The following is a 57,671-nucleotide window of genomic DNA, read 5'->3' as shown; positions in this document are numbered from 1 at the left end:
TCACTCCCGCCACGGCCGCGAAGAAGAACCGCCCCGTCGTCTTCTTCCAGGGGGGCATCCATGCCGGTGAAATCGATGGCAAGGACGCCGGCTTCTGGCTGCTGCGAGACCTGCTCGACGGCAAGGCGCTGCCCGGCGTGCTGAAGCAGGTGACGGCTGTCTTCGTGCCTGTCTTCAACGTGGACGGCCACGAGCGCTTCGGCCCCAACAACCGTCCCAACCAGGTGGGCCCCGAGGAGATGGGCTGGCGCGTCACCGGGCAGAACTACAACCTCAACCGCGACTACGTGAAGGCGGACGCCCCGGAGATGGTGGCGCTGCTCAAGCTGCTGCACGCGTGGGATCCGCTCTTCTACGTGGACCTGCACGTCACGGACGGCGCCAAGTTCGAGCACGACGTGAGCGTGCAGATGGACCCGCAGAAGATCGGCCCGGAGGCGATGCAGGCCCTGGGCACGAAGCTGCGCGAGGAGCTCTTCACCGAGCTGGAGTCCAAGGGCCACCTGCCCCTCCCCTTCTACCCGTCCTTCCGGGAGAACGATGACCCCACCTCGGGTGTGAGCTACAGCATGGCGCCTCCGCGCTTCAGCCACCCGTACTGGGCGGTGAACCGGCGCTACGGTGTCCTCGTGGAGACGCACTCGTGGAAGCCCTACGCGCACCGAGTGGCCACCACGCGCCACGTGCTCGAGGGCCTGCTGCGGCTCGTCGGCCGGGATGGTGCGGCGCTGGAAGCGGCCCGGAAGGCGGCGGACGCCGAGGCCGAGTCCGGCAAGGCTCGCGAGGTGGTGCTGCTCTGGGACAACACGGAGAAGAACCATCCCATCGCCTTCCGCGGCTACGCCTACGAGCGCAAGCCCTCCGAGCTCACCCAGCAGCCCTGGATTCGCTACGACGACACGAAGCCGCAGGTGTGGACCATTCCCTATTACGACGAGCTCCGGCCCGTCATCACCGCCACGCTGCCCGCCGGTGGCTACCTGGTGCCTCCGGCGCACGCGGCCTGGGTGGCGGAGAAGCTCACCGCGCACGGTCTGCGTTTCCAGCGGCTCGGCAAGGCGGTGCCCACGGCCGACGTGGAGGTGTTCCGCGCCACCGAGGCCAAGCCGCGCCCCAACTCCGTCGAGGGCCACCAACTCCTCTCCGTGAAGGGCGAGTGGAAGAAGGAGAAGCAGCCGCTGCCCACGGGGACGCTCTACGTACCGGCCGCACAGAAGGGCGCTCACCTGCTCGCTCACCTGTTCGAGCCGCTCGGACCGGACTCGCTGCTCGCCTGGGGCTTCTTCAACAACCACTTCGAGCAGAAGGAGTACGTCGAGGACTACCTGGTGGAGCCCTTCGCGCGTGAGCTGCTGGCGAAGGACCCCTCCGTGAAGGCCGCGTGGGAGGAGAAGCTGAAGGACAAGGAGTTCGCCTCCAACCCGCGCGCTCGCCTGCGCTTCTTCGCCGAGCGCCACCCCGCTCACGACACGCGCCTCAACCTCTACCCCGTCTTCCGCACGGACTCGGCCCCCGCGGGCCTGAAACCGGGGCGCTGAGGTTTATCGCACCCTCTCACACTCCCCGTGGGTTGAAGCCAACCGAGCGTCCCACCTAACGTGGTGTGTCAAGCGCCCCGTCATGTGGGACAAGCAGAACCACGGACGACGCCGAGAGGACGATGAGGAACGAAAGGGACCTGCTGGAGCAGGCCATGGCCCTGCTGGAGGCCCAGCGTCCCGCGCTGGGCCACGAGGCCACCGAGGCCGCGCTGGCGGCCTTGCGCGCACGGCTCGCGGCCCTGGCCTCCCGCGTTCCCCTCGAGCGCCGGCACGTCACGGTGCTCTTCGGTGACCTGTGCGGCTTCACCGCCCTGAGCGAGCGGATGGACCCCGAGGACGTCAGCGAGCTGATGAACCAGCTCTGGGAGCGCGTGGACGCGGCCATCGTCCGGCACGGGGGGCGCATCGACAAACACATCGGCGATGCCGTGATGGCGCTCTGGGGCGCGGACGGCGCGCGCGAGGATGACGCGGAGCAGGCCCTCCACGCCGCCCTGGACATCCAGGCCCAGCTCGCCGCCTTCCAAGCCGTGTCCTCCAAGAACCTGCGCATGCGCATTGGCGTCCACACGGGTCCCGCCCTCCTGGGCGTGGTGGGGACGCTCGGTGAGCTCACGGTGATGGGCGACACCGTCAACACGGCCAGCCGCCTGGAGCAGGCCGCACCCGAGGGCGGCATCCTCATCTCGCACGGCACCTACCGCCAGGTGAGCGGGGCCTTCGAGGTCGAGCCTCTCGCTCCCCTCAAGCTCAAGGGCAAGCAGGAGCCGCTCCACGTGTACCGGGTGATGGCGGCCCGGCCACGCGCCTTCCACCGGCAGGGACGAGGCCTGGAGGGCATCTGGGCCCGGCTCGTGGGGCGCGAGGAGGAGCTGCATCACCTGCGCACCGCCCTGTCCACGACGCTCTCCGGAGGCGGTTGCCAGCGCATCACCCTCACCGGCGAGGCGGGCATCGGCAAGTCGCGGCTGCTCGGAGAGTTCGAGACCTGGCTCGAGTCGCTGCCCTCACCGCCCCGGTGTCTGCGAGGCCGCGCCAGCCCGGAGATGCGCAGGCATCCCAACGCCCTGCTCAGGGATTTGTTCTCCTTCCACCTCCAGGTGCAGGAGAGCGATGGGCCCCGCGTGGTGCGCGCCCGGTTGGAGGAGAGCTTCCTCGAGGCGCTCGGCCCCGAGGACCCGAGCCGCCTGCATGCCCACCTCGCCGGCTCCCTCATCGGCTTCGATTTCAGCGACAGCCCCCACTTGAAGGGCTCGTCAACGGACGAGCAGAGTCTGCGCGCCCGAGGCCTCGCCTCGCTCGGCGAGTACTTCCGCGCCCTGCTGAGCCGCGAGCCCATGGTCCTCTTCCTGGAGGACGTCCACTGGGCCGATGACAGCGCGCTCGATCTCCTGGAGCGCCTGCTGCAGACGCTGGCACCAGAGCGGCTCCTCGTGGTGAGCACCGCTCGGCCGGAGTTCTTCGAACGGCGGCCGGAATGGGACCTCGACCCCTCCCACGAGAGGCTCGAACTCCGGCCACTCTCCCAGGAGGACAGTCACCGACTCGTGGCGGAGCTGCTGCGCAAGGTGGAGGCCATTCCCTCCGCCCTCCACGAGCTCGTGGTCTCCCGCGCCGAGGGCAATCCGTTCTACCTCGAGGAGCTCATCCAGATGCTGCTCGAGGAGGGCGTCATCCTCGCGGACGGCGAGCGCTGGCACGTCGAGCCGCGCCGGTTGACCTCGCTCCGGGTGCCCTCGACGTTGAGCGGCGTCCTCCAGGCCCGGCTGGACAGCCTTCCCGTCCACGAGCGGGAGATCCTCCAGCGGGCCTCGGTGGTGGGACGCATCTTCTGGGACGAGGCGCTCGCGAGGATGGGGCGGGACGAGGACCCCCCCGTCAAGCTCCACGAGGCCCTGGCCGTGCTCCAGGATCGGGAGCTCATCTTCGAGCAGTCCACCCCCGCCTTCGCCGGCACGCGCGAGTACATCTTCAAGCACGCCATCGTCCGCGAGGTGGCCTACGACACCGTGCTCAAGCGCGAGCGGCGTGCCTTCCATGGACGCGTGGCGGAGTGGCTGCTCGCGCGCGGAGGCGAGCGCTCCCGGGAGCACCTCGGGCTGATCGCCGACCACCTGGAGGCATCTGGGCAGGGAGTCCGGGCGGCCGTCTACCTGCGACGCGCGGGAGAGGAGGCCCTGTCCCTGTTCGCCAACGCGGAGGCGCACTCGTTCCTGGAGCGGGCCCTGACGCTGACGCCCGAAACGGACCTCCCCGAGCGCTATGCCCTCGTCGCGGCCCGCGAGAGGATCCACGCAGTCCAGGGCGAGCGGCAGGCGCAGCGGCTGGATCTCGAGACGATGGAGTCACTGGCCAGGAAGTTGGGCGACGAGCGGCGGCAGATCGATGCGGCCCTGCGCCGCGCCCTCTACGCCTGGGAGGTCGGTGAGTTCGCGGTGGGAGAGGAGGCGGTACGCAGGGCCATCCTGCTGGCCCAGGAGGTGGGAGACATCGCCAGCGAGGCGCTCGGCCACCTGCGGTGGGCACGGATCCTGCGGCACCATCAGGGTGACTTCGCGAGCGCCCGCAACCACCTCGAGCGGAGCCTGGTGCTCGCCGAATCGGCACGACTCGCCCAGCTGGAGGTGGAGAGCCTGCTCAACCTGAGCGCGGTTCTCTATGAGACCGCGGACCTGGAGGGAAGCCACGCCTATATCCAGCGAGTGCTCCCCTTCTGCCGGACGATCGGAGACCGCTGGTTGGAGTTCTCGGCCCTCCGGCACCTGGGCTACGTGCGCAAGGGCCTGGGTGACTTCGCTGGAGCCAGGGCGGCTCTCGAGCAGACCCTCCAATTCAGCCGGTTCATCGGTTACCGGTTCTGGGAGTGCATGGACATCTGCAACCTGGCGCTCGTCCACTACCACCTGGGGGACGCCCCCGCCGCGCTCGAGCTCGCGGATCAGGGCCTGCGCATCAGCCAGGAGATCGGCAGCGCCCGCTACCAGGGTTATGCGTGGATGAGCAGGGGCCACGCGCTGACCGCCCTGCAGCGCTTCCCCGAAGCCCGGGAGGCCTACCAGCAGGCGCGGAGAATCCGTGTGGAGGTGCGGATGCCGCACCTGGAGATGGAGTCCGTCGCGGGCCTCGCCGCCGTCGCACTGGCAAGTGGCGCTCGACAGGAGGCGCTCGGGTACGCAGAGGAGCTCCTCTCGCACCTGCGGCGCGTCACCCTCCATGGAGTGGAGGATCCGTTCCAGATCTGGCTGACGTGCTTCCAGGTGCTTCGGGCTCAAAATGACTCCCGCGCACAATGGGTCCTGGAGACGGCCCACCGGCAGCTCCAAGAGTACGCGGAGAGGCTCAAAGACAAGCAGTTGAGGGACTCGTTCCTGGCCATCCCCGCGCACCGCAAGCTCCTGGCGCAGGGCGCTGAGACACAGGCCCGTGACAGTGCGCCGCGTCAGGGAGATGGACTAGCGTAGGTGTCCCTCACCGGAGGAGTCACCATGTCCAAGCGTTCCTGGCTGAAGTCTGTGCTGCCCGCCCTGCTGCTCACCACCTCTGCCTTCGCCGCCGGCTCGGCCGACGTGAAGGTGGGTACCGGCATCGAGAAGTACGAAGTCACCGGCGCGTCCGACAGCTTCACGGTCGCCCCGAACACCCGCATCTACGCCGCCACCAAAATCACCGACGTGGAGCCCGGCACCGTGACGGTCGTCTGGTCCAAGGACGGCAAGGAAGTCTCCAAGACGGAGCTGAAGGTCCCCCGCGCGTCGTACCGCACGCACGCCTACCGCACCTTCCGCGCGGGCGACACCGGCGCCTGGACGGCGCGGCTCGTGGGCGCGGATGGCAGCGAGCTGGGCTCCACCAGCTTCCAGGTGCAGGTGCAGTAACACCTTCCGGCACTTCTCCCCTGGCCCAAGCCAGGGGAGGATCCGGGCCATGACAGAGCACCAAGCCGTCGCGGTCCTGGGTACGGGCAACATGGGGCGGGGGCTCGCGCGAGTGCTCGCCGCCGCGGGTCATACCGTGCTCCTGGGGTCGCGAGACCCGGAGCGTGCCCAGCAACTGGCCACGGAGCTCGGCGCGCATCGCGTTCAGGGGATGAGCAATGTCGAGGCCGCTTCACGGGCCTCCATCGTCTTCCTCGCCTACCACTCCAACGACACGCTGCTGCACGAGCTCGCGCCCGTCACCGAGGGCAAGGTGGTGGTGGACATCGCCACGTACCACGACGAGCCTCCCGCCGACTTCAACCCGCTCACCCAGGTGCCCTCCAGCTCTCCCCAGGAGAGGACCGCGCAGCAACTGCCCCGCGCGCACGTGCTCGGCGCCTTCCAGGTGACGTGGGCCCAGCTCTTCGACACGCCGCTGCTGGACGGACGCAAGACGCCCGTCTTCGTGCTCGGAGACCACACGGGCGCGAAGGCCTCACTCCTCGCGCTCATCCGCACGCTGCCCTTTGAACCGGTGGATGCGGGAGGACTCCAGCAGGCGCGCATCGTCGCCGCCCTGTACTTCCTCGTCACCGGGCTGGGCCGCCGCTACGCCTTCCGGGACCATGGCCACGACTGGCGCACCTCCGTGCGCGCGCTGAACATCTTGCTCCCCGCCGCGCTCGGACTCGGGCCCTGAGGCTCACGGAAGATTCGGCTAGGGTGTCCCCGCGGCCAACGAGGCCAGACCGTCTCCGAGTGGCGCAACCCGGGCAAGCCGACCGACCTCCCGCCGTACATGAATGGCGGCGTAGCCATGAAGCCGTGAGCCTCGTGGTGACCCCGGCGGGCATTGCTCCACCCGCCGGGGCCGCTCCACTCGAATGATCAGTTCAGCTTCGGCTCACAGCGGCAGGTGCTCACGTTGCACTCCGTGTGATCCGGGCAGGAGCCGCAGTTGTCTCGGCAAACGCAGGCACAGGCATTGGCATCGGCCTGGTAGGTGGGACCGCACTCGAGCGCCGCCGTGTCACAGACGCAGGCACAGGCCGCCGGGTCGAACTTGAAGCCAGGAGCGCAGGTGGCGGACGCCACACACTGGCAAGCGCACGTGGACGTGTTGCACATCTGGAAGCTGCCGCACGTACCTCCGCAGTCCGACGTGCAGGTGAAGTCGCACACCTCCTTGCGGGAGTCACACACCTCGCCCGGTGAGCCACCACCGCCGCAGTCCGACGGGCACTCACACCGGTTCGTCTGCCGGTTGCACGTGAGGTTGCCCTTGCAGAAGTCCGGGTCGCTCGGATCGTAGTAGCCGGTGTCCGTCGAGCAGGGTGGCGGATTGCCATCCTTGTTGAGCGTGAGATCGCTCCAGTAACGGTAGGAGACGGCGGCCTTCGTCGTCCCCGCCACGGCCGGACGACACGCACCGTAGAAGGACAACGCCCGGCTGACACCGTCAACGTCGAAGCCGTTCGTCCGGCTGCGCGGCAGATCGCTCGCCGTGCAACGCGAGGGGTCCTGCACCGACTCCATCGCCACCCGCACCGACGCGCCGATGGGCGGCTTGAGCGTGCGGTAGCCCGTGGAGGCAATCACGCTGTCCACAATGGTGTTGATGGTGTTCTGGATGGACGCGGTGCTGCGGATGCTGCCCACGACACCGCCGGTGGCCTGGATGACGTCCAGGTGCCGAGGGTCATGGACAGGCTCGCTCGGGTAGCACTCGCCGCCGGCCGGCTCGCAGATGATGCCGTGCATCTGGATGAGCTGGCCGATGGGGTTGGAGCCCTTGAAGTAGTCGATGTACGTGCTGACCGGAATGGTGTCCGGCTGGTCGCGCACGTCCGTGAGGAGGATGACCACCAGCCGAGCACCTGGACGGTACTTCTTGGCCGCGGGCGTGCTCGCCTGGGTCATGAAGTCCACCGCCGCCCTCGCGCTCTCCAGGGTGCGCTCCTCGCTGGAGCCGTCGATGCCCACATAGCAGTACTGGCTGGGGTCGGGGCACGGCGCGCTCTGCTGCAACCACGCCTTGAACTGGTCGATGTTCCGAGTGAAGCCACGGAACAGGCCGGCGTTGGGAAGGCCATAGCCTGTCTGCGTATAGGACGAGGTCACCATGGAGATGCGCCAGTCGAGCTGCGAGTTGCCCAGCCGGTTGGCCACGGCCGAGGCGGCGTCGGCCACCGCGCTCTGGGACGTCTGCATGGAGCCGCTGTCGTCCACGACGAAGAGGAAGTCCGCCATGCCGTTGCCCGCGGTGAAGGTCTCGCACTGCACCGCGTCCGCATCACCGAACTGGGCCAGCGCCGTGCCGCCCGCCGTGTCCCCCACGGTGAAGAGCCCGGGCTCCACGAAGCGCGCCTTGGGCGTGATGGCCAGCACCACCAGCACGCTCGCGTTGGAGCGGTGAACGTACTGCGCCTGAAGCTTGTACGGCCCGCTCACGGACGCACCGCCCGAGAGCACTCCGGCCCCCGAGCCGACGAGCGAGTTGGCCACCGCGTTGGTGTAGTCCCGCAGGTTGGTGGTCGCCCCCTGCTCGTAGAAGGCTTGCAACGCGGGGTGGCCGTCCCAGGCGGTAAACGTCTGGGTGGTGCCCGCCGCCACCGACGGGGAGAACTGGCCGCGAACGAACAGCTCGTCGCCCACCACCGTCGTCGAGGTGCCCGCCTGCGCACGCTTGTAAGCGATGAAGGCCACCTTGTGGGTGTCGTCATAACCCACGAAGCCTCGGCTCTTGCCGCCCACGACGAGCTGCTTCACCTCCTGGAAGCCAGGCCGGAGCGCCAGGCGAATGTCCCCGCCGCTGTCTTCCTTGAAGATGACCTGCCGCAGGTTCTGCGCCGCGCAGGCCTGGCCGGCCGGCGTGGTGCTGGCTCCGTCGCCCCCATTGCGTGGATCCAACTCGCCCGAGTCCTTGCGGCCGTTCTGGTTTGAGTCCTCGGCACCATCAGCGATGCCATCGCCGTCAGAGTCGGCGTTGCTGGGGTCCGTGGTCGTGCTGGGGTCCACGTCACCGGGATAGCCACAGGTGGTGAGGGGCGCCGAGCCCGCGGGGATGCCGCGCTCCACGCCGTCCAGCAGGCCGTCACCGTCCGTGTCACGGTTGGCCGGGTTCGTCTCTCCTGCGTCGCGCACGCCGTTGCCGTTCGTGTCCTCGCCCTTGAAGGCCCCCTGGTCCGCGCCGTCGAGCAGGCCGTCACAGTCCGTGTCCTTCACGCGCGGGTCGGTCTCGCCGGAGTCCACCACGCCGTTGCGATTGCGATCCTCCACGCCATCCGTCAGTCCGTCTCCGTCCGTGTCCGCGTTGCGCCAGTCCGTCTCGTTCCCGTCCTTCGCCCCATCGCGGTCGACGTCCTCAACGGAGTCCGGCACGCCATCGCCATCCGTATCTGGGAGGCCACCCGCACCGCAGTCGGAGCCATTCCGAGGATCCGTCTCCCCCGGGTTCTTCACACCGTTGCCGTTGAGGTCCTCGGCACCATCCCGGCATGAATCCCCATCCGTGTCCGCGTTGAGCGGATCCGTGTGGCTGGTGCTCAGCTCGACGGAATCCGAGAGGCCATCCCCATCCGTGTCCCGCTTGCGCGGGTCGGTCTCGCCGGAGTCCACCTGACCGTTCTTGTTGCCGTCCTCCTCGCCGTCCAGCAGGCCATCTCCATCCGAATCCTGGCTGGTGGGATCCGTCTCACCCGGCTCCGCCTTGCCGTTGCGGTTGCGATCCTCCGCACCGTCCTTCAGCCCGTCCCCATCCGTGTCCGCGGTGCCCGGGTTCGTCCGGCTCGAAGGCTCCGCGTCCGCGCGGAAGAGACGCTTGCACTCGGGATCCGCGTTGACGGAGGAGGTGCGGCCCGCCTCGAGCCCATCGCGGAGACCATCCCCATCCGTGTCCCACCGGCCTGGATCCGTCTTCAGGCCTCCCGCATAGACGTTGCCCCACTCCTCCGCGTCCGTCAGGCCATCGCAGTCAGAGTCGAGCGCCCGGTTGTCGGGGTGGCTGGGGCCTGGAGGATCCGCGAAGGGATCTTCCACAGGAGGCGGGGGCTCCGAAGTCGGGTCTTCGCTAGTGGGGTCCTCACTCTGTCCCCCCCCACCGGATTGCGAGGGATCGGTTCCTGACTTGTCTGGACCACAACCCGTGACGAGTGCGGCCACGAGCAGCGCGGCCGAGAGGACTCGAAAATGGACACGCATCATGTGCCTCGGGGAAGGGGGTGCGACAACGGCCCGCGAAGCTGGAGCCGCGCGCCCCTATTGCCCAGGTGGGTTTCTTGGAACCTGCCCTCGCGTACCGGGTGCCACCCCCCCGGAATGACCAGCGCCGTACGGAGCGCCGCCGGAGACCCCCTTCGCGTGCTCGCCTGCTCGCAGAGCGTTCAGTGGCGGGAAATGAACGATGATTGACCCACCCGAGCGCGGCCTCGGCTATCCTCCGTCGACGTGCCAGTGTTCGGTCTCGCGGCGTTGTGGAATGGCTCGGCCCGTGCAGAGCGGGTCAGAGATCTGGTGGAGGGGCTGGGGGCGTTGCTGCCCTCGCCGAAGCCGCCTGGCATCGTCGTGGCCTTACGGGAAGTAGAAGCCACGCTGGAGCTGAAGGTGGAGGTGCCCAGCTACCCGCGCTCGGCGGTGGAGGCCCTGACGGAGGAGGTCGAGGAGAGCGGCGGCATCCTCGTGGAGATGTGGCGCCTGCCCAAGGCGGAGCGCGATGCGTTCCGCGCCCGCGCGCTCACCGGATCGGACCTCCACGAGCTGGAGGACTTCGAGGCCGCGGCCATCGTGCTGCACGGGCACCTGCAACAGCTCGCCGTCCGAGAGCCCATTCCAGATGGGCCGCCCCAGGGGCCCGCCTCCGTCCGCATCGCGTACTTCGACACCGCGACCAACGCCCAGGCCCCCGCTCCGAGCCAGGAGCCAGCCACCTCCGAAGCACCCTCGAAGGAGGAGCCGCCGAAGCAGGACACCCCCGCGTACGAGACCTTCGACACGCTTCGCCGGGGACGCCGCTTCGCGGTGAAGCTGGAGATGGAGTTCCGCACGGAGCTGGACTTCGTGCGTGAGCACGCGACGAACATCTCCAACGGAGGCCTCTTCGTGAGGACGGCGCACCGGCCGCCTGTGGACAGCGTGGTGACGGTCCAGGTGAAGCTGCCCAACGGCGAGCGCCTGCAGGGAGACGCGCTGGTGGTGCACGTGGTGGACGATCCGTACAAGGGAGGCGTGGGGCTCGCCTTCATCAACGACGACACCCGCTTCGCCGAGACGTTGGACCGGTACCTGGCGAGCCTGGCCAGCTCGCCCTCGAGCTGACGCGCTACCCCACCGAGGCCGCGGGCCGCACATCGGGCGCCGAGGCTGCGAGGAGATCCGGCTCTCCCATGACGACGAGCCGACTGCGTCCAGCGCCCTGCTTCACCACGCGCACCTGCACGCCAATGCGCTCAGCGAGCCCCGACACGTGGGAGATGATGCCCACCTGCCGGCCGGTGGCCTGGAGCGCGTCGAGCGTGGCCAGGGCCATCTCCAGAGTCTCCGGATCCAACGTGCCGAAGCCCTCGTCGATGAAGAGCGTCTCCACCTGCGTCGTCTCCGAGGAGAGCGAGGCAAGCCCCAGGGCCAGGGCCAGCGACACGAGGAAGCTCTCTCCACCCGAAAGACTGGAGACCCCCCGAACCTCATCGCCCATGTCCCGGTCCACCACCTGGAGGTCGAGGTCGTACTTCGGCACGCGCATGAGGCGATAGCGCGGAGCCAGCTCCTCGAGGTGCGCGTTGGCGTAGTGCAGGAGCGCATCCAGGGTGAGGCTCTGAGCGAACACCTTGAACTTCCTGCCGTCGTGCGAGCCGATGAGCTCGCTGAGGGTGCGCCACACGCCGCTCGCGCGCTGCTTCTCCTCGAGGAGCCGAGCCTGCTCGCCATGGCGGCGGCGGGCCTCGTCGTCCTGGTCGAGCCGGGCCTTCAACGAGGCGGTGGCCTGACGCCGAGCCTCCGTGTCCGCGCGAGCCCGCTCGCATGCGGCGGCGGCCTCTGCCTCAGCGATGGATGGGAGCCCAGACGCCTCGTGCCGAGTGCGCTGGGCCTGGCGCTCCTTCAGCACAGAGAGGGCGTGGTCGTGCTCCTGACGGAGCTGCGCAAGGGCACGCTCCTCGGCCTCGCACCAGGCGGCATCCCGCGCGAGCAAGGTGCGCGCGGCCTCCAGCGTGAGGCTCCGCACCGACAGCAGTGCAGAGAGCGCCGCCTCGGCCTCGGCGCGGGCCGTGCTCGCGGACTCACGGGCCTGCACAGCGGCCTCGACACGCGCGGTGACGGCGGCGGCCTCCTGCTTCGCCTTCTCGGCCTCGGCGCGCACGGACTCGAAAGCCCGAGAAGACTCCTCCAGCTCCCGCTGTAGCGCGGCCCGCACTTCGACCGTGGGACGTCCGCCGAGCACCGCCGCACGCGCGGCCTGCGTCTCCCGGAGCACGGCCTCCACCCGCGCCAGCTCCCGCGCGCAGGACTCGACCAGGGAGCTCCGCTCTTTGACAAGCGCCTCCGCGGGAGCCCGGTTCTTCTCCGCCTGCACCACGCGCGTCTCCGCCTCGCGCAACGCCTGCTCGCGGGTGTTCCACTCCGCCACCCACTTCGCGCAGCGCGCGCGGAAGCTCGCGGGGTCCGAGGCCAGCGACTCCTCCCAGCGTTGCGAGCCCTGGAAGGGAGCTGCCAGTCCCGCCAGCACCTCCTGGCGAACGCGCTCGGCCTGCTCCACGTCACGCCCGGCGGCGGCCTGGGCCTCGGTGTTCTGACGCAACGCCTCGGCCGCCTCGAGCCACGCCTTCTCCGCCGCCGTCTGGCGCTCACGCGCGAGGGTCAGCACGCCCCGGGCCTCCTTCGCCACGCGGGCCAGCTTCTCCGCCTTCTCCTCCTCGTCCTTCAGCGCGGCCAGCAGGGTCTTCGCCTCCGCCAGCGCCGACTCCAGCCACGCCGCGACTTCCGGTGCCTCCACGTCCTCGGGAGGCAGTGAGCCCGAGAGCTTCGCGCGGCAGAGGCTCCACGCCTCGCGCTGCTGAATCCGCCGCTTCGCCGCGGCCTCGCGCCGAGTCTCCGCCTGCGCCGCACGAGAGCCCTCCGCAGACACCCGTGCGTTGGCCGAGGCCTCCTCTTGAATGGCCGCCTTCAGCTCTCCATCCAGCGTGTCCACCCGACCCTGGGCCTTCGCGGCGAGCCCCTCCAGCACAGCGCCGGGTTGCCGGTAGGGATGCTCGCTAGCACCGCAGAGCGGACAAGGCTGTCCTGGCCGCAGCTCCGCGCGGTACTCCGCGAGATCCAACGTCGCTCGGGCCTCGGTGAGTGCACGGCGAGCCTCCTTGAGCGCGGCCTCGTGCTCAATGCGACGCACCTTCGCGGCCTCGGCTCCTGTCGCCGCGGCAGTCTGCTCCGCCCGAGCCTTCGTGGCTTCCTCGGAGGCTTCCTGCTCGGCGCGAGCGGCCTCGAGTGCGCCCTTGCTCGCCTCCGTCAGCGCTCGCAGCGTCTCCTGCCGGAACAACAGCGACTCCCGCCGGGCTCGCCGCTCCGCACCGGCATCCTCACCCAGCTCGGCCTCCGCGCGGGCCACAGCGGCTGCCGCCGTCTCCACGGACGCGTTCGCCTCGCGGCGCTCCTCTTCACGGCGCTGGACGTCTGCGCTCAACGCCGCGGCCCGTGATTGCACCTTCGCGAAGGACTCGCGGGCCTTGGCCTCCGCCCCCGCCGCACGCTCGTAGCGGGTGAGCTCCGCCTCCCAGCGAGGCCACTCGCGAGCCAGCGCCGCCAGACGCACGTACTCGTTCAGCCAAGCCTGTGCCGCGGTCATCGCCGCGCGCGCGTCGGACTCGTCGCGAGCGACCCGCGCCACCTCGTCCCGGGCCTGGCGCTCGGACTCCCGAGCGGCTTCCAGCTTTCGCGTGGCCTCCTGCGCGCCGATGCGCTCTTGCGCGAGCGCTGAGTCCAGCGCCACTGCCTTCTCCAGCTCCGGGCGAGCAGCCGCCTCCGCCTCCACCGCCGCCGTCTTCCGCGCCTCCGCCTTCGCCCGCGCCTCCTCGCGGACCTGCTCCGCGGCCCGCGCCGCCTCCGCCTCCGTGCGCCGCGCCGCCAGCGCCACGTCCGCCGCCGCCAACCGCCGAGCCTCCTCGTCCGCCCGGTTCAGCGGAGCCCGCAGCACCTCCGCCGCACGCACCCGCTCCAGCTCCGCCTTCCGAGGCTCCGCGGCCTCCAGCGCCTGGGACGCGCGCTGACGTGCCTGCTCCGCCTCCGCCTCCTGCGCGACCAGCCGAGCCCGCTCCGTGTACCACTGGAGCGACTGCTCCGCCTTCGCCTGCACCGCCTGGGCTTCGGCCAGCGCTGACTCCTCGCGCGAGCGCTGCGCCTCTACCGCCGCGCGCTCCTCGTCAGGCAGTCGCGGAATGGCCGCCACGCCCTGCGCCAGCTTCGACAGCTCCTCCTGCACTTCCTTGTGGCGCTGGTGCGCGGCCATGGACACCCGGCTGTACACCTCTGTCCCCGTCATCCGCTCCAGCAGCTCCGCGCGCTCGTTGGCATCCGCGCGCAGGAAGGCGGCGAACTCGCCCTGCGCCAGCAGCGCCGAGCGTCGGAACTGGTCGAAGGACAGGCCCAATCGCTCTTCAATCGCCTTGAGCACCTCGGACTTGGTGCGCCCGAACTGCTGCTGGGAGACCACGTCGGTGAGGGTCATCTCCTGGGGACGGAAGCGGCCCTCGGCGCGGTTGCGCGCCCGCCACACGGACCAACGCGCGCGGTAGCGCCGGCCGTCCTTGCCCAGGAAGTCCACCTCGGCGAAGCCCTCGGCCGCGCCGCGCCGCAGCACGCCGCGCACGTCGTTGGCCATCAGCCGCGCGTCCTCGTCCTCCTCGGGGCGCCCCACCGGAACACCGCCGCGCTCACCCAGCCGGGGCGTGCGGTCGAAGAGGGCCAGGCACAAGGCATCCAGCAGCGTGCTCTTCCCCGCTCCCGTGGCACCGGTGATGGCGAACAGCCCCAGCTTGTCGAGCGGCGGCTGATCCAAGTTCAGGGAGAAGTCGCCCGCGAGGCTCGTCAGGTTACGGCCGCTGATGGAGAGGATCCTCATGACGCGTCCTCCTGCACCTGGGTGAGCAGCGAGTGGAAGGCCTCGAGCAGCGCCGGGTCGAGCGGCTCGGTGTAATCGCGCGCGTAGCGGGCACGGAAGACATCCTCGGGGGTGCGCTCCTTGAGGGAGAGCCCCGGCCCGGCATCCGCGAGCGTGTTGCCGCTGCCGGTATAAGCGGGGGTGAGCTTCACCAGACGCGCGGCCTTGCCCTCGAGCGCGGCCTCCACACGACGGCGCAGCGCGGGCTCGGGGCGGGGCAGCGCGACGCACACCTCCAGGTAGGGGCGGCGCCAGTCGGGCGTTCCTGGCTCCAGCTCGGGCAGGGCCTCCAGCATCGTCACCACGTCATCCAGCGTGGCCGCGTCGCGCTTGGGCACGCGCTCCATCTCCACTCGGCGAGGCACGTGCAAGGGCCTCACGGTGGAGAGCTGCTCGCCCTCGAGCTCCACCAGCAGCACCTGGTGCGCATAGCTGGCCTCGGAGAGCGACAGGGGCAGGGGCGAGCCGCTGTAGCGCACGCCCTCGCGCCCACCCACGCGCTGCGCCTTGTGCAGGTGCCCGAGCGCCGCGTACGCCACGTCCTCGGGAAAGAGGTCCACCGGGAGCGCGTGCTGATTGCCCCCGAGAATCTTGCGCTCGCTGAGCACGGACAGCTCGGTGCCCACCATGTAGCAGTGGCCCATGGCGACGAGCGCCTGGCCCGGCTTGCGCTTGGAGCGAGCCCCCTCCAGCACCTCGGCGTACACCGAGCGCACGCCCGCGACGAGCCTGTCCCCTGCCTCCTCCGAAACGAGCGGCAGATCCGCGGGCCGCAGGTACGGCACGGCCGCCACCCACGCGCCCACCTTGCCCTGGGCGTTCTTCAGCGGCACCAACAAGCGCTCCAGGTCCACCGAGCCCCCTGCCTTGGGCAGCCCCCCCACGACACGCACGTCGAGCGCGGAGAAGAGCGGATCAGGCGCATCCAGCCGCGCCGCCGAGTCGTGGTTGCCGCCGATCACGACGACATCCAGCTTGGGGCAGCGAATCCGGGCCTGGGCAACGAAACGGTACCAGGAGGCCTGGGCCTCGGCGCTGGGGTTGGCGGTGTCGAAGATGTCGCCAGCCACCAGCAGCGCGTCCACCTTCTGCTCCTCGAGGGTGTCGAGCAGCCACTCGAGGAACGCGGCGTGCTCGGCCTCGCGCGAGGTGTCGTACAGCGTGTGCCCCAGGTGCCAGTCCGAAGTGTGCAGCAGGCGCATCCGTGCGCTCCCCTCCTGTGTCCGCGACGAGCCGGTGGGGAGACTCCCAGCCTGCTCGCACGTTCAGGCGGCGCGCAGTGTGCCCGCTGATCAACGCGGTGCCAACCGTAAGGGTCGGACCTACATCCAGAACCGTCTCCGTCCAGAGATAGTCAAGGGGTCGTTGCCTCGGACGCCTTCGCTTTGGCCGTGGTGAGGACGAAGGCGTCACGAACCCCGCGCACGGGGAACGCGTCGCCCAGCAAATTGCCGGTCGTGTAGCCAACGATGAAGGCCTCTCCGCACGCATCAACCGCCACAGCGGACGGGTGGTCGTCTCCGGGGCTGCCCCACTGCTTCTGGGCGAGCAACTTCCCCTCGGGACTGAACTTCAACAGGAAGATGTCTGCGATCCCCTTGTTGACAAACTCGCTGCTGATCGCTCCCCCCGTCTCGCCCACCACGAAGATGTTGCCATGGGAGTCCACGGCCATGTCCGTTACCCACTCGGAGCCCGGGGAACCGTACTGGCTCGTCCATTCCACCTTCGGGTTGCCATCGACGAGGGTTGAGGGATCCAGCAACCGCACCACCACGTCTTGCTCGCCGTAGGCCGTGTCTCCCAACTTCATGAACGTCGCGCCAACGATGAGGAGCTTCCCATCATCCCGGACATGGGCGGCATGCATCATGTCCGCGCCGTACGTCGTCTGCCTCCACAGGTCACCCAGCGCACCGGTGGTACTGTCGAGCTTCCGCACGAACGCGCCTTTCTGAGCGCCACCCGGGTTGTAGCCCGTCACGTAGAGGGCTCCCGCCCCTGTGGTGTCCACGGCCAGCCCTCCGAGGGTGTCCGTGTACGGGGTGTTGAACTCCGTCCACCACTGCTGCCTCAGCAACCCATCTTCCCCCGGTGCCACTTTGAGGACGAAGGGGTCCTCCCATCTCTCGACATAATTCGCAGGCACGTAGACATCGTCATATCCACTGACGATGATGTCTCGCTTATTACCGTTGTCTGCTCTCTGGGCGGTGAAGGCGAGCCGGTTCGGGAGTTGCGGACGAACCGTACCTCCTTGATAGAGGATCTGCTCTCTCTCGTTTCCGCGCGGCCCACCGATGAAGATGTCTTGCTGGCCGTAGTGTTGGAAGGTCGGGAAGGCGCCGGTGGTACGGCCCGCGAAGTAGAGCTCGCCGGTGTCCGGGTGGAGAGCCAGCACATCGAGGGTGTCGCTGGCTCCTGGATTGTCGAATTCCCGCGTCCAGAACTGCGGCGTGGACTCCTGGGGCAGGCTCCCCACCCTCATCAAGAGGGCCTTGGAGTCTCCCGAGGGATCCGTCCGCATTTCTCCGATAACGCCATCTCGATACCCAGCAAGGTAGAGAAGGCCCTGGGAGTCGACGGCCACATCCAGGAACTCCGCACCCCTGCCTTCCGACCCCAACATGAACCCCTCGCCGTTCCAGAGGGAGTCATTTGAAGGCACCTGAAAGCATCTGCTGGGAGTGTCACCGCCAGCATCGGGAGAACCAGCCGGCGGCTCTCCATTGCCTGAACAGCCAATTACAGCCAATACAACGAACACCCAAGACATCCGAATCGACACGAAAGCCCCCCCTTGCGTTACGCTGCGGCTTTCTATGCCCAATCACCCGCCAAATCCATCAATTAATTGATCGATTCGAGCACCAAGTCCCCGCTCACTGGCATGGGAGGCCTGAAGCTCTCCTTCGCGTAAATCGAGACTCAGGGATGGAGACAGTCACCGGCGGAGAAGCATCACACGGTGATATGGCCCTCGAGGTACAGCACCGCCTGTCCTGAGATGCCCACGCGCTCGCCGCGGTCCTCGCACTGGAGGATTCCGCCCCGCGCGGATACCTGGTGTGCCAACAGCTGCTTCTTGCCCAGCACATTCGCCCAGTAAGGCACCAGCGTGCAGTGTGCCGAGCCCGTCACCGGATCCTCGGGCACCCCCACCCGTGGCGCGAAGAAGCGCGAGACGAAGTCCGCCTCCGAGCCCCGCGCCGTCGCCGCCACCGCGAACAAGTCCAACTGGGCCAGCTTCGCCATGTCGGGGTTGAGCGCCCTCACCTGCTCCTCGCTGTCGAAGACGGCCAGCAGGTCACGCGACAGCAGCGTCTCGCGCGGCTCGGCCCCCAGGGCTTCCACCAACCCCTCCGGCACCGCGCACGGCTCCGGAGGCCGAGAGGGGAAGTCCATCTCCATCCACTCGCCTTCCTGCTGCGTCACCACCAGCGGCCCCGAGCGCGAGTTGAACTGCGCCCTCTCCAGGCCCGGCGCCAGGCGCGTGAAAAGAATGTAGGCCGCGGCCAGCGTGGCATGACCGCACAGGTCTACCTCTTGCGCGGGGGTGAACCAGCGGATCTGCCAGCCGCGAATCTCATCGCGCAACACGAAGGCCGTCTCGGAGAGGTTGTTCTCCGCCGCGATGGCCTGGAGCACCTCGTCCGGCAGCCAGGCGTCGAGCGGGCAGACCGCAGCGGGGTTACCCCCGAAGACCTGCGAGGAGAAGGCGTCGACCTGGTAGAGGCGAAGGCGGGTGGGCATGGGATGGCCCTTTTCTACCTCAACCCGAGGAGTCGTGCGAACCGGGGGGCCCGAAGCACGGACGGAGCAACGGACTTCACTTGGAGGACTGGGTCAGCGCGCTGGCGAACTGCATGGCGTAGTTCACCTCCAGGCCCCCATCCACCACCAGCGTCTGGCCATTCACGTACGAGGAGCCCTCGGAGCACAGCCACTCAATCGTCTTGGCAATCTCATCCGCGCTGGCCACGTAGCCCACGGGCACGCTGTCCTTCACCTTGGCCTCGAGCGCGTCCCAGGCCTCGCCCATGTAGAAGCGGCTGGAGTCGGTGTCGATGTAGCCCGGGTTGACGGCGTTGACGCGGATGCCGGAGGAGGCCAGCTCGGCGGCCAGGTACTTCACCAATATCTCCATGGCGCCCTTCATCGCGCCGAGGAAGCCATGGAAGGGCAGCGGCATGCGCGAGTCCATGCCGGACACCGCCACGATGCGCCCCTTGCGGCCCGCCATCAGGGGCACCGAGCGCTGGGCCGCCAGGAGGAAGCTCTTCACCGTGACGTTGAACGTCTTGTCCATCTGGTGGAGCTTCATCTGCATCAGCGGGGTGAAGGCCGTGGAGGCGGCGTTGGCCACGAAGACATCCAGCCCGCTGAACTCCTGTTGGATCAGGTCGAAGGCGGCATGGAGGCTGGCCGGCTCGAGCTGATCCGCGATGACGGTGCGGCAGCGGCGTCCGAGCGCCTCCACCTCCTTGCACAGCGCGTCGGCGGCCTCGGCGTCACGCCGATAGGTGGAGACGATGTCGTAACCGGCCTTCGCGAGTCTCAGAGAGAGGGCTCGGCCCACGCCACGCGAGCCACCAGTGATGAGCGCCACGGGAGCATTCGTCATGCGCCCGGGCATACCACCTTCACATGCGCCTTGGCGCCGGGCACCCGGAGGGTGTCCTCATTCGAGACACCCACCCATGAAATCGTCCTGTTTCAGGACAGGCCCTCACATGGCCGATTTCCTCAAGAAATTCAGGTGATTGATACTCACAGTGTATAGGCGCTTTACAAACGCACTGCGCCATCATGGTCCATCTGCTTCCGAATCACGCGGGGGTGTACCAGGAAGTACAGCCACTTGGCCGTTGGCACGAACGATGCTCTGGCACAGGCCCAAGAATCGAGTCTCCGTCGGCATTGACGCGAGCTGGAGGGCCCCGGGTTCCCCACCAACCCGGGGCCCTCATCCTTTCTGGAGCCTGGGCTCCATCACCCGCCGGGTCCCCTGAAGACGCGAAGGTAGAGTGCGCCGCCATGAACGTCGCACCTGGCTCCTCTCCGGCCCTCGCGGGCCCCCGCTGGCTCTACCTCCACGGCTTCGCCTCAGGGCCCCAGTCCGCCAAGGGCGTGGCGCTCGCCGAGCACTACGCGCGCCAGGGCATCCACTTGGAGCGGTTGAACCTGCGGCAGCCCTCGCTCGAGCACTTGAGCCTGAGCGCGATGATGCGCACGGTGCGCGACGCTATCGGCGGCGAGCGGGACAGGGCCATCGTCTTCGGCTCCAGCCTGGGTGGGCTGACGGCCTGCCGCGTGGCGGAGGAGGACGCACGGGTGTGCGCGCTGGTGCTGCTCGCGCCGGCCCTGCGTGCCTCGGAGCAGATGCGGCGCACCGTGGGAGAAGAGAGCCTGCGCCGATGGCAGGAGACGGGCTGGTTGGAGACGCAGGACTACGCGGAGAAGCGCAAGACGCGCGTGCACTTCGGCCTCATCCAGGACCTCGACACCATTGAAGCGCGCTCGGGCGGCTGGCCGGACGTGCGCGTTCCCACGCTCCTCATCCACGGACGGAAAGACACAACGACAGACATCCGCTATTCGCGCGAGTGGGCGCGCGACAAGCGCCACGTGCGCCTCGTTGAAGTGGAGGACGGGCACGAGCTGGTGGACTCACTCGGACGCATCGCCGCCGAGGCGGATGACTTCCTGCGCCCCTTCCTCACGGGCGCTCCCCAGCATGGATGACAGGGAGGCGTAGAGCCTGTCAGGCCACCGGCCGGGCGAGAGCACGCGGAGGCACAGCGAGGAATGGTACGTGGGCTGTCCCGTTGGTGCCCCCACGATGCGTAACAGAAACCGATTGCTCTCCTCCTCGTGTTTGCTGGGCGTCCTGCTCACCACGGCTTGCGAAGCGCCCTCCCCCCCCACTCCCGCCGCGCCTCCTGCGGCGCCCCCCGTGGCCGAGGCCCCTCGGACCGACACGCCCGCCACGGATGCTCCCGCCACTGACACCCCCACCACGCCCCCCACGGGGGATGTGGGCAACACCGGCTCCGCGCTCACCGTGAGCAACTGCCGCGTGCTCACCACTTCCCGCGCGAGCGCCAGCGGTGACGACGGCGCAGGCAGTGTGGCCGCCAACGCCCTGGACGACAACCTGAGCACGCGCTGGAGCGGCCCCGGCAAGGGCGCGTGGCTCACGCTCGACCTGGGCTCCTCGCAGTCGCTCGCTGGCGCGGCCATCGCCTGGCACCAGGGCGACCAGCGTCAGAACCACTTCACGCTCTCCACCTCCGAGGACGGCACCACCTTCAGCCAGGCCTACGCGGCCGACAGCGCGCTGACGACGGCGGCCCAGACGTACCGCTTCACCGGCACGCGCAAGGCGCGCTACCTGCGCGTCACCGTCAACGGCAACACCGTGAATGACTGGGCCTCCATCTCCGAGGCGCGCGTCTGTGGCGAGGACACCACGACGCCGACGCCGCCCACCACGGACTCGGGTCCGGCGCTGCCGCGCCTGCCGTACTTGCAGAGCGTGGGCACCACCAGCGCGCTGGTGGCCTTCCGCACCAGCGTGTCCTGCACGCCCTTCGTCCGCTATGGCGAGGGCTCGGACATCTCGCGCACCGCCACGGCCACGGCGGCCGGCTGGCAGCACGCGGTGAAGCTCAGCGGCCTGCTCCCGGGCAAGACGTACAGCTACGTGATCGAGGCGTGCGGCTCCGTCACCGGCGTGCGGCGCTTCCAGACGGCCACCGGCCCGGAGACGACGCGCGTGCACTTCACCGCCATGGGTGACTTCGGCACGGGCGGCTCGCTGCAATCCCAGGTGCTCAAGCTGCTCGGCCAGCCGTCGCGCGCGGGCGAGTTCCTCCTCACGCTCGGCGACAACGCGTACTCCTCCGGCACCGACGCCGAGTTCCAGAGCAACATGTTCAAGCCCATGGCGGCCCTGCTGCGCGAGGTGCCCCTCTTCCCCTCGCCGGGCAACCACGAGTACGTCACCAACAAGGGCCAGCCGTACCTGGACAACTTCTACCTGCCGGCCAACAACCCGTCGAAGAGCGAGCGCTACTACTCGTTCGATTGGGGTCCGGTGCACTTCGTCTCGCTCGACTCCAACTGCCCCTTCGGCTACACGCTCTCGGACTGCTCGCTGTCGCTGGAGAAGACGTGGCTCGCCCAGGATCTGGCCGCCACGACCCGGCCCTGGAAGATCGTCTTCTTCCACCACCCCATCTGGTCGAGCGGCGAGCACGGCTCCAGCACCGCCATGCGCCGCGAGTTCGCCCCCCTCTTCGAGCAGTACGGGGTGGACCTGGTCCTCACCGGGCATGATCACAACTACGAGCGCTCCAAGCCCATGAAGGGTGACGCGGTGGCGGCCTCGGGCACGCGCGGCATTCCGTACCTGGTGGTGGGCAGCGGTGGCGCGACCCTGCGCACCTTCCCCGGCTCCCAGCCGAGCTGGACGGCCTACCGCAACAACACCCACGTGGGCTACCTGGACGTGGCGGTGGACGGTGGCACGCTGACCACGAAGTTCATCGACTCGGGCGGCACCGTGCGCGACACCCTGACGCTGACGAAGACGGTGCCCGCCGCGGTGCCCCAGACGTCCAACGTCTCGGCGCTGTCCAAGGACACGACGCCCCAGGGCCCCACGTATGACCCCACCCGGCAGCCCGCGTTCCTGGGCCAGAAGCCGGTTCCCCCTGCGGACACCGCGGAGTCGGTGGCGGACGCCCCCGAGCCGGCGCACGGCTTCGCTCGCGAGCAGCAGTAGCTCCATCACTTCCGGTTGGAAAGCTGCCCGGACGCGGCGAGGATGCCGGGCGGCTTTCCCCCGGGAGTCTGAGGATGAATCGCATGCACTGGCTGGACGCGCTCGCCGCGAGGTTCATGGTGGCGCGCCAGCCCCGCTTCTTCGAGGACGGCTGGGGCTCCCAGGCGCTCCTGGAGAAGCTCACCCGAGGCCCCCAGGGCTTCGCCTTCCCCGAGCTCTCCGAGGTGACGGTGCGCCAGCCTCGGCGCGAGCGGCACCTGCTCATTCAGGAAGGGCGCTTCCCCAGCCCCGCCGCGGTGGGCTCGTTGCCAGAGGCGTGCCGGGAGGCACACTTCCAGTTGCTGCTGCCGCACGACGCGGGCCCGCGCCCTCCGGTGTGCGTCTTCCTGGCCGCCTCCGGTGACGAGGGCTTCGGCCTGCGCCGCTTCATCGCGGGAGAGCTGGCCCGGTACGGGGTGGGCGCGCTGCTGCTGGAGAATCCCTACTACGGCTCGCGTCGCCCGCCCGGACAGAAGGGCGCGGCCGTGCGCACGGTGGTGGACCTGCTGCTCATGTTCCGCGCCACGGCGGTGGAGGCCACGGCGCTGCTCGGGTGGCTGCTCGCGCGCGGCCACCCCAAGGTAGGCATCTCCGGCTACAGCATGGGTGGCAGCATCGCCGCCTATGCCGCTGCGATGTTCCCGCTGCCCGCGGCTGTCATCCCCCTGGCCGCGGCACATGCGTCCGCGCCCGTCTTCACCGAAGGCGTGCTGTCCGCCGTCCCTGACTGGGAGGTACTGGGCCGCACCACCGGAGGCCCCGAGGCGGCGCGCCAGCGTCTGGCCGAGCTTCTCTCCGCGGTCTCCACCACCGCGCTGCCGCCGCTGTCCAACCCACGCCGCGCCATCCTCGTGGCCGCGCGCCAGGATGGCTTCGTCCCCTCCTCCTCCACCCTGCGCCTGCTGCAGCACTGGCGGGGAGCGGAGCTGCGCTACCTGTCGGGAGGACACCTGAGCGCCTTCCTCACCGGGAGGACGGCCATCATCCGTGCCATCCTCGATGCGTTCTCTCGCATCGAGGCGATTCAGCTTCCCTCCAGCGATTGAGCCCGGCGGAGGTGCCCTTCAGGGCTGGCCGCCGCCTTGCCTCCGTCCTCCGCCCCAGCCTCCGCGCGCCCCCTGCCGCTCCTCGCGGCGCATCTCGTCGTACTTCGCCTGCTGCGACTCATCGAGGAGGGCCTTCACCTCCTTGTCCGTCTGGTCGCGCAACTGGCGGAGCTCCTGCCGGATATCCCGGGGCGACTGGTTGCCGGTCCGCATCCCCTCGAAGAGAGCCTGACGCTGGGCGTCCTCGTTCTGCAGGCGGCGCGTGAGTTCCTGCTCCTGGCTGTAGCTCAGCCGCGCCTCCGAAGCGAACTGACGCAGGCGCTCAGCGCGCTCCGACTGGGCCTGTACCTGGGCCTGCTGGAACTGCTGCTGCCGGAGCTCTCGCTGCTCGGCCCGCATATCGTCCTGCACCGAGCGCACCATCTCCTTGAGGTACTGACGCCCTCCCTCGGAGCTCAGCGCCTCGCCAGCCACCAGGCCACGCACCTCCGACCGGAGCTGCTCCACCTCCGCGGCCAGGGACGGGGCCACGGCCACCACGCCGCCATCCGAGGAGACCACGGGCCGCTGCTCGAGCAGCATCAGCCGCTTGGAGAGGCTCAGCGAGGCGTCCTCGAGGAGCTTCACCCGCAGTTCGAGGTCCCTCATCTCCCGTGAAGGGGAGGCAGAAGGCCGCTCGGTGGGCGGGGGAGGGGGAGGCACCGTCTCGCCGCGCGAGCCCCAGAGGGAAACCGCGAGCGCCAGAACGGACAGGCCGAAGGATGCGGGGCCAAGGAAACGGTTCATGATGGGCTCCCAGACGGATGGACTGGCACCTTATTCGATTTCGAGAGCCCCCATGAGCAGCTCACCTCTGCGATGAGCCGCGTCCACCGGACCCTCACTCAATAGAAGAACCGGGTGGAGAAGATGAGCCGCACCGCGTTGTCTCCGGCGCCATTCACGTCCTCGCGACGGCCGAAGAGCAGCTCCGCGCCGAACGTAACGGAGCGCACCGGCGAGACGAGGAGGTTGCCGGAGAGATAGTGCGTGCGCTTCAGCGTGTTGCCCGGCTGTGCATCCCGGGGGAAGACCTCGAGGTAGCCGTAGACGAACGAGGAGGCGAAGTGCTCGGACCAGCGCGGCTCAATGGCGCCGAACACCCCCAGCGAGGGCACCGCCTCCAATCGACCGGGAGCCACCACGACGGCATCGAGTCCCAGCCCTGCGATGTCGGCCGTATAGGCACCGATACCGGAGCCATAATGCACCTGAGCTGAGGTACGTGAGCCCGTGCGGCCCCACGTCCAGAGCCCGCTCAGCATGGCGCCCCATCCCGGCACCGCGTGCTGCGTGCCACCGTCTTCGTAGAACGAGAGCCACCTAGCCAGGCCCGCCGCGCGCACGTGACGGCCCTTCCCAAGGTTCCACTCCAGCGCGCCCACCACGTCCGGCAAGGGCTTGCGTACCTCTTGAGTGTCTGGGTTGGAGAGCGTGAGGTCCGGCAACGGCCGCTCCAGCGATAGCTGGATCAGCAGAGGGCCGAAGGTGTTCCCGTAGCGCAGCACCTCACGCCGAGAGGCCAACATGGAGCCGGGTCCCTGGAAGTCGAGGGTGTCCGGCACCGCATCCAGGTCCATGAACGTCGTCCACTTTCGCCCCGCCAGCAGGGGGCCGATGATTGCGTACGCCTCGTAGACGCGGAAGTCGCCGCCGCTGGAGCCCTCGCCGTAGAAGTCGGCGGAGACATGGCCGATAAGCGGCCCCAGGAGCGTCAGCTTTCCTCCCTCGAAGAAGAGCCGCGTCTGCTTTGCGTTGAAGTTCAGGTTGGGCCCGCGATCCTCCGCGCCCACCGGAATGGAGGAAGGAACGAAGTCCTCCTCGTTGAGGATGGGCCTGAAGTCATAGTTGAGGTCCACCTTGAGACGAGCGCGGAAGGAGACGTAGCCGCGCGCCAGATCATCCTCCGTGGCCGGGCCCACCTTCATCACAATCCCCGTGAGGGAGGGGTCGATCACCGCCGGCTTCGGCGGCTCTTCGAGGGGCTCGTCATCCGCCTCCGGGGGAGATTCCGGGGTCTGCACACCACCCGGAGTCTCGGGTGCCTCCGGAACGGCGACGTCCTTGGATTGTGCGAGGGTGCTCCCCGGCACCAACAACGCTCCCAGCAACACCCCCAGACGGCTGAGCCTCCACATGCGACATGCCCCTTCCCTGCACCTTGGTACGAGGCGGAGCAGGATGAAGGGTCGTCCTGCCCTCGGCACCATCCGCATGGAGCCGATTCACGGTCGTGGACAAAGCCGACCACTCAACACACCGCGCCAACGAAGGGGGGCTGAACCTCCGGCGTCATCGGGCCGACAATCCCGGGTCAGCGGACCTCCAGCTCCTGGAACAGCACCCCATCCAGCGCCAGGCGCCGCGCCGCATCCACGAAACGCTCATTGGCGACGATGAGCGTCGCCCCTTGCTTCAAACGAAAGAGGTCTGGTTCCGCGGGAAGTGAAGCACCATCGAGGATGATGGGCTCCGGGAGGGTGAGGGACTCGTTCCCACAGGTGGGGCACGGAGGCTCAAGATCCGGTGGCAAGCAGTCGGGGTGGAATTGGCCGTGCAGTTCCATCTGCATCTCGAGCAACTCGGGTGCGTGCTTCGTGCGGAAGCGGACTTGGATGGAGCACCCTTGCAGCCCCCTCACGCCTACTTCCTCCATGCGCACGAACGCCTCGCGGCGCATGTACAGCGCCCAAGGCTCTTGCATGAAAAGCTGACCGAAGTAGCCCAACCCTGTCCCCTCCACTGGGCCGAACCGTGCTCCTGGCTCCAGCCTGGCTCCCGGGGGAGCCAACGGACGTACCAGCTCGCGCAGCCGCTCAATTTCCTTGAGCGGCACGGGCCAGGAATCAGACAGCTTTTCCAACTCGTGCGGTGGCAGGCCAGACAGATCCATGCATGGGTACTCAAGTCCTGCGCTCCCTCCTTCCGCATTGCATGTCGGGCACGGCTCCACGCCGGGTAAACCCCACTTGTGCGAGGCATTTAGGTAACCCGTGTAGCGCGGCGAAGGATCTCCTTCGAGTCGATAGAACTTCATGCTGCAGCAAGCAGGAGCAGGACACGTTGCGGGAGCAGTCTGGGCATCTGGACCCAGAACATAAGGCCACTCGCGTACTCCTGGCGCCCTCCGAAGCGAACTCGCCCGAGACCCATACCGGCCCCCCTCGCCGCGTCTGGCATACTGGGCCGCGTGACAGTCCATCGCCGGAAGCCGTGCTCCCCTCCCCTGCTCCCATCCTTACTGCCGTGGGGAGGTGAACGATGAGCGCGCTGGAGACGGCCCTGGCTGCGTGGCGCTCCGCGCTGGGCGAGGCCCACGTGGTCACCGAACCAGAGGCACTCGCGGCCGCGGAGACGGCGACCTTCGCCACCACCCAGCGCATTCCGGCCATCCTCCGCCCTGCGAATACGGCCGAGGTCCAGGCCTGCCTGCGTATCGCACAGGAGCACCGCGTCCCCGTCTATCCGGTGAGCGCAGGTCGCAACTGGGGCTACGGCTCGCGCGTGCCGCCACGAGATGGTTGCGTGTTGATGGAGCTCGGCCGGATGAACCGCATCCTCGGCTACGACGAGAAGCTGGCGTACCTCACCGTCGAGCCCGGCGTCACCTTCCGCCAGGCTCATGCCTGGTTGAGGGCTCAGGGCTCCCGGCTCTTCATCACCAGCATTGGAGGCTCGCCGGACGCCAGCATGGTGGGCAACGCGCTCGAGCGAGGGGATGGGCGAGGGCCACACGCGGACATCTTCCAGCACGTGTGCGGCCTGGAGGTGGTGCTTCCCACGGGCGAGCGACTGGAGACGGGGCACGCGCGCTTTCCCGGTGCGCGAGCGGCGCCTGTCTTCCGTTGGGGCGTGGGCCCCTCCCTGGATGGACTCTTCAGCCAGTCCTCGCTGGGCGTGGTGACGCGCATGACGTTCTGGCTGGCGCGAAAACAGCCCTACTTCCGCGAGTTCTTCTGCTCGGTGGACGAGGACGCCCAGCTCTGGGAGCGGGTGGATCGGCTCCAGGCGCTCGCGCTCGACGGCACCCTGCGCAGCAGCTTCTTCTTCTGGAACGACATCAAGGCGCTCAGCGTGACGCAGCAGTACCCCTATGCCGCAGTGGGTGGACGCACGCCCCTGCCCACCTGGGCTTTGGAGCAGTTCCGCGAGGGCTTCGGACGCTGGGCCATCAGCGGCGCCCTCCACGCGCCAGACGAGGACATGGGCGCGGTGCTGGAACGACGGCTGACCACCGCGCTGGAGGGACTATCGCGCCCACTGCACCTCTCGCCTCCACCACCGGACGGAGAGAGCCCCTTCCAAGGTGTCCCCACGGACGCCAACTTGGCCATGGCGTACTGGCGCAAGCGCACCCCGCGCCCGGAGGAGCCGCACCCGGACCGAGACCGCTGCGGCTTCATCTGGTGCTCGGTGGCCCTGCCCTTCACAGGCGAGGAGGCCCAACGCGCCGTGGGCATGGCGGAGCGCGTGCCCCGCCTGTTCGGCTTCGAGCCCAACCTGGCGCTGCTGGCCCACTCCCCGCGCTGTCTCTACCTGGTCGTCGCCATCTCTTTCGACCGGGATGGCCGCGGAGAGGATGATCGCGCCCTGGCCTGCTACCGCGCGCTGGCGCGCGAGCTGTCTACCGCCGGGTACTACCCCACCCGGCTCGGACTCCAGGCGGAGGGAGACGCCCTGCCCTCGGCGGATGACTCCGCTGTGATCCTCCGGCGGCTGAAGCAGGCGCTGGATCCGGCCGGCATCCTGGCTCCGGGGCGCTACGAGCCCGGCTCTCCGGAGAAGGACTCGGAGTGAAGTGCGGGAGGAAAAAGCCCGCGAAAATCACAGGGAAGCAACTTCCCCGGGGCTCCCCCGATAATCCCTTCACGTTTCGCCCTTCGAATCCCTTCTGGAGCCCCCCATGACCCTGATCTCGCGTTCCGCTGAGTTCAACCGCCACCGTCCCGTGTCCTCCAGCCGTGCCGAGCCGGGTGCTGAGCGGAACCAGGCGTACCGCGAGGTTCAGCGCGACTTCCGCCGGGACACCGACCCGAAGCGCCAGGCGGAGATCGACGCGGCCAAGGCCAAGAAGGAGAAGGGCGAGAAGCTCACGCCGCACGAGCAGGCGCTGCTCGACGGTCAGCGGACCTCCCGCAGCAACACGGCCACCAACAGCGCCGAGCAGACGTCCATCCAGAAGACCTTGGAGACGAGCGGCTTCGAGCAGGAGCTCGTCTCCGGTGAGGTCAGCAAGGACTGGACGGCCTTCTCGGGCCAGCACGAGGTGGGCAACAAGGACGGCTCCTTCTACAACAAGGTGGAGGGCCAGGCCCTCACCGCCGGCGTGGGCGCCAACGGTTCCGTGAGCGTCGACCCCGCCAACGGCAAGCTCATCGCGCAGGGCTCCGCCGAGGCGAAGGCGGACCTGGTGCGTGGCTCGGTGGAGGGCCACGTCGACAGCCCCGTGGGCCGGACCTCGTGGCAGGCCGAGGGCAACGTGGGCGCCGAGGCCAGCGTGCAGGGCCAGGTGGTGGTGGATCCGCTCCACGGTGACGTGGCGGCTCAGGTGGGCGGCGATGCGTTCGCCGGCGCCCGCGCCAGCGCCGAGGTAACGCAGGAGGTGGGTCCCGCGGCCGCCACGGTGGGCGCGGAGGCCTTCGCCGGCATCGGCGCCGAGTTCGAGGCGAACGTGGGCCTGAAGGACGGCAAGCTGGCCGCCAACTTCGACGTGGGCGCCGCGCTGGGGATTGGCGCCAGCGTGGAGTTCGGTGTCGAGCTGGACGTGAGCAAGGTCGGCGACGCCGTGAAGAGCGTGGGCGAGGGCATCAAGAACGTTGGCGAGGGCATCAAGGATCTCGTGAGCGGCTGGTAGTCAGTCCCCGGGACAGCGCTCGACAGCCCCCAGTCCCTGGGGGACACTCGCTGGCATGAATCCTCTCGAGAAGCTCCTCGCGGCGGGTCAGACGGCCCAGGCCCAGGCGGAAGCGAAGAAGGTGCTCGCCCGCCAGCCGACGAACCGGGATGCCCTGGTCGTCCTGGCCAAACTGGCCCTGCTGGAGGGGAAGCTGCCCCAGGCCGAGGAGCTGGTCGCCAAGGCCGAAGCCCAGGGCGCCACCGCGGACACCCTGCTGGTACGCGCGAACGTGGCGGCCCAGAAGGGTCAGCTCGACGCGGCCCTCAAGGCCTACCAGCAAGTGCTCGCCCAGGACCCCCGCCGAGCCGAGGCCCACTTCGGCCGCGGGATGATGCTCATCAAGCAGGACAAGGCCGCGCAGGCGCTGGAGGCACTCACCAAGGCCGCGCAGCTCGACCCGACCAACGCCGTCTTCCGCTACCGGCTGGGGCAGGTGCAGCTGGAGGCGGGCAAGGACGAAGAGGGCCTCGCCACGCTGCGCGAGGTCGTCACCCAGCAGCCCCGCTTCGTCCCCGCGTACCTCAGCTTGTCGCACGCGCTCGCGTCGAGGGATGACCTGACGGAAGCGCGGCGCGTTCTCGAGCAGGGACTCAAGGCGCTCCCTCGCCACCCTCGCCTGCTCGCGGCGCTCACCGTGCTGGCCATGGCGCTGAGGGACTTGAACACCTCCTACAAGTCCGCCTCGGCGCTGGCGGCGCAGCGGCCCAAGGACCCGGACGCCCAGGCCAACCTGGCGCAGCTCATGCTGGCGCGCGGACAGTTCCAGCAGGTCCTCCACCTGTGCCGCACCATGGACTCGCTGGGCCTGGCCACCGAGTCCCTCAAGATGGCGGAGGCCACCTGCTACGAGGCGGAGGAGCCCCCCGCGTATGACAAGGCGGTGGCGGCCTACGAGGCGGCCATGGGCCTCGCCCCCGACGGCTGGCGCGCCGCCAACAACCTGGGCCAGCTCTTGCTGCGCATGCCCGCCGAGTCAGAGAATCAACACCTCCCCCGGGCCATCACGGTGCTGGAGGAGGCGATCCGGCGCGATCCGAAGCAGCCCGAGCCCCACCTCAACCTCGCCCTGGCCCTCGCGCGGATGGGACAGCAGGCCAAGGCGCGAGAGCAGGTGAAGAAGCTCCTGGCCCTGCCGCTGTCCGAGGAGAACCCGGTGCGACAAGAGGCCGTCCGCCTGGAGCAGGCCCTGGGCAAGGCCTGAGCGACGGCGCGTCCTTGAATACGCGCCCGTGACACGCTCGGTCTCCCGCCAGACATGCGGCGGGGGGAGGCCACGCCTGGGGTCAGCGGCTGGAGCCTTCCACGGGTGTAGAATTGCCCTCACGGGAGGCGTGCATGAGGAGCGCCCTGTACGAACGGTTCCGCACCCTGGGTGATCGCTACCGCGCCGAGCGCGCGAAGGTGGGCCGCAAGCGCCGAAGAGCAGACCCTCACCCCAGCCCTCTCCCAGCGGGAGAGGGAGCGCCCACGGGATTGGATCGCACGGCCTTCCAGCAGCTCGGCGAAGCGGGGATGTTCCGCGCGGCCCTGGAGCCAGCGCTGGGCGGCGAGGGACTCACCGGCGCGGTGCATGCGCTCGCGGGCTTCGCGGCGGGCTCGGGGGACCTCGGACTGGCCACCTCGCTGCTCACGCACCTCGTCTGCGTGCGGCTCCTGGCCCATGCCGGCACCCAGGCGCAGCGGGCGCGGCACCTCCCTCGCCTCCTGTCCGGAGAGTGGGTGGGCGCCGTAGCCAACAGCGAGCCGCGAGCGGGAACGGACATCCTCGCCCTGCGCGCGCGCGTGGTGCCTACTCGGGACGGACTGAGGCTCGATGCACGCAAGTGCAGCATCACCAACGTGGGCTCCGCGGACCTGGCCATCGTCTCCGCGCGGCTGGCCGGCGTGCTTCCCTCCCACGCGGTCAACCTCTTCCTCCTGGAGACGGCCTGCCCGGGCGTGTACATGCGCCCGGTGACGGACCTCACGGGCCTGTCCACCTCCGCCACCGGCAACCTCGTCGCCCGCCGGGTGGTACTGCCCTCGGACGCGCGCCTCGGAGAACCCGGCGACGGCGTGCGCCTGTTCCGCACCACCTTCACCGAGGAGCGGTTGCTCACCGGGGTGTTGTACCTCGCAGCAGTGCGCCGCTGTCTCGAGCGGGGGATGGCCCACGCGCAGGCGCGCCGCACCTTCGGCGAGCCCCTGGGACGCCACCAATACATCCAGGAGCGGCTGGTGCGCATGCGCGTGGCCGAGGAGACGCTGGAGGCGCTGCTCGACTCGACGCTCGGCGCGCTGTCGCGAGGCGAGGACGTGTTCGGCACCCTCTCCATCATCAAGCTGCACGGCGTGGAAGCAGCGGTGGACGCGGCCCAGGGGCTCATGCGCGTACTCGGCGGCAAGGGCCTGCGCCGAGGCGAGGGCGCCGAGGGAATGCTGAGAGATCTGCTGTGCCTCTCCGTCTTCGGCGGCACGGTGGAGCTGCACAAGGTGGTGCTCTACAACGAGACGGTGAAGGCACGCGGACGGGCCCGGCCTCTGCCAGGAGGGGACGAGACGCTTGAGGTGCACGACACCGGCACGCTCCCACCTGGGCTGGAGGCGGAGCTGTGCGCGCTCGTGGCCCGCACCTTCCCGGGAGAGCCCGCGCTGCACGGCCGCTACTACTACGACACGCGGCCGAACCTGGTGGTGACGGTGAGGCGCAACGGAGGCCTCGCGGGCTTCCGCGCCATCACCTTCCGCGAGGTGATGCTGGGAGGCCGCATGGTGAAGGTGGCAGGCCTGGGCATCGCGGTGGCGCCCGAGCACCAACGCCAGGGACTCGGGACGCGCCTCACCCACCGGGTGCTCGCGCTGCTGGCCGAGCGCGGCGTGGAGCTCGCCCTCGCCTTCCTCCTCACCCGCTCCGCGGAGAAGCTGCTGCGCACCACCGGCTTCTCCCGCCTCACCGTCCCGGTGACGTACCTCGCCCGAGAAGGCGGCCGGCTCATCACCGAGTCCATGCCCGCCTATGGCCTGGCGCTCGGCGGCTCCGCGCTCCTGGAGGAGATAGAGGCTCGCGGAGGGCTGCACCTCGGCGTGGGCACGTGGTGAAGCGAGAGCGGTCTGCACCGTAAACTGGTTGTTGATACCGAGCCGACATTGGGGATGCCGCCATATCCGAGCAACACCTCCAACGCATAGCCCCGCGCTCCCTTGGCCCTCCTCCCTACGGGAACGTCACCTTGGAAATGGTGATGGCACGCCCTCCCGCATCCCACAGCTTCAACGTCCATTCGCCTCGAGCTTGCTCCCTGGTCACGGCAACCTCCACAATCACCGACTTGACCTGAGCGGGCGCGATGACCTCATCCTGCTGGAACTTCACTCCCTTGATCTCCTCGCCCCGGGCGTCCACCAGGGAGGCTCCGGCCACCATCCAGGGTTCCGACCCGGAGTTCATCAACAACACGTCCGCCGCTACGCTCAGTTCTGCGCGATAGCTGGTACCACTCACCAGGGAGAGCTCTCCTTTCGAAGGTCCGGACACCTGTGCTTCGAGCACCTGAGCCCGGACCCCATTGAGGTCAATCGTCTTGCTGGCAAGGAGACTCCGGAGACCTCCTGACTGGCCGAGCAGGGCCTGCGTTCGCGCGAGTTCCTCACGAAGTTGCCCATTCCTGGCACGCTCCTGAATCACTTCCTGCTGAAAGGACTCCCGGGTGCGCCTGTCACGGTACACCTCCACCTGGTGTGTTGCTCGCCCGGGGTGAGCCACCAGCACGAAGGTGCTGCCGCTCGAGGTCGTATCACCTTCGAAATGCACCGTGAGCCGCAGTCGTTCACCAGGAGCCATGTCTGGCGGCGGCATCAATGTCAGGAGCCTACGAGAGCGGACCACCTCCTCGAACCGCACTTCATCTTGTAGTTCCACGATGGAGGGCGCATCAAAGCGCAGGCTCGTCACGAGCCCCGGACTGACGCACAATTCCAGGGCTGCGTTGGTGGGCGTGAGTGCCAATTCCAGGCGCTGCACGTCCTCGCAGGCGGCACCTGTGGAGGGCTCGCCACGAGAGGCTCCTCGAAGAAACAAGAGGGCCAGGATGGCGAGAGGAGTGGATGGGAGCACGGGAAGCAGCCTCCAATGGGGGGCCTAGTGGAAGCGAGACACCGCTTGAATGCGCGGGTCGTAAATGATGTGCGCCTCCTCCGCCGTGCTCTCAGGCTTCATCTTGATTCCAAGCTCGTTGGGGGACAACCACTCCAAGCAGACCGGCACGCTCTCCCCATTTGGAAGAATGGCCTGGGTGAATCGGCCATAGACACGCCCCGCTCCGAAGAAGACGTGACCCATGAAGCGGGTTGAATCCGGAAACAGTCCCCAGGAGACCGGCTGTTCGACAGTGATGGGACCCTCCCGAACAATGGCGACTCGGGTCTTCGAGAAGGCTGGAAAGTACGTGATGTGTGTCTCTCCTTCGCGGATGCGGAACTGCTCCAGGGTCGCGGCGGCGCCGGGCGGGCACTCTGCCGGCTTGGGGGGCGGACGTTGCTGAGGGCCGCTCGCGCAGGCGGAGCCAACAAGGCAAGTAGCGGCGGCAAGGGAGCGGATCTTCTGGGATTTTGTCATCGCGGAGTTCTCGCTTCGGGTCGCACGGGCGACGGGCGCGGGAGTAGGTGACGTCTGGGGTGCCGCGCCCGGACCAACTTCTTCCGTCAGGTCAACGGGCGCTATTTCCTGGCGAGGGACAGCCTGTTGCGGCGGGGGGGTGGTAGGCGACGTAGTACGTGGGGTCAGCACCATGAGGCCCATCCCCACGGCCGTGCCGAGCACGAGCCCAGCGGCCCAAGGCCACCACCGTCTCACCGGGCGAGCCCGAATTTCCGAAGGTGGAGAGGGAGTCGGTGCTGGAACGAGGGGCTGTGCTGGAGGGGAGGCCAGCGCGGAGGCCGGACGCTTCTCCTGTCTTCCCCCGGGGAACAGCGGCGCGCGCCAGACGTCATCCGCCTGGGCTGCCGCATCCTCCAGCGCCGCTTCGAGCGCCTGGGCGTCCGCGAACCGCGCCTCGGGGGCCTTCTCCAACATGCGCAGGCACAGCTCGCCCAGCGCCGGGGGCACGCGCGGGTTGAGCACATGCGGGGCCGAGGGAGCCTGCTCCAGGATGGCGCGCACCATGCCCTGGTCGTGCCTGTCTCCGAAGGGGAGCTCGCGCGTGAGCAGCCCATATATCGCGACGCCCAGCGCCCACAGGTCGTCTCCGGGGCCGCCGGGATAGGGCTCCCCCTCCCAGGCCCGGGCGAAGCGCAGTGCCTCGGGGCTGCGGTATTCCGGGGTGCCTGGCGGCAGCCGCATCGTCAGACGCGGGGCGCCCTCGTATGCGGCGGCACCGAAGTCCACCAACACCGGCTGCCCATCCGCCTCGCGGATGATGATATTGGTCTCCTTCACGTCCCGGTGCACCACGCCCGCGGCATGCACGTCCGCCAGGGTGCTCGCCAGAGGCACCAATACCTGGTGAACCAGCTCGAGCGCGGACGGGTTCTCCTCCCGGGCCCACACATCCAACGAGCGGCCCTCTATCAACTCGAGCGCCAGGACGAGGAAGCGGGGCTCCTCATCCGGCCAGACGCTGTACCCGTGGAAGCTGACGACGTTGGGGAGCTGCGCGCGGCGAAGCGCATCCACCTCGCGGTTACCCCGCTTGTCCATGGGCACCAGCTTCACGGCGAAGCGGCGCCCATCCCGAGAGGCCTTGAAGACGGTGCCGAAGCTGCCCGAGGCGAGCTTCCCCTCAATGATGAAGCCCGCCACGCGCTCGCCAGGCGTGAGCTCCACCCAGGGCCTCTCCCAGACCCCGCCCATGTCGTCGTGCATCCAGCCTCCCTCGGAGAGGGAGGCTACCTGACCGATGAGGAACCGCCCCGGATGCCAGGGGTAGGGAGCTTTTCACCCGACGTCGACGACAGGCCGTCAGTCCACCTCGATGTCCAGCACCTGCCGGGCCAGCACGGATTCCTGTTGGACGACATAAGCCGAGGCGGAGGGCCTACGGCCTCCGGGGATGTGGGGGAACATGCGCCGCGCCAACCTACGCACCTGTCCCGAGCACCCGCGAGCAGGGGCGGCTCGGCACGTCTTCCGGCGAACGGTTGAGGCTCCCACATCCTGCACCGGACGAGCGCCCCGTCCCCGGGGACAGGGACATCTCGCGAAGGATTGATGCACCAGCGCGGGCACGAGCGCATATGTTCCCCCGGCATTCGCGGTTCCGGAGGGCGACATGGAAGAGCAGGGCCTGCACATCGAAACCCATCCCCGAGAAGGAGACCCACTGGTACGGGCGGGAAGACCCGACCCGTGCGTCATGGTCCTCTTCGGCGCCACGGGAGACCTGGCGCAGCGCAAGCTCTTCCCGGCCCTCTTTGAGCTGGCGCGCCAGGGGCTGCTGCCCAACAACTTCGCCGTGGTGGCCTTCAGCCGCTCGGAGCACAACCTGGAGCAGTTCCGCGCCCAGGTGAAGGAGGGGCTGCAGAAGTTCGCCCGCACCCAGCCGTTGGACGAAGCCACGTGGGAGCGGCTCTCCTCCAAGCTGGAGATGATGACGGGCGGCTACGACGACCCAGAGTCCTACATCCGTCTGCGCGAGCACCTGGAGCGCATTGCCGAGCGCTTCGGAACCCAGGGGAACCAGCTCTACTACCTGGCCACCCCGGCCTCCACCTTCCCCTCGCTGCTCAACGGCCTGGCCAGTTCCGGGCTGCTGTACCGCGAAGACCCCGCCGTGAAGCGGCCCTGGCGGCGGCTCGTCATCGAGAAGCCCTTCGGCCGAGACCTGGCCACCGCGAAGGAGCTCAACCAGGCGCTGGCCGCGGTGCTGGACGAGAAGCAGATCTTCCGCATCGATCACTACCTGGGGAAGGAGACGGTCCAGAACATCCTCGTCTTCCGCTTCGCCAACGCCATCTTCGAGCCGCTGTGGAACCGGCAGCACATCGACCGCGTGGAGATCACCGCGGCGGAGAAGATTGGCGTCGAGGGGCGCGGGCGCTTCTACGACGAGACAGGCGTCATCCGGGACATGGTGCAGAACCACCTGTTGCAGGTGCTGGCCCTGTGCGCCATGGAGCCGCCCGTCTCGTTCGGCTCGGAGGACATCCGGGACGAGAAGAACAAGGTGTTCCGCGCGCTGCGTCCCATGGTGGGCGGTGAGGTGGCCAAGTACGTGGTGCAGGGGCAATACAAGGGATACCGCGAGGAGCACGGGGTGGCGAAGGACTCGAAAACGCCCACCTACGTGGCCCTGAAGACGTACATCGACACGTGGCGTTGGCAGGGCGTGCCCTTCTACGTGCGCGCGGGCAAGAGCCTGAGCAAGCGCGTGACGGAGGTGTCCATCCACTTCAAGCCCGTGCCGCACTGCCTCTTCAACACCAGCGACACCTGCCAGCGGCTGCAGCCCAACGTGCTCACGCTGCGCATCCAGCCTCGCGAGGGCATCGCGCTGAGCTTCGAGTCGAAGGTGCCCGGCGAGGACATCAACATCGCGGGCGTCACCATGGACTTCGACTACTCGGAGAGCTTCCACAAGCCAGTGCCGGAGGCGTACGAGCGGCTGATGCTGGACTGCATGCGGGGCAACACCACGCTCTTCGCGCGGCAGGACAGCGTGGAGCAGGCGTGGGCGTGGGTGACACCCATCATCGAGTCGCTGGACGCGGGCAAGGGTGGGCCGCTGCACACCTATGAGCCCGGGAGCACGGGGCCGGACGCGGCGGCGGCCCTGCTGGCACGGGATGGCCGGCGATGGACGGAGCTCAAGGGATGAGGCCGGCCCCCATCGTGGTGGAGAAGGAAGCGCTGGGGCGCGAGGGCGCGGACTGGGTGGCGCGTGAGCTGAACGCGGCCCTGGCCCGGGGCGGGAGGGCCAGCCTGGCGTTGTCAGGCGGAAGCACCCCGGGGCCGGTGTACCGGGAGCTGACGACGCGGGACGTGCCGTGGGAGCGGGTGGACTTCTACTTCGTGGACGAGCGCTTCGTTCCGCCGGATCACCCGGAGAGCAACTACCTGCTGGCGGAGGAGGCGCTCTTCAAGCCACTGAGCGTGCCGCCCCAGCACATCTTCCGGATGCAGGGCGAGCGCGCGGACCGGGAGCAGGCCGCGAGCGACTACGAGAAGCTGCTGCCCCCGGTGCTGGACGTCGTGGTGCTGGGCATGGGTGAGGACGGGCACACGGCCTCTCTCTTCCCTGGCAACTCCGCGCTCCAGGAGAAGGAGCGGCGGGTGCTGGCAGTGGTGGGCCCCAAGCCACCGCCGTGGAGGATGACACTGACGCTGCCCGTGCTGCGGTCCGCCCGGAAGGTGCTGGGGCTGGTGAGCGGAGCGGGCAAGCAGGACATGGTGCGCCGGGTGCTTGCGGGGGAGAACCTGCCCGCGGCCCAGGTAGAGCAAGCGCAGTGGATGATGGACCGGGCCGCGGCTGGCCAGCAGTGACACCGTGAATGCTCCCTCTCCCTCTGGGAGAGGGCTGGGGTGAGGGTCTTCCCCCAGAACCGACACACAGGAGTCAACGCAATGACGACAGCACAGGGCGCACAGCAGGGGCGTGCGCAGTTTGGCGTGGCGGGCATGGGGGTGATGGGGCAAAGCCTCGCGCTCAACGTGGCGGACCACGGCTTCCGGGTGGCCGTGTGGGATCGCCACCCCGAGCGCTTCGACGAAATGCGCCAGAAGGGAGCGCCCGACAGCCTGAAGGGCTACGCGGCGTTGGAGGAGTTCGTGGCCGCGCTGGAGCGCCCGCGCCGCATCATGCTGATGGTGACGGCGGGAGCGGCGGTGGACTCGATGATGGAGCGGCTGGAGCCGCTGCTGCAGCCAGGGGACATCGTGCTGGACTGTGGCAACTCCTGGTTCCAGGACACGCGCAAGCGCGAGGCGGAGTGGAAGCAGAAGGGGCTGCTCTTCCTGGGCGTGGGCGTGTCGGGGGGTGAGGAGGGGGCGAGGTACGGCCCGTCCATCATGCCGGGAGGCCCGGCCGAGGCGTACGCCCAGGTGCGTCCGGTGCTGGAGGCCATTGCCGCGAAGAGCGAAGCGGGCGTGTGCGTCACCCACGTGGGTCCGGACGGTGCGGGCCACTTCGTGAAGATGGTGCACAACGGCATCGAGTACGCGGACATGCAGCTCCTGGCGGAGACGTACGATCTGCTGCGCCACGGGCTCGGGCTGTCGGCGGACCAGCTGGCGGACCTCTTCTCGCAGTGGAACCAGGGCATCGCCGAGTCCTTCCTGCTGGAGACGACGATCAAGGTCCTGCGCAAGAAGGACGCGGAGACGGGCAAGCCGCTGGTGGACCTGGTGCTGGACAAGGCGGGCCAGAAGGGCACGGGCAAGTGGACGGTGCAGGTGTCACTGGACCTGGGCGTACCGGTGCCCTCCATCGCAGGGGCGCTGGACGCGCGCAACCTGTCGTCGATGAAGGACGAGCGCGTAGCGGCGAGCCGGGTGCTCCATGGCCCGAAGGGCGAGTCGCTGTCGGCGGACGAGAAGGCGAACCTGGCGGCGTGGGTGCATGACGCACTGTACGCGGCGCGGGTGGTGACGTACGCGCAGGGGATGCGGCTCATCCAGGCGGCGTCCAACGAGTACAAGTGGAACGTGTCGCTGGCGGAGATGGCGCGCATCTGGCGGGCGGGCTGCATCATCCGCGCGAAGCTGCTCACCCCGCTGCGCGAGGCCTTCGAGAAGAAGCCGGACCTGCCCAACCTGATGCTGGCCGACAGCCTGGCGCCGGTGCTGGAGAAGATGGCGCCGTCCTGGAGGCGCACGATGGCGGTGGCCACGCGGCTGGGAATTCCGGTGCCGGTGTTCAGCGCGAGCCTGGCCTACTTCGACAGCTACCGCAGCCCCGAGCTGCCGCAGAACCTCACCCAGGCCCAGCGCGACGCCTTCGGCGCCCACACCTACCAGCGCCGCGACAGGCCCGAGGCCGGCTTCGTCCACTCCGACTGGAGCTGACGCGCCCACCCGAACAAGAAGTCAGTACCCGGGAGGGGCACCGGTGCGCTAAGGCGCGCCCATGCGCCCCCTCCCGCTCCAGAAGAAGGTCGTGCTGGGCCTCCAGCACACCATCGCCATGTTCGGCGCCACCGTGCTGGTACCGCTCCTCACCGGACTCAATCCGAGTGTCGCCCTCTTCGGAGCGGGGCTGGCCACCCTGCTCTTCCATGCGCTCACCGGGCTCGGCGTACCCATCTTCCTGGGCAGCAGCTTCGCCTTCATCGCCCCCATCATCGCCGTGCTCAAGGCGGAGGGCCCCGCCGCCGCGGGAGGAGGGCTCGTCGCCGCGGGTGCCATGTACGTCGTCTTCTCCGCCCTGGTGAAGGCCGTGGGCGTGCGGCGCATCCAGCAGATCTTCCCGCCCATCGTCACCGGCCCCGTCATCATCGTCATCGGGCTCAGCCTCGCCGGAGTCGCTGTCAACCAGGCCCAGAGCCACTGGGGACTCGCGCTCATCACGCTGCTCGCCGCCATCCTCACCAGCGTCTTCGCCCGCGGCCTCTTCAAGATGATTCCCATCCTCATCGCCGTCATCACCGGCTACGTGGCCTCGCTGGTGCTCGGCCTGGTGGAGCCCACGAAGCTCGGTGCCATCCGCGACGCGGCCTGGGTGGGCCTGCCTCCGTTCCACGCCCCGGCGTTCTCGTGGAGTGCCATCTTCGTGCTCGCCCCCGTGGCTATCGTCACCTTCATCGAGCACATCGGCGACGTCATCGTGAACGGGCGGGTGGTGGGGAAGAACTTCCTCGAGCGGCCCGGCCTGCCGCGCACCCTCTTCGCCGATGGCATCGCCAACATGGTCTCCGCGGTGCTCGGTGGGCCCGCCGCCACCACCTACGCGGAGAACACGGGTGTCCTCGCCGTCACCCGCGTCTATGACCCCGCGGTGCTGCGCATCGCCGCGGGCTTCGCCATGCTCTTCGGTCTCTCGCCCAAGCTGGCTGCCGTGTTCCAGAGCCTTCCGGCCGGCGTGCTCGGCGGGGTCAGCATCCTGCTCTTCGGGATGATTGCCTCCGTGGGCATCCGCACCCTCTCCGAGGCGCAGATCGACTTCGCGCACAGCCGCAACCTCATCGTGGTGAGCCTCATCCTCGTGCTCGGCCTGGGCGGTGCGAAGGTGCCGGTGACGCTCGGCGAGGTCCACGTGGAGTTGCACGGCATGGCCCTGGCCGCGCTCGTGGGCATCCTCGCCAACGCGCTCCTGCCCGCCTCGCTCGACCGCGAGGAGCTGGATGCCCACCCCGCCTCGGACGACCCGCCGAACGGAAAATAGAACGCGGGAACATTTCGCTCCCCCCGGTGTCTCTGCGGCGACATCCCAGAGGGGGGAGCATGACCATCACACGGGTTCGTCGGCAGCCAGGACCGATTTTTATACTCGCGCTCGTCGCGCTCGTCGCGCTCGTCATCGGGCTCTCCACACAAACAGCCGCCGCCGCCGAGGGCACGCTTGAGCCCGTGGAGAGCGCTCCTGATGCGCGGCTCGCGGCGCTCTGCCGCGTCTGGGGAGCGGTGGAGCACTTCCATCCCGCCCTGCCCTCCAGCGCTCTCGATTGGGACGCGGCCCTGGTGGAGACGGCACCCCGGGTGATGGAGGCGCGTTCCCCCGAGGCCCTCTCCGATGCGCTCCAAGCGATGCTCGGCCGGCTAGGGGACCCCGTCACGCGGGTCGTCCAGCAGCAGGCCCCGTCCTCTCCCGCGCCGGGCGGGCGGGCCACGCCCCTGTTCCGTCAGGTGGGGGATGTGCTCGTGGTGGACCTCGATCGGCGCTTCGGGAACTACCAGGAGCTCTACCTGGCAGTGTCCTCGCTAGGGCCAGAGCTCGCGAAGGCCCGCCGTGTCATCGTGGACCTGCGGGCCCGTGGAGGCGACGAGGCCAACTGGATGGACCAGGCCCTGGGCTTCCTCACGAGCACACTGCCGTCCGAACCCGTGACGGGCCCGGGCGAGCGCTACCCCCAGCACTCGGGGTACCGCATCCAGTTCGGCGCCACCTCGGGCGGCTACGGCACCACCATGGACCTGAAGCTCGCGGAGGGGTTCACGTCCGCACCGGGTGCGCCCAAGCGCTCCATCGCCTTCCTCGTCAACGGGCGCACCCCGCTCGTCCCGTTGCTGCTGGCCATGGTGGGCTCCTCGTCCCGCACCTACCTCGTCGCGCAGGGAGCACTCGACGAGAGCTCCGCCGTGAAGACGATGGAAGAGCCGCTCGCGGGGGGCCACCGAGCCATTGTGCGGACCTCCGAGCTCGTCTTCCCCGAGGGCTCGCAAGGTCTGCGCGCGGACGTCACCGTGCCCGCGAGCGCCGATGAAGGGGAGCAAGGCCCCGCGTTCCAGGCCGCGCTGAAGCTCGTCCGCGCGGGCAAGGCGAAGACACCCGTACGCCAGGCCTCACGTCGCACGGGATTGCCCACGTGGCGAGCGGAGGAGACCTACGCGGACCAGGAGTACCCCGCCCCCGGACTGCGGACGCTGGCCGTCTGCCGCTTCTGGAATGTCATGCGTTACTTCCACCCGGACCCGAAGGCGCTCGGCGACTGGGACGCGGTGCTTCCCGAGTTCCTCCGCAAGACCCGCGAGGCCGCGGATGCACGCGCGTACGCCCTCGCGCTCTATGAGTTGTCCGCGCGCGTCCACGACGGCCACATCTTCCTGGCCGAGCGCGGCACCGTCTTCCGCACCCTGGGCGAGGCGACCGCCCCCGTCCTCCCCCGCTACGTGGAGGGCCGTCCCCTGGTAACGGAGCTCTTCGATGCCACCGTGGCCCGGGAGGCCGGACTCTCCGTGGGCGACGAGCTGCTCACCGTGGACGGGCAGCCCGTGGAGGAGCGGGCCGCGTTCCTTCGCCGTCACCTCGCGGCCTCGACTCCCGCCGCCCTCTCGTTGAAGGTGGGGGAGATGCTGCTCGCCGGACCCGAGGGCTCACACGTCTCGCTGAAGGTCCGGTCCGCGGAGGGCAAGCAGAAGGAGCTGAAGCTGCCCCGCTCCCGCGCCTTCCTCGCGCCCTTCCGGCAGCCCTCCGCCGAGGGTGAGCCCTATCGGAAGCTCGACGGCAACCTCGGCTATGTGGACCTACGGCTGCTCCGGGTGGAGCAGATCGATCCGATGTTCGAGGCGTTGAAAGGGACTCGCGGCATCATCTTCGACATGCGGGGCCAGCCCCAGAGCACGGCGTGGGAGCTGGCGCCGCGCCTCAACGTGAAGGGCGCCGAGCACGCGGCCGTCGTCGCCCGACCGCTCGTGTCCTCCGGCCAGCGCCAGGAGCTGCGGTTCTCCGACACGGAGATTTCTCGGGCCGGGCCGCCCCGCTACACGGGCCGCACGGTGATGCTCGTGGACGAGCGCGCCTCCAGCCAGGCCGAGTACACCGCCATGATGCTGCAGGCGACCGCGGGCACCCGGCTCGTGGGAACACCCACCGCGGGCGCCGTGGGAGACACCACCAACGTGTGCCTCCCAGGTGCCATCTGCGTCCTCTTCACCGGCCAGCTCCTCCACTACCCGGATGGGCGCCCGGTGCAGGGCAAGGGAGTCATCCCGGACGTGGAGGCGCGGCCCACGATCCGAGGTCTCCAGGCCGGACGGGACGAGGTCCTCGAACGGGCGCTCTCGATGCTTCGCGAGTGACCTGAGACCTCCGGCGGCACTTTTCGCGGACCTGTCCAACAATCGGACAAGTTCTCGAAGAATGTGCCCGGGTAGGCTCTCCGCCCATGTCCCCAACACCGCCGCTGCTCGATGACATGCTCGTCTTCACCGAGGTGGTGAGCGCGGGCGGCATCACCGCCGCGGCGGCGAGGCTGGGGTTGCGCAAGTCCACGGTGAGCCGTCGACTGGCGGCACTGGAGGAGCGGCTGGGCACGCGCCTGCTCGAGCGCAACACGCGGCGGCTGCGGCTCACGGAGACGGGGCGCGAGTACCACGCCCACTGCGCGCGGCTCGTCGCCGAGGCCCGCGAGGTGAACCGCTCTCTGAGCGAGTCGCGAGGCACGCCCCGAGGCACGCTGCGCGTGGCCACGTTCTCGCTCCTGGGCGAGCTGCTCACCCCGGTCATCACCGAGTTCCTCCTGCGCTACCCCCAGGTGCGCGTGGAGGTGTCGCTCGCCGAGGCGTACGTGGACCTGGTCGCGGAGTCTTACGACATTGCCCTGCGGACCGGGCCACTCCCGGACTCGTCGCAGGTGGCGCGGCGACTCGGGGACGTTCGTACCGGCTACTACGCGAGCCCCGCCTACCTCAGCCGGCGCGGCACGCCCCGCACTCCGGATGAGCTCGAGCGACACGAGTGCGTCCTGGTCGCCGAGCCGGGCACAAGTGAAGTGTGGTTCTTTTCGGGGCCACGTGGCGCTCGCACGGTGCCGGTGAGCGGCCGGTTGCAGGTTCCCAGTGTTCGCGCTGGTCACGCGGCGGCGCGTGCGGGGCTCGGGCTGGTGCGACTGCCCACCGTCCTCGCAGTGGACGACGTACGCGCGGGCGTGCTCGTCCCCGTGTTGGAAGCGGTGTCACCGCCGGGCCTCCCCATCTACGCCGTCTACCCCAGCAGCCGACAGCTTCCCCTCAAGGTGCGCGCCTTCCTCGACACGCTCGCCCAGCGCAGCGCTGCGCTGCCGTGGGAAGAGACGAACCGGGCGCGCTAATGGGGCTCTTCGCGGAACAATCCATTGCGCCACGGGCTCTCGCGCGTGCTCACCGCGGCCCTTAAACCTTTGCCATGGGAATCGGGCGACGACACGCCCGTCCCAGAAACGAGGGCACACCATGGCTGGAGACATCATTCATCTGGGGGACGCGGACTTCCAACGCGAGGTGCTGGAGGCGGAGGGGCCCGTGCTGGTGGACTTCACGGCGACCTGGTGCGGGCCGTGCCGCGCCCTCTCGCCTACGCTGGAGGCGCTCGCCACCGAGCACAAGGGCCGCTTGAAGGTGGCCAAGCTCGACGTCGACGACAACCAGGGAACGGCTCAGCAGTACGGCATCCGCTCCGTCCCCACCCTGCTCTTCTTCAAGCAGGGCAAGGTGGTGGGGCAGATCGTCGGAGCCCTACCGCGAGCCAGGCTGGAAGGCACGGTCCAGCAGTACCTCTGAAGCGTCAGTCCTTCTTCGGAGGCTGCTGAGACATCGCACGGAGCTCTGTGCGGCGGATCTTCCCGCTCACCGTCTTCGGGAGCTCGGTCACGAACTCGATCTCCCGAGGATACTTGTAGGGCGCCGTCGTCTTCTTCACGTACTCCTGGAGCTCCTCGGCGAGCGCCTGCGAGCCATTGAAGCCCGGCGCCAGCACCACATACGCCTTGATGCGCTGGCCGATCCGCTCATCCGGCACGCCCACCACCGCGGACTCTGCCACCGCGGCGTGCTCCAGCAGGGCCGACTCCACCTCGAACGGGCCCACCCGGTAGCCCGACGTCTTGATGACGTCGTCACGCCGTCCCACGAACCAGAAGTAGCCGTCCGCGTCCTTCACGGCCCGGTCCCCCGTCACGTACCAATCGCCCCGGAACGACACCAGGTTGGACGACTCGTCGTTGAGGTAGCCATCGAAGAGGCCCACCGGCTTCTCCGGCTTCACCCGCACCGCGATGTCACCCTCCTGGCCCACGGGGACCTCCTTCCCCTCGTGGTCGATGATGGACACCTCGAAGCCCGGCGACGGCTTGCCCATCGAGCCCGCCTTCGGCTCCAGCGCGGGGAACATCCCCACCACCACCACTGACTCCGTCTGCCCGTAGCCCTCGCGGATGTGCAGCCCGGTGGCCTGCTTCCACGTGTCGATGACCTCGGGGTTGAGCGGCTCACCCGCGCTCAACGCGTGCCGCAGCGACGACAGGTCGTACTGAGACAGGTCCTGCAGCACGAGGGCGCGCCAGGCCGTGGGCGGCGCGCAGAACGTCGTCACCCTCTGTCGCTCGAGCACCCGCAGAATTCGCGCCGCATCGAACCGGCCCCGGAAGTCGTACACCACGTTGCAAGCGCCCTGGCTCCACGGGCCGAACAGCTTGCCCCAGGCACACTTGGCCCAGCCCGTGTCCGACAACGTCAGGTGCCGGTCCTCCGGCGTCAGGTCCAACCAGTAGCGACCGGTAATCTGGTGCCCCAGCCCATAGCTGGCCTGCGTGTGCTGCACCATCTTCGGCATGCCCGTGGTGCCCGACGTGAAGTAGATGAGCATTGGGTCATCCGCGCGCGTGCGCTCGAACTGCGCGCCGTGCTGGCCCGTGCCCGCGCCTCCTGGCGGGAAGACCACCCAGGGAGAGGGCGCCTGACCCACCGCCACCCAGGTCTCCACCCTGCCCGTTCCCACCAGGCCCTCGAACCTGTCCAGACAGCTTGCGTCCGCGATGACACCGTTGGCGTCCGCCGCCAGCAGCCGGTAGCGGATGTCCTTGGTGGTGAGCATCGGCGTGCCCGGCATGAAGACGATGCCCGTGCGGATGCAGCCCAACGTGAGGAACCACCACTCCGGAATCCGCGGCATCATCACGAAGACGCGGTCTCCCTTGCGCAGGCCCAGGCTCGTGAGGAACTGCGCCGCGTGCAGCGAGCGCTGCTTCACCTCGCTCCAGGTGAAGAGCTGTGCGTGCCCGGCCTCGTCACTCCACTGCAGCGCGGGCGCATCGGGGCGCTCGCTGGCCCAGCGGTCGACGAAGTCCGTGGCGAAGTTGAAGTACTCGGGGCGCTCCCACCGGAATCCGCGGTAGGTGGCCTCGTAGTCGGTCATGTTGCGCGGTGTGGTCGAGGACAAGACTCGCTCCTGTCGAAGGGCGCCACGAGCTTGTCACGGATGCACCGCCTGCTCACCCGGTCTCTCTCTGGAAAGCCTGGAAGAACCGTCCTGGAGTGGAAAACCACACGGGTTTGGCGTCAGAATGGAAGCGTTTGACGGGTAGAGGGAAGCGGAGGGGACACCTCGGTAGGTGAGATTGGGAACCGCTACGTCACTCCATTCATGCCCTCGGGGGGAACCCAATGAACGCGATGGCCCTGACAGCCGCCGCCCAACGCCGGTCCTTCAACCTCTACGCGCGAGTGCTCGCGACGCAGATTCTCTACATCGCTCCACTGCTCTGGCTCCTGGAGCTGAGTCAGAACCTGGCCTGGAAGGCGGTGAACGGGACGTACGGCTGGGTGTACCCGGACTCGCCCTACGGGTGGTTCTCGTTCGGGAGCATGATTCTCTGGGCGGGCTCCGTCTTCCTGATGTGGACGCTGCACTACTACTGGTTCCACCCCAAGGGCATGAAGATCTGGACGCGCGTCGGCATCACCGCGGCGGTGTGCTGGGTGGGCGAGTGGGTGGGCGGTTTCCTCGCGGTGCAGCTCACCGGTAAGCACCTGCAGGTCTGGCCGGGCACGATGCTCGTCTACGTGAGCTTCCCCGCCATCTTCTTCTGGGTGAGCAACGTCATCATCTACCACCTGCTCACCGCGTACGTCATCGACCTGACGCCCCACTACGACGCGCCAGCCGACGCCTGAGCCCCGAGCCTACCGCATGAACCCCATCGTCCACGCCGAGCTGTCCTGGCTGATGGCGCAGCGCCTGGAGGCGCGGCGGGACCGGGTGCTCGTCGCCTGCGCGGGACTGGCGCCGGACATCGATGGGCTGACCATTCTGGGCGGAGGGGAGCTGTACGCGCGCTACCACCACCTCATCTTCCACGGGTACGTGGGCGCGCTGGTGACCGCGGGGGTGTGCGCGGCACTGGCCCAGAGCCGGCTGCGGGTGGCCGCACTGGCGCTGCTGGCCTTCCACCTCCACCTGCTGTGTGACCTCGCTGGCAGCGGGCCGGGCTGGCCCATCTGGTACTTCTGGCCCACCAGCCAGCGCGAGTGGTTCTGGGATGGACAGTGGGACCTGGCCTCCTGGCAGAACAGCCTCATCGGGTTGGGGTCCACGCTGCTGTGCCTCGCGTGCGCGCTGCGCTACCGTCGCACCGCCGTGGAGCTGCTCTCCCCGCGCTGGGACACCGAGGTGGTCCGTACCTTGAGAACTCGGTTCCTCAAAGAGGGCAGCCCTTCGCCCTGACGCAAGTGTGGAGTCCTCCGCAGGAGCTCACCCGGTCTTCTAGGCTCTCATGGACAGCCAGAGGACGCGGTATTAGAGCAGCACCGCAATGAGCACACTGCAGGAGCGAATCGAGAACGCGGAGCTGTTGGCCAAGGTCGTCCCGGTGGAAGAGGCGGTGAAGCACGTCACCGACGGCAACACCGTGGCCATCAGCGGCTTCACCAAGTCGGGTGAGCCCAAGACCTTCTTCCCGGCACTCGCCCGGCACCTGGCCGAAACAGCGCCCCACTCGCGCATCACCCTGCTGAGCGGCGCCTCGCTCTCGGATGACGTGGAAGGGCCCATGGCCCCCTTCATCCGCAAGCGCGGGCCGTACATGTCCTCGGCCATCTCGCGCAAGCTCATCCACTCGGGAGAGATGGACTTCACCGACGTCCACCTCTCCGCCTTCGCGCGCAACCTGATGTACGGCTTCTACGGGGACATCGACGTCGCCGTCGTCGAGGTGTCGCGCATCCGCGAGGACGGCAGTGTCGTCCTCACCTCCTCGGTGGGCGTCTCCGCCGAGGCGCTCTCCCGAGCGCGCAAGGTCATCCTCGAGGTGAACACCGCGGTGCCGGACTACACCGGCTTCCACGACATCGTCGTGCCCGCCGTGCACCCCAAGGTGGGCTGGCCGCTGCCGCTGGTGAACGTGCGTGATCGCATCGGCACGCCCTACGTCGAGTTCGACCACAGCAAGGTGGTGGCCGTCGTCGAGTCCCGCACGCCCGACCACCCGGTGCCCTTCAAGGCCGCGAGCGAGACGGACCGCCGCATCGCGCAGAACGTCATCGACTTCCTCCTCCAGTGCCGCTCGCAGTTCGGCTGGGGCAAGCGCCTGCCCCCCATCCAGTCCGGCGTGGGCAACGTGGCCAACGCCATCATTGGCGAGCTCTACGCGTCTCCCTTCCAGAAAATCCGCTTCTGGACCGAGGTCTTCCAGGACGGAATGCTGCGCTATGTGGAGGACGACGCGAAGTTCGAGAACGCCTCGGCCACCGCGGTCTCCTTCTCGGCCGAGGGGCGCCGCCGCTTCATGGAGCTGTTCGAGCGCTGCAGGGACAAGCTGGTGCTGCGGCCCATGTGGCTGTCCAACAGCCCGGAGATCATCTCGCGGCTGTTCGTCATCGCGATGAACACGCCCATCGAGGTGGACATCTATGGCCACGTCAACTCCACCCACATCGATGGCTCGCGCATCGTCAACGGGTTGGGCGGCTCGGGAGACTTCTTCCGCAATGCCTACCTGAGCATCGTGCACACGCCGTCCACCCGGCCCCTGAAGGACGGGCGCATTGTGAGCTGCGTGATGCCGTACGTGCGGCACATCGACCACACCGAGCACGACATCAAGTGCGTCGTCACCGAGCACGGCTACGCGCTCAACATGGACATCCGCTCGCCCAAGCGGCGCGCCGTGGACATCATTGAAAAGTGCGCGCACCCGCACTTCCGCCCGCTGCTGCATGCCTACCTGAACATGGCGGGCGCGGGAGACGAGCCCCGGGCCACCGACATGAAGGCCCTGGAGAGCTGGTGGCGGGACTACGACGAGGCCTGCCGCAACTTCCCCAAGGGCGGCTGAGCCTAGACCCCCCCAAAAGCGAGTTCCCCATGAAGACGCAGAAGCTGTCCGTGTTTGCCCTTGTCGCCCTCGGTGCCGCCGTCGCGGGTACCGTCCTGGGCTCGGCACCGTCCCATGCGGAGCCGCCCGCGGTCATCCAGCCCATGGGCATGGTCCTGCCGACCAGCCTGCCCAAGGTGACCTTCTACTTCCGCGCACCAGGGGGCACGAAGCTCACGGGGTCCTTCATCGCCGAGGACGTGGGCAAGGCCGCACCGAAGAACTTCGTCATCGACTCCGCCACGGTCACGGCCGTGGACAAGATGGCGGCGACCTTCACGCTGGCCCGGCCCGCCAAGGGCTGGCCCGTCGGCCAGTACCGCCTCGAGGTGAAACACGGGGACAAGCTCGTCCACGTCGAGCGCTTCATGATGTTGGACGCGCAGTAGCGAGCACGCGAGTTTCCATGGTAGGGGCGCGAGCAACGGGCCGACCTCTCTTCCTACGGCCCGATGCGAGGGAAACACCGAATTGAACAGCCCCACCACGTCCCCTTCTCCCCAGTCCTTCCTCATCCCGAACTACCGCCGCCAGGACGTGAGCTTCGTCCGCGGCGAGGGTTGCCACCTGTACGACGGCGCGGGCCGTAGGTACCTCGATGCCTTCGCCGGAGTGGCGGTGTGCACTCTGGGCCATGCGCACCCGAAGCTCGTGGAGACCCTGACGCGGCAGGTCGCGACACTCATCCACACCTCGAATCACTTCGAGCAGCTCGGGCAAGAGGAACTGGCGGCGCGCATCGTCCCCGAGGCCTTTCCGGGACGGATGCTGTTCTGCAACTCGGGGGCGGAGGCGAACGAGGCGGCCTACAAGCTCGTGCGCCTGTGGGGCAACGTGGCCCATGAGGGCCGCAAGCGCCGCATCATCGCCTTCGAGGGGAGCTTCCACGGCCGCACGCTCGGCGCGCTCAGCATCACGCACACGCCCTCTTACCGTGCGCCTTTCGAGCCCCTGCCCCCCACGGACTTCGTTCCCTTCGGCAACGTGGACGCGCTCACCGCCGCCATGGGGGATGACGTGGCCGGTGTGTTCATCGAGCCCATCCAGGGAGAGAGCGGCGTACGCGAGGTGCCTCCGGGGTTCCTGACGCGAGTCCGGGAGCTGTGCACGCGGCACAAGGCCCTCCTGGTGGTGGATGAAATCCAGACAGGGATTGGCCGCACCGGGCGGATGTTCTACCACCAGCATGAAGGCATCACCCCCGACGTGATGACCCTGGCCAAGGGACTCGGCGGTGGTGTCCCCATCGGCGCCGTGCTCGCGACCGAGCCCGTGGCCGCACTGCTCAAACCCGGCCTGCACGGCACCACATTCGGCGGCAATCCCCTCGCATGCGCAGCCGGACTAACGGTGATGAAGGAAGTCACCTCGCCGGGATTCCTCGGCAACGTCGTGGAGCGGGGTCACCAGCTCCTGGAGGGCTTGCGCCGAGTCTTCGGCCCCACCCATGAGGTGCGAGGCAAGGGGCTCCTCCTGGGAGTCCAGCTCCAGAGGGCACCCTCCGAGCTGGTGAAGGCCGCCCTCGCGGAAGGACTCGTCGTGGGAGTGGCGGGCAACAACACGCTGCGCATCGCTCCGTCACTCATCATCACCGCGGCCCAGGTGGACGAGCTGCTTGAGAAGCTCGCAGCCGCCCACCGCGCGCAGCGCTGAGGACTTCATCCCGCGAAGTCCCTCAAGAGCTGCACGAGAGCGCCGAACATCCCGGCTTGGATCTCGCCCAATCGGGTCGCTTGGCCGCGTACGCCTCGCGACCCGGTTGCTCATCGAAGGGCCGCCGCATCACCTCGAGCAGCACGTGCACCTTGGAGTCATCCCCCGCGTAGGCGGCTTCGATCGCCTCCTGCGCGAGGTAGTTGCGCAGCACGTACTTTGGATTCACCGCGTCCATCCGGCGTGCCAGCTCGGCGGGGGCTGCATCCTCACGCCTCGTGCGCTTCCACCAGGCCGTCAGCCACTGGAGGCCTTTCGCCAGGTGGGCCTCGGACACCTGCCCATAGAAGGCCTCGCGCAGCACGGCGGGGAACTCGCCTGGAGCCGTTGACGCGGTCACCACGCGAGACAGGCCGCGGAAGAAGAGGGTCATGTCCGTCTCCTCTTCGACGAGCCAGGCGAAGCACCCGTTCACCAGCTCGACATCGGCTTCGTCCTCGAGGGAGGACAGCCCCAGCTTCGCTGCGAACCGGGCCGCCAGCTCATTCTGGAACGTGCGCTCGTACTCGAGCAGCCCCGCGTTGAGCAGAGCCTCATCGCCTTCGAAGAGCGGCATCAGCGCAGTCCCGAGTCGCTCGACATTCCACAGGCCAATGCCTGGCTGATTGCCATACCGATACCGGCGGCGTTCGGCGTCGGTGGTGTTCGGCGTCCAACCGGGGTCGAAGTCGTCGAGCCAGCCGTAGGGGCCGTAGTCGATGGTGAGGCCGAGGATCGACATGTTGTCGGTGTTCATGACGCCGTGCACGAAGCCCACCGCCTGCCAATGCGCGATGAGCCTCGCGGTGCGCCGCGCCACCTCGTTGAAGAAGGCGGCGTAGGTGTCCTTTGACGGCTTGCCGAGTTCCTGGAAGAACTGCGTCACCGTGTAGTCCGCCAGCTTCTTGAGCAGCCCCACGTCATCGCGGCTGGTGCACAGCTCGAAGTTGCCGAAGCGCAGGAAGCTCGGAGCGACGCGGCAGACGATGGCGCCGGGCTCGGCCTCGGGATGCCCGTCGTAGAACATGTCCCGGATGACCTGCTCTCCGGTGGCGACGAGCGACAGCGCCCGGGTGGTGGGCACCCCCAGGTGGTGCATGGCTTCGCTGCACAGGAACTCTCGAATCGAGGAGCGCAGCACGGCGCGCCCGTCGGCGCGACGCGAGTAGGGCGTCTGGCCCGCGCCCTTGAGCTGCAACTCGTAGCGCTTGCCATGAGGCGCCAGCAGCTCCCCCAGCACGATGGCGCGACCATCCCCCAGTTGTCCCGCCCAATGACCGAACTGGTGCCCACCATAGTTGGCCGCGTACGGCACCATGCCCGGCCACAGCGCGTTTCCCGCGAGCACCTTCACCCACTCGGGGGACTGCAGTGCCGCCTCGTCCAGTCCCAACAGGCGCACCACCTCCGGCGAGAAGGCGACCAGCCGCGGGGCCGAGACCGGCGTGGGCTGGACCTTCGACCAGAGTGCCCCGTGCACCTGGCGCGACCGCCTGTCCGCGAGTGGGTCACCAGGAGTGGAGTCGATGAACTGGGATGTGAAGTGGGGCATGGACCATTGATGTGAAGATGGAATAACGGGCGCAATACGTTAGCTCGCTCGGTGGGCAAATAGGCGGCTTGCGTATCCTCGATACGAAATTTCGCCACCGGGCTGAGTCGGTCCGTCAGCGGCTCTCCTTCCGTTCGAGCGGACCTTCTCCGTCATTGATGACACCCGGGTTGCGGCCAATGTCCAGGTCGTCCTCCTCAAGCGGGCCCCGGTTGTTCTCCAGCGGGCCTTCGCCGTCGTTGATGACACCAGGCTTGTCACCGATGACCGCGTCATCCTCCCCCTGTGCTCCAGAACCGCCCACGCCTTCCTTGAAGCCCTCCACGGCCTCCTGGGTCGTCTCGCGCGCGTCCTGAGCAGCCTCATCCATCTGCCGGCCTAGCTCCTTTACCTCCTGTCCGACCTTGCGAGCTTCATCCCGCACCGCTCCCTCCTTGCCCTCCTGGCAGCCCACCGACAGGCCAAGCACACCGAGCAAACCAGCGAGAGCAAGCCCCTTGCATCCATGGCGAACCATCACGTGCCTCCTTCGCATGAAATCGTCCGGTGCAAAGCTAGACACGTCCTGCCTGGCAGGCATGGGGCGCCCCTTCTACACGGCGCCACTTGAGGCAGGGGCCCCAGTCGAGGTGTCAATTGGCGCGAGGTAGACCCCCCGTAGCATACCGCGCGAATGGGGCTGGTTGGCGACGCCTGCTCATGCACACACCTTCCCGGCAAGGGAGGAGTGCACCATGGACGATGCACGACTGCAGCGGGCGCTCGGGTGGGGAAGCCTGGGCTCGGGGCTTGTCCTGCTGGCTTTCGCGAACCGTGTCTGCCGCCTTCTTCAACTGCGAGGCCGGAGCATGCACGTGCGCGCCGCGGGACTGCGCGACGTTGTCATCGGCCTGGGAATCGTGACACGGCGCGACCGGCGCCCGTGGTTGTGGGCGCGCTCGGTCTCGGACGCGTTCGACTCGGCGTGGCTCTGGAAGACGGCGCGGGAACGCCCACGTGGCGCCGGTCGTCGAGCCGCTCTTGCGGCGGGTGGCCTCGGGCTCACGCTCATCGACTTCGCCGCGGTGCTCACGCCGAAGGGGTCGTGAGTCTTGACGAAGAGGGCCACTCCGAGACCGCGCGTGCGGCACGTGCACGTGCCCCGGAGCCAGAACTCAAAACCATACATAGGAATGAGCGCCCTTTCGTCCAGGCATGCCGCGCTACCTGCACTGCATCAACGAGTTCCCGACCGAGGCCGACATCCTCGTCGAGACGCCAGGGGCCACCGTCAGCGCAGTCGAGAAGAGTCCATGAATCAGACATCGACTCTCGATTCCTAGCAATTCAGCAACACTGGAAATAACTGACAAACGCTTCAAATCCGACTATATAAAACCGCTCGGGTCGTCGGCATGAGGCGCACACCTCGCCGGCGACGTGTTCCTGCAACTTCGTACGACTGCGAGGGAATCACCGTGCGCAAATCACTCCTCTCCCTGATGTGTCTTTCTCTCATGACGGCCTGCGGGCCCGAGTCAGAGCAGCTCGACACGTCAGGTACGGACTCCATGCCGGATGCACCGAGCACGGGTTCCGCCGCACTGGCATCGCCCCTGCCCAAGCTGCGCGTGAGCAGCAACGGGCGATTCCTGGTGAAGGAGGACGGCTCTCCGTTCTTCTGGATGGGAGACACGGCCTGGCAGCTCGTCCCCTGGCTCAACCGCGCCGACACGCTGAAGTACCTCGACAACCGCGCGAGCCTCGGCTTCAACGTCGTCCAGGCAGTCGTCGTGCCCTCCATGAACGGCCTGGGGCGCAACATGCAGGGAGACCAGCCGTTCCAGAACAACGACTTCGCGTTGCCCATCATCACCTCGGGCAACAACCCGGCCGACGCCACCCAGTATGACTTCTGGGACCACCTCGACTTCGTCATCAACGCGGCGGAAGAGCGCGGCATCTACGTCGCGCTGCTCCCCGCGTGGGGTAGCTATGTGACGACGGGGAGTGGCGGCATCAACCCGTCCAATGCCGAGGCCTTTGGCAAGTTCCTGGGCGCCCGGTATGCGAGCAAGCCCATCATCTGGGTGCTCGGAGGCGACGTGAACCCCAGCGGCCTCGAGAGCGTCTATCGCTTGCTGGCCCGCGGCATCGCCAAGGGCGTGTCCGGCACCGAGGACTACAGCAAGGTGCTGATGACCTTTCACCCCAATGGCCGGAGGAAGTCTTCCACGTGGTTCCACAACGACGCGTGGCTGGACTTCAACATGCAGCAGAACGGCCACTGCGATGACACGGCCATGTACTCGGATATTGGCGCGGACTACGCCCGCACCCCGGTGAAGCCCACCCTGGACGGGGAGCCCGCCTATGAGCAGATCGCCGTCTGCCTCGACAACTCTCTCTCCAGAGGCTACGTCTCTGATTACCACGTCCGGCGGTACGCCTACTTGAGCGTGTTCGCCGGCGCGCTCGGCCATACCTACGGACAGAATTCAGTGTGGCAGATGTATGCCCCGGGCCGCACGCCACAGTTCAAGGCGGTGAGCTACTGGTACGACGCCCTCAACCAACCGGGCGCGACACAGATGCAGTACCTCCGCCGCCTCATGGAATCGCGGCCGTTCACGTCGCGCATCCCCGACCAGGGAGTGCTTGCCCATGATGGAGGCGCGGTCATGAGCCGTGTCCAGGCCACGCGCGACTCGAATGGCACCTACGCCTTCGTCTACAGCTCGTCCGGCCAGGCCTTCACGGTGAACATGAGCCGCATCACCGGGGGGACGGTCCGCGCAACCTGGTACAACCCGCGCACCGGTGCGACCACGGCGATTGGCACCTACGCCAACACGGGCACCCGGCAGTTCACGCCTCCCAGCAGCGGCGCCGGGAATGACTGGGTGCTGCTCCTGGATGACACCACGCGCAACTACCCGCTGCCGGGCGGCACGACGACGCCGGTGACCGAGGCGTACACGACGCAGTCCGCCTCCGCCTCGCCTACCAGCGTGGCCCCGGGACAGACCGTGAACCTCTCGGTGGCCATCCGGGCCGCCGCCGCCGCGTCGGGCCGCAACGTGAAGCTCACGGTGCGCAACGCCTCGAACGCCTCCGTGGGTGAGCTCAACTTCGTGAACCAGAGCTTCGGCCAGGGGGAGACCAAGACCTACCCGTTTGCCTTCGCCGTGCCCTCGAACCTGGCCAATGGCACGTACTGCGTGACCTCGGGCGTCACGAACTCGGCCTGGAGCCCGTGGTACTACTGGGACAACTGCGCGACCTCCTTCACGGTCTCCAACGCGCCCGCTCCGACCATCGGCTTCACCCTCGTGTCCGCGACGACCTCCCCCACGACGGTGAGCCGCGGTGGCACGGTGCGGCTCTCCAGCACCTTCCAGGCGAACGCGGCCGCCAGCGGCGTGAACGTGAAGCTCGATGTGCGCAACTCCACCGGCGCGACCACCGTCCTCGACAACCCGATTGGGAATCAGAGCTTCACGCAGGGACAGTCGCGGCCGTTCCAGTTCGACTACACCGTCCCGTCCACCCTGGCCGCGGGCACCTACTGCCTGGCGACCGGCGTGTCCGACGCGGGCTGGGCGACCTGGTACGCGTGGAACAGCTGCGCGGCGACGTTCACGGTCCAGTAACAGCGCCCCAAGCACATCCGGGCCTGGGTGATGCGCGCCCAGGTCCGTAGATGCTGAGCGGCACCTTCTGAGTCCCGCCAGCGCGCGTTCATCCCTCGAATCATCAATCATATCAATCCGGCTTGAACATGATTTACCATTTATAGCTGTAAATCAGGTATAGCCGTCCGACACCGTGACGCACATGAGAGGAACGCACATGGCACGTCGGAAGCTTGTGATCGGCTCGAGCCTGCTCCTGGGTCTGGCTCCTTCCCTGGGGTTCGCGGCGGATGGGCGGTTCTCCATTCCGGGAACCTCCGTCACCGCGAGCGCGAATGATGGCAACGTCCCCGCCAATACGGTCGACGGGGACCTGACCACCCGCTGGTCCGCGGAGGGTGATGGGCAGTGGCTCCAGCTCGACCTGGGCGCCCTCAAGAAGGTGGCCTATGTGAAGATCGCCTTCCTCAACGGCGACTCCCGGACCTTCACCTTCGACATCCAGACCTCCACGGACGGCACCACGTTCTCCACGGTACGCGCGAAGGCGACGAGCAGCCTGACGAGCAACCTCCAGACGTTCGACTTCACGGATGTCGGGTCCGCGCGTTACGTGAGGCTCGTGGGGTACGGCAATACCTCCAACGCCTGGAACAGCTACCTGGAGGTGGAGGTGTACGGGAGCGACGCGGAAACGCCCTCGGGCAACATCGTGAACGTCTCCACCGCCGCCCAGCTCACCACGGCCCTCGCCAACGCGGCCGCGGGCACGACCATCCTCCTGGCGGACGGCACCTATACGAACAGCGGCGCCTTCATCCTCAAGGGCAAGAACGGAACCGCCTCCAATCCCATCACCCTCAAGGCCGCGAACCGGGGCAAGGCCATCATCTCCGGTGGAGCCTCCCTTCAGGTGACCAGCTCCTCCCACGTGGTCATCGAGGGCCTGAAGTTCACCAACACCGGCAACAGCGCCGTCGTGCTCGAGGGCTCCAACAACATCCGGGTCACCCGGAACACCTTCGCGCTCATCGAGAACGGCGCCACTATCAAGTGGCTGCTCCTCAAGGGTACCGGGAGCCACCACAACCGGATCGACCACAACGACTTCGGCGGAAAGAGCGACCCGGGTCCGGTCATCGCCATGGATGGCAACTACTCCACGCAGATGACCCAGTATGACGTGATTGAGTACAACTACTTCCACGATATCGGGCCGCGCCTCACCAACGGGCTGGAGACCATCCGCCTCGGCCTGTCCGCCGTGTCACTGCTCGATGGCCACGCCACCGTGCAGTACAACCTGTTCGAGAACTGCGACGGGGACCCGGAGTACATCTCCATCAAGAGCGGTCACAACACGGTCCGGTACAACACGGTCATCACGTCGCAGGGACAGCTCACCGCGCGCCACGGAAACAACAACAGCATCTACGGCAACTTCTTCCTGGGTGATGGCAGCAAGTCCGGCGTGGGAGGCATCCGGCTCTACGGAACCGACCACAAGGTCTACAACAACTACCTGGAGAAGCTGACCGATGACGCCCTCCTCATCGACGGGGGCGACTTCGACGGAGGGCCGACCTCCAGCAACTACACCGCGGACGACCTGGCCAAACATTGGAGGGTCTACCGGGTCGAGGCCGTGAACAACACGATCGTCAACAGCACGACGGGGCTCCTCATCGGGAAGAAGTATACGTACGCCCCGG

The 57,671-nt window shown here is 68.3% G+C and carries 41 protein-coding genes (2 of these 41 only partly in view); 27 read left to right on the top strand and 14 right to left on the bottom strand.

Translation table 11 applies throughout. The features are described from left to right. The 4 genes from F0U60_RS08140 to F0U60_RS08125 all read left to right on the top strand — a co-directional run. Nucleotides 1-1,538, top strand: the 3' portion of a protein-coding gene (locus F0U60_RS08140) for a M14 family metallopeptidase (protein WP_395816191.1). The gene continues 220 nt to the left of window position 1, outside the view; 1,538 of the gene's 1,758 nt are visible here — the last part of the coding sequence; its start codon lies off the left edge, out of view; it ends in the stop codon at nt 1,536-1,538. Between the two features lie 122 nt (nt 1,539-1,660). Then, on the top strand, nt 1,661-5,002 hold the full coding sequence (locus tag F0U60_RS08135; RefSeq protein ID WP_395816188.1) for an ATP-binding protein: 3,342 nt from the start codon (nt 1,661-1,663) through the stop codon (nt 5,000-5,002). A 24-nt stretch (nt 5,003-5,026) separates the two neighbouring features. Then, nucleotides 5,027-5,416, top strand: coding sequence for a DUF2914 domain-containing protein (locus tag F0U60_RS08130; RefSeq protein ID WP_395816185.1), 390 nt, complete (start codon nt 5,027-5,029; stop codon nt 5,414-5,416). 49 nt (nt 5,417-5,465) lie between these two features. Next, nucleotides 5,466-6,158, top strand: coding sequence for an NADPH-dependent F420 reductase (locus tag F0U60_RS08125; protein ID WP_395816182.1), 693 nt, complete (start codon nt 5,466-5,468; stop codon nt 6,156-6,158). Nucleotides 6,159-6,346: 188 nt separating this feature from the next. On the opposite strand, the gene cglD is transcribed toward F0U60_RS08125, so the two are convergent. Next, nucleotides 6,347-9,658 (bottom strand): adventurous gliding motility lipoprotein CglD, encoded by a 3,312-nt coding sequence (cglD, locus tag F0U60_RS08120; RefSeq protein ID WP_395825130.1) that lies wholly within the window; start codon nt 9,656-9,658, stop codon nt 6,347-6,349. A 252-nt stretch (nt 9,659-9,910) separates the two neighbouring features. Here cglD and F0U60_RS08115 point away from each other — a divergent pair, with 252 nt between their 5' ends. Then, nucleotides 9,911-10,771: a TIGR02266 family protein gene (locus F0U60_RS08115; protein WP_395816179.1), complete on the top strand. Its 861-nt coding sequence runs from the start codon at nt 9,911-9,913 to the stop codon at nt 10,769-10,771. Nucleotides 10,772-10,775: 4 nt separating this feature from the next. On the opposite strand, the gene F0U60_RS08110 is transcribed toward F0U60_RS08115, so the two are convergent. From F0U60_RS08110 to F0U60_RS08090, 5 genes are all read right to left on the bottom strand, one after another. After that, nucleotides 10,776-14,561, bottom strand: a complete 3,786-nt coding sequence (locus F0U60_RS08110; protein WP_395816177.1) for an AAA family ATPase — start codon at nt 14,559-14,561, stop codon at nt 10,776-10,778. Further along, nucleotides 14,558-15,802, bottom strand: a complete 1,245-nt coding sequence (locus F0U60_RS08105; protein WP_395816174.1) for an exonuclease SbcCD subunit D C-terminal domain-containing protein — start codon at nt 15,800-15,802, stop codon at nt 14,558-14,560. Before F0U60_RS08105 ends, F0U60_RS08110 begins: the two co-directional genes overlap by 4 nt. A 152-nt stretch (nt 15,803-15,954) precedes the next feature. Next, nucleotides 15,955-17,127 carry an SBBP repeat-containing protein gene (locus F0U60_RS08100; RefSeq protein WP_395816172.1) on the bottom strand — a complete coding sequence of 391 codons (1,173 nt, stop codon included), beginning with the start codon at nt 17,125-17,127 and terminating at the stop codon, nt 15,955-15,957. Nucleotides 17,128-17,561: 434 nt separating this feature from the next. Next, nucleotides 17,562-18,353: a PhzF family phenazine biosynthesis protein gene (locus tag F0U60_RS08095; RefSeq protein ID WP_395816168.1), complete on the bottom strand. Its 792-nt coding sequence runs from the start codon at nt 18,351-18,353 to the stop codon at nt 17,562-17,564. 76 nt (nt 18,354-18,429) lie between these two features. Then, complete coding sequence (locus F0U60_RS08090) at nt 18,430-19,224, bottom strand: SDR family NAD(P)-dependent oxidoreductase (RefSeq protein ID WP_395816166.1); 795 nt, start codon at nt 19,222-19,224, stop codon at nt 18,430-18,432. A 413-nt stretch (nt 19,225-19,637) separates the two neighbouring features. Between F0U60_RS08090 and F0U60_RS08085 the strand changes: the two genes are divergently transcribed. From F0U60_RS08085 to F0U60_RS08075, 3 genes are all read left to right on the top strand, one after another. Then, complete coding sequence (locus F0U60_RS08085; protein WP_395816163.1) at nt 19,638-20,345, top strand: YqiA/YcfP family alpha/beta fold hydrolase; 708 nt, start codon at nt 19,638-19,640, stop codon at nt 20,343-20,345. 97 nt (nt 20,346-20,442) lie between these two features. After that, nucleotides 20,443-22,389: a discoidin domain-containing protein gene (locus tag F0U60_RS08080; protein ID WP_395816161.1), complete on the top strand. Its 1,947-nt coding sequence runs from the start codon at nt 20,443-20,445 to the stop codon at nt 22,387-22,389. A 74-nt stretch (nt 22,390-22,463) separates the two neighbouring features. Continuing rightward, on the top strand, nt 22,464-23,474 hold the full coding sequence (locus tag F0U60_RS08075; protein ID WP_395816158.1) for an alpha/beta hydrolase family protein: 1,011 nt from the start codon (nt 22,464-22,466) through the stop codon (nt 23,472-23,474). Between the two features lie 18 nt (nt 23,475-23,492). Here the strand turns inward: F0U60_RS08075 and F0U60_RS08070 are convergent, their stop codons facing one another. From F0U60_RS08070 to F0U60_RS08060, 3 genes are all read right to left on the bottom strand, one after another. Further along, nucleotides 23,493-24,260, bottom strand: coding sequence for a hypothetical protein (locus tag F0U60_RS08070; protein ID WP_395816156.1), 768 nt, complete (start codon nt 24,258-24,260; stop codon nt 23,493-23,495). A 98-nt stretch (nt 24,261-24,358) separates the two neighbouring features. After that, the gene (locus tag F0U60_RS08065; RefSeq protein ID WP_395816153.1) at nt 24,359-25,651 is read right to left on the bottom strand and encodes a DcaP family trimeric outer membrane transporter; all 1,293 of its coding nucleotides are present in this window, start codon (nt 25,649-25,651) and stop codon (nt 24,359-24,361) included. Between the two features lie 176 nt (nt 25,652-25,827). Next, nucleotides 25,828-26,550, bottom strand: a complete 723-nt coding sequence (locus F0U60_RS08060; protein ID WP_395816150.1) for a double-CXXCG motif protein — start codon at nt 26,548-26,550, stop codon at nt 25,828-25,830. A 224-nt stretch (nt 26,551-26,774) separates the two neighbouring features. On the opposite strand from F0U60_RS08060, the gene F0U60_RS08055 reads away from it, so the two are divergent. The 4 genes from F0U60_RS08055 (at nt 26,775) to F0U60_RS08040 (ending at nt 32,487) form a co-directional block, all read left to right on the top strand. Continuing rightward, the gene (locus tag F0U60_RS08055) at nt 26,775-28,310 is read left to right on the top strand and encodes an FAD-binding oxidoreductase (RefSeq protein ID WP_395816147.1); all 1,536 of its coding nucleotides are present in this window, start codon (nt 26,775-26,777) and stop codon (nt 28,308-28,310) included. 106 nt (nt 28,311-28,416) lie between these two features. Continuing rightward, nucleotides 28,417-29,367: a hypothetical protein gene (locus F0U60_RS08050; protein WP_395816144.1), complete on the top strand. Its 951-nt coding sequence runs from the start codon at nt 28,417-28,419 to the stop codon at nt 29,365-29,367. 55 nt (nt 29,368-29,422) lie between these two features. Continuing rightward, nucleotides 29,423-30,610: a tetratricopeptide repeat protein gene (locus F0U60_RS08045; RefSeq protein ID WP_395816141.1), complete on the top strand. Its 1,188-nt coding sequence runs from the start codon at nt 29,423-29,425 to the stop codon at nt 30,608-30,610. A gap of 134 nt (nt 30,611-30,744) precedes the next feature. Then, nucleotides 30,745-32,487 (top strand): GNAT family N-acetyltransferase, encoded by a 1,743-nt coding sequence (locus F0U60_RS08040; RefSeq protein ID WP_395816138.1) that lies wholly within the window; start codon nt 30,745-30,747, stop codon nt 32,485-32,487. 115 nt (nt 32,488-32,602) lie between these two features. Here F0U60_RS08040 and F0U60_RS08035 read toward each other — a convergent pair whose 3' ends face one another. Both F0U60_RS08035 and F0U60_RS08030 read right to left on the bottom strand, forming a co-directional pair. Beyond that, complete coding sequence (locus F0U60_RS08035; RefSeq protein ID WP_395816135.1) at nt 32,603-33,502, bottom strand: DUF2381 family protein; 900 nt, start codon at nt 33,500-33,502, stop codon at nt 32,603-32,605. A 24-nt stretch (nt 33,503-33,526) separates the two neighbouring features. After that, nucleotides 33,527-35,248, bottom strand: a complete 1,722-nt coding sequence (locus F0U60_RS08030; protein WP_395816132.1) for a serine/threonine protein kinase — start codon at nt 35,246-35,248, stop codon at nt 33,527-33,529. A gap of 406 nt (nt 35,249-35,654) precedes the next feature. On the opposite strand from F0U60_RS08030, the gene zwf reads away from it, so the two are divergent. The 7 genes from zwf (at nt 35,655) to trxA (ending at nt 44,512) form a co-directional block, all read left to right on the top strand. Then, complete coding sequence (zwf, locus tag F0U60_RS08025; RefSeq protein WP_395816129.1) at nt 35,655-37,199, top strand: glucose-6-phosphate dehydrogenase; 1,545 nt, start codon at nt 35,655-35,657, stop codon at nt 37,197-37,199. Further along, the gene (pgl, locus tag F0U60_RS08020; RefSeq protein WP_395816127.1) at nt 37,196-37,864 is read left to right on the top strand and encodes a 6-phosphogluconolactonase; all 669 of its coding nucleotides are present in this window, start codon (nt 37,196-37,198) and stop codon (nt 37,862-37,864) included. Before zwf ends, pgl begins: the two co-directional genes overlap by 4 nt. An 81-nt stretch (nt 37,865-37,945) precedes the next feature. Continuing rightward, nucleotides 37,946-39,385, top strand: coding sequence for an NADP-dependent phosphogluconate dehydrogenase (gene gndA, locus F0U60_RS08015; protein ID WP_395816124.1), 1,440 nt, complete (start codon nt 37,946-37,948; stop codon nt 39,383-39,385). A 61-nt stretch (nt 39,386-39,446) separates the two neighbouring features. Continuing rightward, nucleotides 39,447-40,700: a uracil-xanthine permease family protein gene (locus tag F0U60_RS08010; RefSeq protein WP_395816121.1), complete on the top strand. Its 1,254-nt coding sequence runs from the start codon at nt 39,447-39,449 to the stop codon at nt 40,698-40,700. Between the two features lie 59 nt (nt 40,701-40,759). Beyond that, nucleotides 40,760-43,054, top strand: coding sequence for a S41 family peptidase (locus F0U60_RS08005; protein ID WP_395816118.1), 2,295 nt, complete (start codon nt 40,760-40,762; stop codon nt 43,052-43,054). Between the two features lie 86 nt (nt 43,055-43,140). Further along, a complete protein-coding gene (locus F0U60_RS08000) occupies nt 43,141-44,064 on the top strand; it encodes a LysR substrate-binding domain-containing protein (RefSeq protein WP_395816115.1) in 924 nt (307 codons plus the stop codon). 121 nt (nt 44,065-44,185) lie between these two features. Further along, entirely contained in the window at nt 44,186-44,512 is a 327-nt protein-coding gene (gene trxA, locus F0U60_RS07995; RefSeq protein ID WP_395816112.1) for a thioredoxin, read from the top strand. Nucleotides 44,513-44,516: 4 nt separating this feature from the next. Here trxA and F0U60_RS07990 read toward each other — a convergent pair whose 3' ends face one another. Continuing rightward, a complete protein-coding gene (locus tag F0U60_RS07990) occupies nt 44,517-46,145 on the bottom strand; it encodes an acyl-CoA synthetase (protein ID WP_395825127.1) in 1,629 nt (542 codons plus the stop codon). A gap of 248 nt (nt 46,146-46,393) precedes the next feature. Here F0U60_RS07990 and F0U60_RS07985 point away from each other — a divergent pair, with 248 nt between their 5' ends. The 5 genes from F0U60_RS07985 to F0U60_RS07965 all read left to right on the top strand — a co-directional run bounded on the left by F0U60_RS07985 (nt 46,394) and on the right by F0U60_RS07965 (nt 50,754). Continuing rightward, nucleotides 46,394-46,903, top strand: coding sequence for a hypothetical protein (locus F0U60_RS07985; RefSeq protein ID WP_395816110.1), 510 nt, complete (start codon nt 46,394-46,396; stop codon nt 46,901-46,903). 16 nt (nt 46,904-46,919) lie between these two features. Further along, entirely contained in the window at nt 46,920-47,453 is a 534-nt protein-coding gene (locus F0U60_RS07980; protein WP_395816108.1) for a metal-dependent hydrolase, read from the top strand. A gap of 88 nt (nt 47,454-47,541) precedes the next feature. Further along, nucleotides 47,542-49,062 (top strand): acetyl-CoA hydrolase/transferase C-terminal domain-containing protein, encoded by a 1,521-nt coding sequence (locus F0U60_RS07975; protein ID WP_395816106.1) that lies wholly within the window; start codon nt 47,542-47,544, stop codon nt 49,060-49,062. 29 nt (nt 49,063-49,091) lie between these two features. Beyond that, nucleotides 49,092-49,490, top strand: a complete 399-nt coding sequence (locus F0U60_RS07970; RefSeq protein WP_395816103.1) for a hypothetical protein — start codon at nt 49,092-49,094, stop codon at nt 49,488-49,490. Between the two features lie 82 nt (nt 49,491-49,572). Continuing rightward, a complete protein-coding gene (locus F0U60_RS07965; protein WP_395816100.1) occupies nt 49,573-50,754 on the top strand; it encodes an acetylornithine transaminase in 1,182 nt (393 codons plus the stop codon). A 22-nt stretch (nt 50,755-50,776) separates the two neighbouring features. Here F0U60_RS07965 and F0U60_RS07960 read toward each other — a convergent pair whose 3' ends face one another. After that, entirely contained in the window at nt 50,777-52,345 is a 1,569-nt protein-coding gene (locus F0U60_RS07960; protein WP_395816097.1) for a YdiU family protein, read from the bottom strand. A gap of 115 nt (nt 52,346-52,460) precedes the next feature. Then, complete coding sequence (locus F0U60_RS07955) at nt 52,461-52,862, bottom strand: hypothetical protein (protein ID WP_395816094.1); 402 nt, start codon at nt 52,860-52,862, stop codon at nt 52,461-52,463. 217 nt (nt 52,863-53,079) lie between these two features. Between F0U60_RS07955 and F0U60_RS07950 the strand changes: the two genes are divergently transcribed. The 3 genes from F0U60_RS07950 to F0U60_RS07940 form a co-directional block, all read left to right on the top strand. Beyond that, nucleotides 53,080-53,433, top strand: a complete 354-nt coding sequence (locus F0U60_RS07950) for a hypothetical protein (RefSeq protein ID WP_395816092.1) — start codon at nt 53,080-53,082, stop codon at nt 53,431-53,433. Nucleotides 53,434-53,802: 369 nt separating this feature from the next. Further along, entirely contained in the window at nt 53,803-55,977 is a 2,175-nt protein-coding gene (locus F0U60_RS07945) for a DUF4038 domain-containing protein (RefSeq protein WP_395816090.1), read from the top strand. 199 nt (nt 55,978-56,176) lie between these two features. Beyond that, nucleotides 56,177-57,671, top strand: the 5' portion of a protein-coding gene (locus F0U60_RS07940) for a chondroitinase-B domain-containing protein (RefSeq protein ID WP_395816088.1). 362 nt of this gene lie beyond the right edge of the window; 1,495 of the gene's 1,857 nt are visible here — the first part of the coding sequence; it begins with the start codon at nt 56,177-56,179; its stop codon lies beyond the right edge, outside the window.

The organism is Archangium minus (genome assembly GCF_044360475.1).
GTDB lineage: Bacteria > Myxococcota > Myxococcia > Myxococcales > Myxococcaceae > Archangium > Archangium minus.
Note: the sequence above shows the minus strand (reverse complement) of the source record. Positions and strands in the feature narration are given on the sequence as shown.

Excerpts from the sequence above, each read along its gene's own strand:
- gndA (WP_395816124.1), top strand. The coding sequence starts at position 37,946 with ATGACGACAGCACAGGGCGCACAGCAGGGGCGTGCGCAGTTTGGCGTG.
- F0U60_RS08005 (WP_395816118.1), top strand. The coding sequence starts at position 40,760 with ATGACCATCACACGGGTTCGTCGGCAGCCAGGACCGATTTTTATACTC.
- trxA (WP_395816112.1), top strand. The coding sequence starts at position 44,186 with ATGGCTGGAGACATCATTCATCTGGGGGACGCGGACTTCCAACGCGAG.
- F0U60_RS08125 (WP_395816182.1), top strand. The coding sequence starts at position 5,466 with ATGACAGAGCACCAAGCCGTCGCGGTCCTGGGTACGGGCAACATGGGG.
- F0U60_RS08100 (WP_395816172.1), bottom strand. The coding sequence starts at position 17,127 with ATGCGGACGGATCCCTCGGGAGACTCCAAGGCCCTCTTGATGAGGGTG.
- F0U60_RS08135 (WP_395816188.1), top strand. The coding sequence starts at position 1,661 with ATGAGGAACGAAAGGGACCTGCTGGAGCAGGCCATGGCCCTGCTGGAG.
- F0U60_RS07985 (WP_395816110.1), top strand. The coding sequence starts at position 46,394 with ATGAACGCGATGGCCCTGACAGCCGCCGCCCAACGCCGGTCCTTCAAC.
- F0U60_RS08000 (WP_395816115.1), top strand. The coding sequence starts at position 43,141 with ATGTCCCCAACACCGCCGCTGCTCGATGACATGCTCGTCTTCACCGAG.
- F0U60_RS08050 (WP_395816144.1), top strand. The coding sequence starts at position 28,417 with ATGACCCTGATCTCGCGTTCCGCTGAGTTCAACCGCCACCGTCCCGTG.
- F0U60_RS07990 (WP_395825127.1), bottom strand. The coding sequence starts at position 46,145 with ATGACCGACTACGAGGCCACCTACCGCGGATTCCGGTGGGAGCGCCCC.
- F0U60_RS07970 (WP_395816103.1), top strand. The coding sequence starts at position 49,092 with ATGAAGACGCAGAAGCTGTCCGTGTTTGCCCTTGTCGCCCTCGGTGCC.
- cglD (WP_395825130.1), bottom strand. The coding sequence starts at position 9,658 with ATGCGTGTCCATTTTCGAGTCCTCTCGGCCGCGCTGCTCGTGGCCGCA.
- F0U60_RS08040 (WP_395816138.1), top strand. The coding sequence starts at position 30,745 with ATGAGGAGCGCCCTGTACGAACGGTTCCGCACCCTGGGTGATCGCTAC.
- F0U60_RS07955 (WP_395816094.1), bottom strand. The coding sequence starts at position 52,862 with ATGGTTCGCCATGGATGCAAGGGGCTTGCTCTCGCTGGTTTGCTCGGT.
- F0U60_RS08080 (WP_395816161.1), top strand. The coding sequence starts at position 20,443 with ATGCGTAACAGAAACCGATTGCTCTCCTCCTCGTGTTTGCTGGGCGTC.
- F0U60_RS08130 (WP_395816185.1), top strand. The coding sequence starts at position 5,027 with ATGTCCAAGCGTTCCTGGCTGAAGTCTGTGCTGCCCGCCCTGCTGCTC.
- F0U60_RS08075 (WP_395816158.1), top strand. The coding sequence starts at position 22,464 with ATGAATCGCATGCACTGGCTGGACGCGCTCGCCGCGAGGTTCATGGTG.
- F0U60_RS07960 (WP_395816097.1), bottom strand. The coding sequence starts at position 52,345 with ATGCCCCACTTCACATCCCAGTTCATCGACTCCACTCCTGGTGACCCA.
- F0U60_RS08110 (WP_395816177.1), bottom strand. The coding sequence starts at position 14,561 with ATGAGGATCCTCTCCATCAGCGGCCGTAACCTGACGAGCCTCGCGGGC.
- F0U60_RS08065 (WP_395816153.1), bottom strand. The coding sequence starts at position 25,651 with ATGTGGAGGCTCAGCCGTCTGGGGGTGTTGCTGGGAGCGTTGTTGGTG.
- F0U60_RS07950 (WP_395816092.1), top strand. The coding sequence starts at position 53,080 with ATGGACGATGCACGACTGCAGCGGGCGCTCGGGTGGGGAAGCCTGGGC.
- F0U60_RS08045 (WP_395816141.1), top strand. The coding sequence starts at position 29,423 with ATGAATCCTCTCGAGAAGCTCCTCGCGGCGGGTCAGACGGCCCAGGCC.
- F0U60_RS08055 (WP_395816147.1), top strand. The coding sequence starts at position 26,775 with ATGAGCGCGCTGGAGACGGCCCTGGCTGCGTGGCGCTCCGCGCTGGGC.
- pgl (WP_395816127.1), top strand. The coding sequence starts at position 37,196 with ATGAGGCCGGCCCCCATCGTGGTGGAGAAGGAAGCGCTGGGGCGCGAG.
- F0U60_RS08010 (WP_395816121.1), top strand. The coding sequence starts at position 39,447 with ATGCGCCCCCTCCCGCTCCAGAAGAAGGTCGTGCTGGGCCTCCAGCAC.
- F0U60_RS08060 (WP_395816150.1), bottom strand. The coding sequence starts at position 26,550 with ATGAAGTTCTATCGACTCGAAGGAGATCCTTCGCCGCGCTACACGGGT.
- F0U60_RS08070 (WP_395816156.1), bottom strand. The coding sequence starts at position 24,260 with ATGAACCGTTTCCTTGGCCCCGCATCCTTCGGCCTGTCCGTTCTGGCG.
- F0U60_RS08090 (WP_395816166.1), bottom strand. The coding sequence starts at position 19,224 with ATGACGAATGCTCCCGTGGCGCTCATCACTGGTGGCTCGCGTGGCGTG.
- F0U60_RS07975 (WP_395816106.1), top strand. The coding sequence starts at position 47,542 with ATGAGCACACTGCAGGAGCGAATCGAGAACGCGGAGCTGTTGGCCAAG.
- F0U60_RS08085 (WP_395816163.1), top strand. The coding sequence starts at position 19,638 with ATGAACGTCGCACCTGGCTCCTCTCCGGCCCTCGCGGGCCCCCGCTGG.
- F0U60_RS08030 (WP_395816132.1), bottom strand. The coding sequence starts at position 35,248 with ATGCACGACGACATGGGCGGGGTCTGGGAGAGGCCCTGGGTGGAGCTC.
- F0U60_RS07980 (WP_395816108.1), top strand. The coding sequence starts at position 46,920 with ATGAACCCCATCGTCCACGCCGAGCTGTCCTGGCTGATGGCGCAGCGC.
- F0U60_RS08095 (WP_395816168.1), bottom strand. The coding sequence starts at position 18,353 with ATGCCCACCCGCCTTCGCCTCTACCAGGTCGACGCCTTCTCCTCGCAG.
- F0U60_RS08105 (WP_395816174.1), bottom strand. The coding sequence starts at position 15,802 with ATGCGCCTGCTGCACACTTCGGACTGGCACCTGGGGCACACGCTGTAC.
- zwf (WP_395816129.1), top strand. The coding sequence starts at position 35,655 with ATGGAAGAGCAGGGCCTGCACATCGAAACCCATCCCCGAGAAGGAGAC.